The 46,586-nt window shown below is 42.3% G+C and carries 39 protein-coding genes, 1 tRNA gene and 1 pseudogene; 28 read left to right on the forward strand and 13 right to left on the reverse strand.

What is annotated here, in order from left to right; all coding sequences use genetic code 11:
- Window positions 1–111 (forward strand): annotated as a pseudogene (locus ADA42_RS18345) (pyridine nucleotide-disulfide oxidoreductase); the annotation flags it as partial.
- 232 nt (window positions 112–343) lie between these two features.
- Window positions 344–1,174, forward strand: coding sequence for a DODA-type extradiol aromatic ring-opening family dioxygenase (locus tag ADA42_RS04990; RefSeq protein WP_004947896.1), 831 nt, complete (start codon window positions 344–346; stop codon window positions 1,172–1,174).
- A gap of 52 nt (window positions 1,175–1,226) precedes the next feature.
- Here ADA42_RS04990 and ADA42_RS04995 read toward each other — a convergent pair whose 3' ends face one another.
- Window positions 1,227–2,006, reverse strand: coding sequence for a ferredoxin--NADP reductase (locus ADA42_RS04995; protein WP_004938452.1), 780 nt, complete (start codon window positions 2,004–2,006; stop codon window positions 1,227–1,229).
- Window positions 2,007–2,110: 104 nt separating this feature from the next.
- Between ADA42_RS04995 and tsaA the strand changes: the two genes are divergently transcribed.
- Window positions 2,111–2,830 (forward strand): tRNA (N6-threonylcarbamoyladenosine(37)-N6)-methyltransferase TrmO, encoded by a 720-nt coding sequence (gene tsaA / locus ADA42_RS05000; RefSeq protein ID WP_048763944.1) that lies wholly within the window; start codon window positions 2,111–2,113, stop codon window positions 2,828–2,830.
- Here tsaA and ADA42_RS05005 read toward each other — a convergent pair.
- On the reverse strand, window positions 2,822–3,775 hold the full coding sequence (locus ADA42_RS05005) for a sensor domain-containing diguanylate cyclase (RefSeq protein WP_048763914.1): 954 nt from the start codon (window positions 3,773–3,775) through the stop codon (window positions 2,822–2,824). The genes tsaA and ADA42_RS05005 overlap by 9 nt on opposite strands.
- A gap of 178 nt (window positions 3,776–3,953) precedes the next feature.
- On the opposite strand from ADA42_RS05005, the gene ADA42_RS05010 reads away from it, so the two are divergent.
- From ADA42_RS05010 to ADA42_RS05025, 4 genes are all read left to right on the forward strand, one after another.
- Window positions 3,954–5,711, forward strand: a complete 1,758-nt coding sequence (locus ADA42_RS05010) for a GspE/PulE family protein (RefSeq protein WP_048763915.1) — start codon at window positions 3,954–3,956, stop codon at window positions 5,709–5,711.
- 85 nt (window positions 5,712–5,796) lie between these two features.
- Window positions 5,797–6,153 carry a NirD/YgiW/YdeI family stress tolerance protein gene (locus ADA42_RS05015; RefSeq protein WP_048763945.1) on the forward strand — a complete coding sequence of 119 codons (357 nt, stop codon included), beginning with the start codon at window positions 5,797–5,799 and terminating at the stop codon, window positions 6,151–6,153.
- A gap of 110 nt (window positions 6,154–6,263) precedes the next feature.
- The gene (locus tag ADA42_RS05020; RefSeq protein WP_048763916.1) at window positions 6,264–6,920 is read left to right on the forward strand and encodes a response regulator transcription factor; all 657 of its coding nucleotides are present in this window, start codon (window positions 6,264–6,266) and stop codon (window positions 6,918–6,920) included.
- Window positions 6,921–6,924: 4 nt separating this feature from the next.
- Window positions 6,925–8,262, forward strand: coding sequence for an ATP-binding protein (locus ADA42_RS05025; protein ID WP_048763918.1), 1,338 nt, complete (start codon window positions 6,925–6,927; stop codon window positions 8,260–8,262).
- Between the two features lie 81 nt (window positions 8,263–8,343).
- Here ADA42_RS05025 and hemP read toward each other — a convergent pair whose 3' ends face one another.
- Window positions 8,344–8,511 (reverse strand): hemin uptake protein HemP, encoded by a 168-nt coding sequence (gene hemP, locus ADA42_RS05030; protein WP_004938433.1) that lies wholly within the window; start codon window positions 8,509–8,511, stop codon window positions 8,344–8,346.
- Between the two features lie 139 nt (window positions 8,512–8,650).
- Between hemP and ADA42_RS05035 the strand changes: the two genes are divergently transcribed.
- On the forward strand, window positions 8,651–9,547 hold the full coding sequence (locus ADA42_RS05035; protein ID WP_048763919.1) for a thiamine phosphate synthase: 897 nt from the start codon (window positions 8,651–8,653) through the stop codon (window positions 9,545–9,547).
- Window positions 9,548–9,577: 30 nt separating this feature from the next.
- On the opposite strand, the gene ADA42_RS05040 is transcribed toward ADA42_RS05035, so the two are convergent.
- Window positions 9,578–10,141, reverse strand: coding sequence for a tetratricopeptide repeat protein (locus ADA42_RS05040; RefSeq protein WP_048763920.1), 564 nt, complete (start codon window positions 10,139–10,141; stop codon window positions 9,578–9,580).
- A gap of 18 nt (window positions 10,142–10,159) precedes the next feature.
- The gene (gene mrcB / locus ADA42_RS05045) at window positions 10,160–12,553 is read right to left on the reverse strand and encodes a penicillin-binding protein 1B (RefSeq protein WP_048763922.1); all 2,394 of its coding nucleotides are present in this window, start codon (window positions 12,551–12,553) and stop codon (window positions 10,160–10,162) included.
- A gap of 428 nt (window positions 12,554–12,981) precedes the next feature.
- On the opposite strand from mrcB, the gene ADA42_RS05050 reads away from it, so the two are divergent.
- Together ADA42_RS05050 and ADA42_RS05055 are read left to right on the forward strand one after the other, a co-directional pair.
- Window positions 12,982–13,905, forward strand: coding sequence for an NAD(+) kinase (locus ADA42_RS05050; protein WP_004938422.1), 924 nt, complete (start codon window positions 12,982–12,984; stop codon window positions 13,903–13,905).
- On the forward strand, window positions 13,902–14,174 hold the full coding sequence (locus ADA42_RS05055; RefSeq protein WP_004938419.1) for a YeaC family protein: 273 nt from the start codon (window positions 13,902–13,904) through the stop codon (window positions 14,172–14,174). The genes ADA42_RS05050 and ADA42_RS05055 overlap by 4 nt, the downstream gene beginning before the upstream one ends.
- 44 nt (window positions 14,175–14,218) lie before the next feature.
- Here the strand turns inward: ADA42_RS05055 and ADA42_RS05060 are convergent, their stop codons facing one another.
- A complete protein-coding gene (locus ADA42_RS05060; protein ID WP_048763924.1) occupies window positions 14,219–15,220 on the reverse strand; it encodes a glycosyl transferase family protein in 1,002 nt (333 codons plus the stop codon).
- A 453-nt stretch (window positions 15,221–15,673) separates the two neighbouring features.
- On the opposite strand from ADA42_RS05060, the gene ADA42_RS05065 reads away from it, so the two are divergent.
- A complete protein-coding gene (locus tag ADA42_RS05065) occupies window positions 15,674–17,020 on the forward strand; it encodes a dicarboxylate/amino acid:cation symporter (RefSeq protein ID WP_004938414.1) in 1,347 nt (448 codons plus the stop codon).
- Between the two features lie 165 nt (window positions 17,021–17,185).
- Entirely contained in the window at window positions 17,186–18,331 is a 1,146-nt protein-coding gene (locus ADA42_RS05070) for an acyl-CoA dehydrogenase family protein (protein ID WP_048763926.1), read from the forward strand.
- Between the two features lie 44 nt (window positions 18,332–18,375).
- Here ADA42_RS05070 and ADA42_RS05075 read toward each other — a convergent pair whose 3' ends face one another.
- Both ADA42_RS05075 and ADA42_RS05080 read right to left on the reverse strand, forming a co-directional pair.
- Window positions 18,376–18,894 (reverse strand): DJ-1/PfpI family protein, encoded by a 519-nt coding sequence (locus ADA42_RS05075; RefSeq protein WP_004938406.1) that lies wholly within the window; start codon window positions 18,892–18,894, stop codon window positions 18,376–18,378.
- Window positions 18,895–19,043: 149 nt separating this feature from the next.
- On the reverse strand, window positions 19,044–20,015 hold the full coding sequence (locus tag ADA42_RS05080; protein WP_048763928.1) for an alpha/beta hydrolase: 972 nt from the start codon (window positions 20,013–20,015) through the stop codon (window positions 19,044–19,046).
- A gap of 170 nt (window positions 20,016–20,185) precedes the next feature.
- On the opposite strand from ADA42_RS05080, the gene pheA reads away from it, so the two are divergent.
- The 4 genes from pheA to pepD all read left to right on the forward strand — a co-directional run bounded on the left by pheA (window position 20,186) and on the right by pepD (window position 25,710).
- Complete coding sequence (pheA, locus tag ADA42_RS05085) at window positions 20,186–21,295, forward strand: prephenate dehydratase (protein WP_025094753.1); 1,110 nt, start codon at window positions 20,186–20,188, stop codon at window positions 21,293–21,295.
- 96 nt (window positions 21,296–21,391) lie between these two features.
- Entirely contained in the window at window positions 21,392–23,638 is a 2,247-nt protein-coding gene (locus tag ADA42_RS05090; RefSeq protein WP_048763929.1) for a bifunctional prephenate dehydrogenase/3-phosphoshikimate 1-carboxyvinyltransferase, read from the forward strand.
- A 139-nt stretch (window positions 23,639–23,777) separates the two neighbouring features.
- The gene (locus ADA42_RS05095; protein ID WP_048763931.1) at window positions 23,778–24,155 is read left to right on the forward strand and encodes a hypothetical protein; all 378 of its coding nucleotides are present in this window, start codon (window positions 23,778–23,780) and stop codon (window positions 24,153–24,155) included.
- 79 nt (window positions 24,156–24,234) lie between these two features.
- The gene (gene pepD / locus ADA42_RS05100) at window positions 24,235–25,710 is read left to right on the forward strand and encodes a beta-Ala-His dipeptidase (protein WP_048763933.1); all 1,476 of its coding nucleotides are present in this window, start codon (window positions 24,235–24,237) and stop codon (window positions 25,708–25,710) included.
- 74 nt (window positions 25,711–25,784) lie between these two features.
- On the opposite strand, the gene ADA42_RS05105 is transcribed toward pepD, so the two are convergent.
- Complete coding sequence (locus ADA42_RS05105; RefSeq protein WP_004938386.1) at window positions 25,785–26,417, reverse strand: alpha/beta hydrolase; 633 nt, start codon at window positions 26,415–26,417, stop codon at window positions 25,785–25,787.
- A gap of 134 nt (window positions 26,418–26,551) precedes the next feature.
- Here ADA42_RS05105 and yaaA point away from each other — a divergent pair, with 134 nt between their 5' ends.
- A complete protein-coding gene (gene yaaA / locus ADA42_RS05110; protein ID WP_048763935.1) occupies window positions 26,552–27,331 on the forward strand; it encodes a peroxide stress protein YaaA in 780 nt (259 codons plus the stop codon).
- A 71-nt stretch (window positions 27,332–27,402) separates the two neighbouring features.
- On the opposite strand, the gene ADA42_RS05115 is transcribed toward yaaA, so the two are convergent.
- The gene (locus ADA42_RS05115; protein ID WP_048763937.1) at window positions 27,403–30,051 is read right to left on the reverse strand and encodes a Lon protease family protein; all 2,649 of its coding nucleotides are present in this window, start codon (window positions 30,049–30,051) and stop codon (window positions 27,403–27,405) included.
- A 155-nt stretch (window positions 30,052–30,206) separates the two neighbouring features.
- On the opposite strand from ADA42_RS05115, the gene ADA42_RS05120 reads away from it, so the two are divergent.
- From ADA42_RS05120 to rpmE, 4 genes are all read left to right on the forward strand, one after another.
- A complete protein-coding gene (locus tag ADA42_RS05120; RefSeq protein ID WP_048763938.1) occupies window positions 30,207–32,405 on the forward strand; it encodes an AmpG family muropeptide MFS transporter in 2,199 nt (732 codons plus the stop codon).
- 2 nt (window positions 32,406–32,407) lie between these two features.
- Window positions 32,408–32,809, forward strand: a complete 402-nt coding sequence (gene gloA, locus ADA42_RS05125) for a lactoylglutathione lyase (RefSeq protein ID WP_004947839.1) — start codon at window positions 32,408–32,410, stop codon at window positions 32,807–32,809.
- A gap of 142 nt (window positions 32,810–32,951) precedes the next feature.
- On the forward strand, window positions 32,952–33,944 hold the full coding sequence (locus ADA42_RS05130) for a bile acid:sodium symporter family protein (RefSeq protein WP_004947837.1): 993 nt from the start codon (window positions 32,952–32,954) through the stop codon (window positions 33,942–33,944).
- 203 nt (window positions 33,945–34,147) lie between these two features.
- Window positions 34,148–34,372, forward strand: a complete 225-nt coding sequence (gene rpmE, locus ADA42_RS05135; RefSeq protein ID WP_004938371.1) for a 50S ribosomal protein L31 — start codon at window positions 34,148–34,150, stop codon at window positions 34,370–34,372.
- A gap of 55 nt (window positions 34,373–34,427) precedes the next feature.
- Here rpmE and ADA42_RS05140 read toward each other — a convergent pair whose 3' ends face one another.
- The 3 genes from ADA42_RS05140 to epmB are packed head-to-tail and all read right to left on the reverse strand — an operon-like array spanning window position 34,428 to window position 39,326.
- Complete coding sequence (locus tag ADA42_RS05140) at window positions 34,428–36,560, reverse strand: EAL domain-containing protein (RefSeq protein WP_048763940.1); 2,133 nt, start codon at window positions 36,558–36,560, stop codon at window positions 34,428–34,430.
- Between the two features lie 24 nt (window positions 36,561–36,584).
- Window positions 36,585–38,288, reverse strand: coding sequence for a hypothetical protein (locus tag ADA42_RS05145; RefSeq protein WP_004947830.1), 1,704 nt, complete (start codon window positions 38,286–38,288; stop codon window positions 36,585–36,587).
- A gap of 21 nt (window positions 38,289–38,309) precedes the next feature.
- Window positions 38,310–39,326 (reverse strand): EF-P beta-lysylation protein EpmB, encoded by a 1,017-nt coding sequence (epmB, locus tag ADA42_RS05150; protein ID WP_004947827.1) that lies wholly within the window; start codon window positions 39,324–39,326, stop codon window positions 38,310–38,312.
- A 70-nt stretch (window positions 39,327–39,396) separates the two neighbouring features.
- On the opposite strand from epmB, the gene efp reads away from it, so the two are divergent.
- The 7 genes from efp to ADA42_RS05185 all read left to right on the forward strand — a co-directional run bounded on the left by efp (window position 39,397) and on the right by ADA42_RS05185 (window position 46,584).
- Window positions 39,397–39,966, forward strand: a complete 570-nt coding sequence (efp, locus tag ADA42_RS05155) for an elongation factor P (RefSeq protein ID WP_004938364.1) — start codon at window positions 39,397–39,399, stop codon at window positions 39,964–39,966.
- A 162-nt stretch (window positions 39,967–40,128) separates the two neighbouring features.
- A complete protein-coding gene (locus tag ADA42_RS05160; protein ID WP_004938363.1) occupies window positions 40,129–42,228 on the forward strand; it encodes a carbon starvation CstA family protein in 2,100 nt (699 codons plus the stop codon).
- 2 nt (window positions 42,229–42,230) lie between these two features.
- A complete protein-coding gene (locus ADA42_RS05165) occupies window positions 42,231–42,533 on the forward strand; it encodes a YbdD/YjiX family protein (protein ID WP_004938361.1) in 303 nt (100 codons plus the stop codon).
- Window positions 42,534–42,610: 77 nt separating this feature from the next.
- Entirely contained in the window at window positions 42,611–43,573 is a 963-nt protein-coding gene (locus ADA42_RS05170; RefSeq protein ID WP_004947824.1) for an AAA family ATPase, read from the forward strand.
- Window positions 43,574–43,584: 11 nt separating this feature from the next.
- Window positions 43,585–44,490: a DUF58 domain-containing protein gene (locus ADA42_RS05175; protein ID WP_004947821.1), complete on the forward strand. Its 906-nt coding sequence runs from the start codon at window positions 43,585–43,587 to the stop codon at window positions 44,488–44,490.
- 1 nt (window position 44,491) lies between these two features.
- Window positions 44,492–46,492, forward strand: a complete 2,001-nt coding sequence (locus ADA42_RS05180; RefSeq protein WP_048763942.1) for a transglutaminaseTgpA domain-containing protein — start codon at window positions 44,492–44,494, stop codon at window positions 46,490–46,492.
- Window positions 46,493–46,510: 18 nt separating this feature from the next.
- Window positions 46,511–46,584, forward strand: a tRNA-Val gene (locus ADA42_RS05185).
- The last annotated feature ends 2 nt before the right edge of the window (window positions 46,585–46,586 follow it).

Raw genomic sequence — 46,586 nt, forward strand, 5'->3', positions numbered from 1 at the left:
TTTGCTGCGGGTGACTGTACCACGGTACCGTACAAGCAGATCATCATTGCAACAGGTGAAGGGGCTAAAGCCGCATTGTCAGCCTTTGATTATATTATTCGCAACGGTTAATCAACAATGATTCAAGGCATCCAGACGTAGAAGGTGCCTGAAACAAATTTTGAGTTTATAGGAACTGAATAGGCTAACGATTCAGTTCCTTTTTTTATTTAGCCTTTTCTCATAGGGTTAGCTCAGATTATATCGTTCCAAATTCACTTCAATATGTTCTAGTTTTACGCTTGTCGTGTCGTAATTGAATCAATACCATCATTCTAAGTATCAAGCAAAGAAAGAGGGAAATATGTTAAATGCCAGTACCCGACAACCTGTTTTTTTTATTTCTCACGGTGGTGGGCCATGGCCATGGATGCCTGAAGTTTTTGCAACAACCTATGCAAAACTGGCACAATCACTTTCTGGCTTACTCAAAACGTTGCCTCAAAGACCACAGGCAATTTTGATGGTTTCTGCACACTGGGAAGAGCAGGTCTTTACTGTCCAAACAGCGACTCAACCTGAGATGATTTATGACTATGGTGGCTTTCCTGCCCATACGTATCAGATTCATTATCCGTCTGCCGGATCTCCCGAGCTTGCCCATCAAGTGACGCAATTGCTTGAACAAAACGCTATTGCAGTAAAGACAGATGAGAGACGCGGATACGATCATGGTATGTTTTCTCCGATGCAGGTGATTAACCCTGCGGCAGATATCCCTGTGGTTCAGTTATCACTCAAAAAAGGCTTGAATCCGCAGGAGCATCTCGGTTTAGGTCGGGCATTGGCGCCCTTACGTGATCAAAATATTCTGATTGTTGGGAGTGGATTAAGCTATCACAACCTAAGAATGTTTAATGCTCAAGCCACTGAACCTTCAAAAATGTTTGATCAGTGGTTGTATGAAAGCGTAGTAGAATGTCAGGGAGGCGAACGTCAGCAGCGACTGATCGATTGGCAGCAGGCACCCGCTGCGCGTATTGCACATCCACGGGAGGAGCATTTATTGCCGTTAATGGTGGCTGTGGGAGCGGCAGAAAACGAAAACGGTGCTCGTAATTATCATGAATCTACTTTTATGGGTGGATTATCTGTATCGAGTTTTGTTTTTGGTAACACTTTGGGCAATACATAAGGCATAAAAAAACCGAGGATGTGTGACCTCGGTTTTTTTATGCGATTCAGAATTACTTTTCAACAAAGGCACGTTCAATCACGTAGTCGCCTAAAACACCCATACGTGGTGATTCTTTTAGGCCAGCTTTGTCGAGTAATGCAGCCACATCAGTTAGGAAGTGTGGACTACCGCAAAGCATTGCACGGTCTGTTTCTGGGTTAAATGGGGGTAAGCCAATTTTTTCAAAAATAGCGCCTGTTTCGATTGCAGTCGTTACACGGCCTTCATTTTCAAATGGCTCACGAGTAACGGTTGGGTAGTAAATCAATTTATTTTTGATATCGAGCTCTTCAAACCATTCATTGTTTGGCAGTTCGTTCAAAATCAAGTCTTGATAAGCCAGTTCACTGATCCAGCGTGTACCATGAACCAAAATCACTTTTTCAAACTTTTCGTAAGTTTCTGGATCACGAATCAACGATAAAAATGGTGCCAAACCTGTACCAGACGACAACAGATACAAGTTTTTACCCGGATTTAAATCGTCATGAACCAAAGTACCTGTTGGTTTTCTAGAAATCAGAATTTCGTCACCAACCTGTACTTTTTGCAAGATCGAAGTAAGTGGGCCGTCTTGTACTTTAATTGAAAAGAACTCAAGTTCTTCTTCATAATTGGCGCTGGCAATTGAGTAGGCACGCATTAATGGTTTGCCATTGACCTCAAGCCCGATCATTACGAACTGACCATTTTTAAAACGCAAGGCAACATCGCGCGTGGTTTTAAAACTAAACAGAGTGTCATTCCAGTGGTGAACATGGGTAATGCGTTCAACGTTAAAAGCAGCCATTAAAGGTCTCAATTACGATCAAAAGAAAACAGTATGCTATTCTAATCTAAAATCATTCTCGATAAACTGAATATATTTAATTGTGTTTATAAGAAAAAGTGATGATGATGTCTTTAACGCTCCCGATCATAGGTACCATGCATTCGCCTTATATGGAAAAATTTGGCATTCCGCGGCAGCCGAATCTGGTTGAGGTCGAATCCTATATAGTACTTCATGCGCCTTATGATGATGAGCTGGCATTCGAAGGAATCGAGTCATTTAGTCATTTATGGCTGTTGTGGCAATTTCACGACAACAAACACTCAAATGAGCCAGAGAAGTTTCGGGCACAGGTGCGTCCTCCTCGATTGGGCGGTAACAAGAAAATAGGCGTATTTGCGACCCGCAGCATGTATCGTCCATCACCAGTTGGTTTATCCGTCGTGAAATTTAAAGCACTTAAACGACAAGGTAAAACGCTTCGACTGTATGTCACGGGGAGTGACCTGTTGCATGGCACCCCGATTATTGATATCAAGCCTTACATTCAGTATTCCGATGCCATTTTGGATGCCACCAGTGGCTATGCACAAGATCAACCTCCGCGAAAAATCGTGATTTGGCAAGACAATGCACAACAACAAAAACATCAACTCACAGCGCTGCAATTGATGAATGAGCAATATGCAGCCGAACTGGAACAAGTATTATCACTTGATCCGCGTCCAGCATATCAAGATGATGCTTCACGTATATATAAAATGAAATTTGCCGGACTTGATGTGAGCTTTACAGTGAATGAATCGACGATTGAAATTATCGGACTGGATTCTTTAAATTGAGAACTTTAAGGACTGCTTGCATTCACGTTTGTGGGCATACATGGCCAGATCGGCATCTTTGCATGCCATGACCAGTCCCCTGGCAGGATGACGGATTGCATAGCCAACCGCAGCACTGATTTTGGCATCTAAAAAGTGTTGAAGTAACCGGCGTTGAAGCTGTTCCAAATCTTGAAGGTCAAGATTGAGCGTTAAGATGCCAAATTCATCGCCACCAAGACGTGCGACAAGATCCTGTTTGCGTAACGTACGCTTTAAAACCTGAGCAGCGTGTTGAATGTATTGATCACCACAATCATGGCCCTCAAGATCATTTATTTTTTTGAGATCATTGAGATCAATCATGAATACAGCTGCTGTATGGCCATATAAACGGCAGCGTTCTTCTTCAGCAGCAATAAACTGCTCCCAGCCACGACGATTATAAACATGGGTCATACTGTCCATAATCGCTTCGGTTTGCAGACGTTCATGCTGGCGAATATGTTCATTTTCACGAATTTCACGCTGTAAGATATGACTCAGTAGGTTGCCGAACAATTCAACCAGCCCACCATCTTCAATAATTTTGTCGGATTTAGGCTGTGGGTCAATCGCACATAAGGTACCAAAAAGGCTACCATCTTCGTTGACTAAAGGTTGCCCAATATAAGCTTTAATGTTGACTTGCTGTGCAATCGGGGCTGACGCATAAAGCGGAATTTCTTCCGAGCGCGGCGCGATGCGTGGCGCTTTTCCCAACACCATGTGGGAGCAAAACGAATCTGCCCAGTTAAAAACCCGACCGGGTTTTACATCATAGCCGTGATCTTCAGATTGCAATACAATCCAGTCATTACCTTCAACGCGAGTGATCATCCAGAGATCAAAACCAAACTTTTGATGCAAATAATGCAAAACTGCTTGTCCGGCTTCCTGAAAGTTTTTAAATGCGCTAAACGCCATCTAGTCACCCGTACTTTTAAATGATATTTTTTTAATGCCTTAAGTAAGACTTTAAAGCAATTTTTACTCTATGCCTATCCTCTATACAAATGATCAACCAAATCGCGTGAGTTTTTGGATTATTCGCGTGTTGAACAGTCAACTCTGATATATTAAAAGTAGCGCTAGAGGGAAAATAATGACTTATAACTTTGAAATTGATACGGTTTGGTGCCTAGAAGAATTATTAAAAGCACACCGAATCAGTGAGCGAGACAAGTTGCTGGTACAAACAACCCAGCGCAATAAACAACAGATGAAATGGCATCCGTTGCAGTGGATTGCTCACTTTGGTTTAAAAGATCAACAACATCCTACGCAGAACATAGACTTACTGTGTCTAAGTCGCTGGTTGGCAGAAAAATCAGGATTGGCATTTTATTTAATTGATCCACTCAAAGCAGATGTAAATGCACTGACTGCGGTCATGTCGCAAGAGTTTGCCGAGCGTAATCAAATTTTAGCGGTTGAAGTACATGCTGATCGCGTAGTGATCGGAACCGATCAGCCTTTTCAAACCGACTGGCTTGCAAATTTAGAGCGCAGTCTAGCACCCAAGAAAATAGAGCGTGTGATCATTTCACCCGATCAGTTACAACGTTATTTACCCGAATATTATCAGGTAAGCCGAGCGGTTCATTCCTCAAAAAACAGTAAGAGTTACGAGCGTGAGAACAAGGGCGTTGAGGCGTTGCTTCAAATCGGCGATACGCAAAATCCAGATGCCAACGATCAGCACATCGTCAAACTGGTCGACTGGATTTTACAGTTTGCATTTGAACAAGGTGCCAGTGATATTCATTTAGAGCCAAGAAAAGAAAAATGCAATGTACGCTTTCGAATCGATGGCGTACTCCACACGATTTATCATATGCCTGCAAATACGCTTTCAGCAGTGATTGCTCGGATTAAAATTCTGGGTCGCTTAAACGTGGCTGAAAAACGTAAACCCCAAGATGGACGTTTAAAAACCCGAACACCCAAAGGGCAGGAAACCGAACTACGTCTTTCAACCATGCCAACAGCATTTGGTGAAAAACTGGTGATGCGAATTTTTGATCCAGATGTGCTGGTTCGAAGTTTTGAAAAACTGGGTTTTCCCGATCAGCTTCTCAGCGAATGGCAAGCTTTGAGTCAAAATACACACGGTATTATCTTGGTGACAGGGCCAACTGGTTCGGGTAAAACCACAACGCTTTATTCATCGCTTAAAAAGCTGGCAACCGATCAAGTCAATGTATGTACCATTGAAGATCCTATTGAGATGCTGGAATCGAGTTTTAACCAGATGCAGGTGAATCATGCCATCGACTTAGACTTTGCCGAAGGTGTACGGGCACTGATGCGTCAAGATCCAGACATTATTATGGTGGGGGAAATTCGCGATCAGGATACCGCCAATATGGCAATACAGGCGGCACTGACTGGACATCTGGTACTGTCGACCTTACATACTAACGATGCGCCTTCTAGCCTGACTCGACTACACGATTTGGGTGTACAGCCTTTTTTGACTGCGGCTACGCTGCTGGGCGTGCTGGCACAGCGTTTGGTTCGACAGCTGTGTCCGCATTGTAAAGTGTCCACCTCGGTGAACTTGCAGCAATGGCAATATCTTACGGAAGGCTACGAGATTGATACGCCCGTTGAAATGTTTCAACCCGTTGGCTGCGAGCATTGTCGCCAAACGGGATATAAAGGTCGTATCGGGATCTATGAGTTGATGCCGATTGATCTGACGCTCAAGCAGTGGTTGAGTCATACAGATGATCTGGGCGAATTAAAGACACAGCTCAAACAGCAGGGGTTTGAGCCACTTCGAATTGCGGGTGCGAAAAAAGTATTGCAAGGCGTGACCAGTCTTGAAGAGGTATTACGTGTGGTTCCGCTTAGCTAAATATTGCAAATGATGCATCTTAAGATTCGCCTCATGTAATTTTGATTTACTACCATTATCAAATGAGCAGATCAGAGAGATGAAAATGAAACGTTTTGCCACATTAGTTTTAGCTTCAGGCCTATCCATTGCAGGCTTTAGTTATGCACAGCCCGTCAACCAGAATGCTCTGGCACCAACGACCATCGTCAGTGTAAAAGATGCTCTGAACTACAAAGATAACACGCCGGTTAAACTACAAGGGCAGGTGGTGAAGTCACTGGGCGATGAAAAATATCAATTTCGCGACAGAACGGGTTATATCACCGTCGATATCGACGATGAACTTTGGCAAGGGCGCCCGGTTTCACCAACAACACAACTCACATTGATAGGTGAAGTCGATATTGATTACAAGCCTACCAAGCGTGTTGAAATTGATGTCGATCAAATACAATTCTAAACTATTGTGTGCACAATCAATCTTGTAGCGTATAAACCGTATATCCTTTGTGGGGTATGCGGTTTTTTATTGTTTTGATGATTCCCCACGGTTTTTAGAGCACGATTAAAATGAGAATTTTGATTGCAGAAGATGATATATCGCAAGCAGAAAGTATAAAGTCATGGTTAGAACTTGATGGCTATACAGTAGATTGGGTTGAACGTGGCGATTATGCGATCGCTGCGATTGAACAGCATGAATACGATTGCATTTTATTAGATCGTGGCCTGCCCAAAGCAACAGGTGATCAGGTCTTAAATACTCTTCGTAAGCATCAATCTCAAACGCCGGTCATTCTGATTACCGCACGTGACAGTATTCAAGATCGTGTCGATGGCTTGGATTTGGGGGCAAACGATTACTTGGTGAAGCCGTTTAGTCTAGAAGAATTGTCTGCCCGCATTCGTAGTCATTTGCGTGCCAGTCAAAAACAATTAACAGATACCTTATGCTGGAAAGAGATTGAGCTGAATACAAAGGCCAAATGGGTGAAAATTTCAGGGCATTTAATTGATTTAACTGCAAAAGAATTTAAGGTGCTGCATCGTATGATGCAAAATCCTGAGCGAGTAGTGACGCGCGAACAACTTGAAAATACCCTATATGCGTGGGGCGATGAGATTGAAAGTAATGCCATTGAAGTATTTATTTACCAGCTACGAAAAAAAATCGGATCGGGATATATCAAAACCATTCGCGGTTTAGGATATCGAATGAGTGAATAAATCCATGCCAAAATCATCGTCACTGCAAACTCGCCTGATACGTGGCACACTGATCAGCAGTATCATTGCGGGGCTAATTGCTTTCGTGTTGCTGATCGCCATTACGGTGGTACACACCATGAATATTCAAGATGAAATCATGGATGAAGTATCTGATCTGCTTCTGGCTTCAGATCTGAATATTCCTTCAGCAAGAGATTTAAACGAGCTCACAGAAGAATTTGATTTGCAATACAGTCTCTACTGGAAAGGCCGAGAATTGGTGCATTCCGATCAGCATGAAGATATTCAACCAATCAACCTTTATGCTTCTGATTTTGATTATTTTTTTTATAAGGGTCAGCTCTGGCGTAGTTTACATGCGAGCAAGTCAGAAGCAGAGCTAAACGTGGTGGTGATTCAGCCATTAAGCGCACGCTTTTCAGAAATTTTTCAAAGTATATTTTGGTATGCCTTAGGGCTGATGATCTTATGGATGATTCAATGGATCTTACTGAAATGGACCATTAAAAAGCAGTTATCGAGTTTAAGTGATCTGTCACGTTCAATTGCACAGCGTTCGACAGAAAACCTTGAACCGATTCAGCAAGAACCGCAAAGCATTACCGAATTACAGCCTGTTATAGATTCGCTCAACTCGTTATTGATTCGTCTTGAGCGTGCACTGAGTGCTGAACAGCGCTTTACCGCAGACGCTTCACATGAGCTGCGCTCGCCTCTATCGGCGATACAAATGCGTGTACAGGTGATGCAGCGTAAATTTGCAGATATGAATGAGTTGAATGAGGATTTAAAGATCATCCAACATGATGTTCAGCGCAGCACGCGCATTTTGGAAAATCTCCTGTTACTTGCTCGCCTAGATCCATCACAAGCGGAAGAATTACCGAAAAATCAGCTTGATATGACCGTGTTGATGGAGGATGTGTATACACAACTTGAGAATTTTGCTCAAGCCAAAGCGATTCGATATACCGTGCATCAGTATGCACAACGTACTCATGTTTACGGCAACTATGAGCTCATTTATACCTGTGTGCGTAATGTATTGGATAATGCAATTCGCTATACGCCAGTCGGTGGGCAGATTGATGTTGAATTGCTCAATGAGCAGGATCATTTGATCATCAAAATACAAGATGAGGGCAATACACTTGATGCGGCCTTACTGACACAATTGGGTCAGCGATTTTTTCGGGCACTCGGCACAAAGCAACCCGGTACAGGTTTAGGTTTATCAATTACCAAAAAAATTATAGAACTTCATCAGGGACGGGTGGATTTTTCACTCTCGGCTCAAGGTGGATTGATTGTGAAATTGATTTTACCCAATGCATCATAAGAAAAAACCGTATGAATATTTGCATACGGTTTAATTTATTCTCACCACGATTGTTATTATTTTTTAACTCAAACTCTCGGTTTATTTAGTTAAGATTAAACGATTATTACGTGTCAGACGCAGGCGATATTCTTCTCCGGCATGCATAATTCGAATTTCGCGACCGAGGGCGAACAGATTGTTTGAATGTAGCATAGGTAATGATTGGGCTTCATTGTTACGTGTAAACAGGTTAAAAGGTGCGTTCATTGTTGTTGCTCCGTGGTATGTTTATTTGACGATTTAAATGATAATCATTATCGAATAGACCTGTCAATTAAAATTTTAGCATTTTATAAAAAATAAAATTTCCTTACACTTCACGTAATAAATTGATCTCGAGAGAACTATGTTTAAACCCGTCGTAGACGTTGCTATTGGAATCTTGCTGCACAAAAATAAAGTATTGGTTGGGTGGCGACAAGCCAGTCAGCATCAGGGAAATAAACATGAATTTCCAGGCGGTAAAGTCGAGACACATGAACAGCCTGTCGATGCTTGTCGCAGAGAGGTTTTTGAAGAAGTTGGGGTCGGTTTATCAGACTGGCATTGCTTTGATGTGATTCGACACGAGTATGATGATGTCGTGGTGGTCTTGCATTTATTTTCTGCTTATGTACCAGATACATTGCTAGATTTGATCCAGCAGCCATGGTCATGGTATCACCGTGAAGAATTGCAGCAATTAAACTTTCCCGCTGCAAATCATTCAATCTTAGCGCGTCTGTCGTGGCCCAATATCATCAAGATTTCAAGTACTGAAATTGCGCCCAAAAAAGAGGAGCTAATTTACTGGCGCCCAGAACAGACTAATTCAAGTGAGGATGTTTCACTTCAATTCGAGTTAGATTCACATCACTATGCGTCGTACATCGTCAATCTAGAGCATTATTTACAACTTGATCCAGAGCAACAAAATAAGATTGGAAGCATTCATTTAAAACAATCTCAACTGATGCAGCTCAGTAAAGGCGACTTGATTTGTGGACGACGTTATATCGCTGCCTGTCATGATCTGGTGTCGATTCAGCAGGCACACAAAATTGGTTGTGATGCGATTTTGATCAGCCCGGTACAAGCCACCCAAACTCATCCAGATCAAGCCCCACTAGGCTGGGAGCGCTTTGAGCATCTGGCACAGCGCAGTCATCTGCCGGTTTTTGCTTTAGGTGGTATGCACCGTTCTATGTTCGATCTGGCGAAGAAGCACGGCGCATATGGTATTGCGGGCATTCGAAATATTTAAAATATAAAGCGATCAAACCACTACTGAAGTCTAAAGAGACTTCAGTGCTTGTTGGGCTTGTGCGATGGATTTACTGTTATTTTGCTTCTGTGCTGCATTGAGAATATTCAGCCACAACTGTTTTTTCATGGCATTGGTTTGTGCAAAACTGAGTCCGCGTCTTGCCAGAGATTCACTTGAGGCATAGCGACCTTTCTGATTGGCCACCATTGCCAAAAATAAAAAGGTTTCTGGTGCCTGAGGCGCAAGGCGCTGTGCTTGAAGTGCGTAGCGCTCTGCGTCGTCCCATTGCATTTGGCTATAAGCTTGCTGGGTTTTTTGCATCAAGCTGCGAAAGGCGGGAAGCTGTTTACCATCATTAAATTGCTGTGTCGCTTTTTGAGGAGGAACCACCACGCGCATCTTTTGTCGCTTGATTTGTTCTTCTTCATAAGGGGTAATTTTCACCCCAGACGGTGTCACAATCGATTTATCTTTAGGTTTATTTTGAGCAGCAGGAGAAGGTGCTTTGCTCTTGGATTGATCTGTGCCGGAGAGGGTTGAACACCCTACCAGCAAGACGGTTCCAAAAATAAAAAGACTCTGTTTTAGCATTGTTACTCTCATCATGAATTAATAGCCGTAGCTACCGCTAGATATAACTTTATTTTGCGATAGATCTTCTTGCATCTGATTTTCACTGTCATTGATGTATTGATCCATGTTGTCGCCATTATTTTGGCTTGGATCTTCATCGGATATAGGTGCGCTTACTGGTGCAGATTGATAATACGGATAAGCACATGAGGTTGCTTGGTGCGGCACAGTAGAGCGCAACATTGGAATATACATTGCACCGCCACAGCCTTGAGCAGACAAATTACCAGATGCAACATCAATCCATTGCCACTGCACATCATCGGTCTGTTTTAGATTCACGGGTTGCTGGCGAAGCTGACGCATAACATTGGTCCATACAGGTAGGGCACCCGATGAGCCTGTTAAGCCTGTCACTTTGTTATTGTCTAAGCCAAGCCAGACCACAGCCACGTAATTGCCAGAATAACCAGCAAACCACGAATCGCGTGTATCGTTGGTTGTACCTGATTTTCCAGCCAGTTTAAGTGAGCTTGGAAGCGAGTTATATGCAGAGCGACCTGTACCCGAAGCCATGACCTGTTGTAAGCCATAATTGAGTACATAAGCCGATGAAGGCTCAATGGTTTGTTCAACATTTAAACCAAAACGCTCTAAAACCTTACCGTTGGCATCGACCACAGAACGAATAGCGCGGGTTGGATACTTAAAGCCACCTGTTGCAAAGTTACTGTAAATACTGAGCATTTCCATCGGTGACATATTCACTGCGCCCAAGAATACAGATGGATAAGATGGTATTTCAGAGGTCACACCAAATTTTTTCAATTTATTGGTAAATGCTGAAACACCAAATTCTTGTCCTAAACGCACTGCCGATAAGTTGTAAGAGTTGGCAAGGGCTTGTGCCATAGTGACTTCGCCGTGCTCACCGCCACTATAGTTTTTCGGTGTCCAGCTTTGGTCACTGCCAGTAGGAACATTGACTGCTCTGTCTTGAATACGACTTGCCCAATTATAACGACCAGATTCAATTGCATTGAGGTAAATGACAGGTTTAAGTAATGAACCTACCTGACGCTTGGCATCGACAGCACGGTTGAAGCCTGTAAAGTCTTGTGTCGAGCCAACGGCAGCAACTAATTCCCCATTTTCAGGGTGAGAGACCAATACAGCACCTTGCAAATCACGTAAGCGCGATGGATTACCCTTGGCAAGCTGACCGACAGAGGCTTTGAAAGCGTCTTGAATGCGTGTTTGTGCAATTGGATCAAGCGTTGTAAAAATACGCAAACCTTGATTGGTCAAATCGGTTTCTTGATATTCAGAGCGCAATTGACGACGCACAATATCGAGAAAATCTGGAAACTTCGCTGTACCTACGCTTGGTTTAGACAATACACCAAGTGGGCGTGCACTTTCTTGCTCATATTCTGCTTGGCTCAAATAGCCCATGACCAGCATATTGTTCAGTACAGTATTACGACGTTTTAAAGCACCTTCTGGATTACGCCACGGATTATACAAAGACGGGCCTTGCACCAGTCCGACCAGATAGGCTTGCTGCGCGACATTCAGTTCACGTAAAGGCAATCCAAAGTAGAATTGTGAAGCCAGTCCGTAACCATTAATCGAGTAATTGCCGTTTTGACCCAGATTGACTTCGTTTAAATAAGCTTCAAGGATTTCATCTTTATTGTAATGAAACTCAAGTAATAAAGACATTAATGCTTCATTCACCTTACGTTTTAAGGTTCGTTCCGGGCTTAAATAAAAGTTTTTAACCAACTGTTGGGTCAGTGTAGAGCCACCCTGACGCTTACCGCCTGTTACATTACTGACCAGTGCACGTGCAGTTCCGCGAATTGAAAGTCCATGATGATGATAGAAGTTACGGTCTTCCGTGGCAATTAGTGCCTCAATAAGCGTTTTTGGCACTTTATTGAGTTTAATCAGAACGCGGTCTTCGTTATGCTGTGGATATATCCCACCAATCAACATCGGTTCTAAGCGCGCAATACCCGTACTAGATGGCTTGGTTGCCCGCACGTCAGTCACCTGATCGGCACTAAAAGTCACTTCAAGTACTTGTTCTGGTTCACTGCTATCACCAAAATCAAAGCCACGAGTATGCACATACATACTATTACCCTGATTGACGTAGCTTCCAGGTTTGGTGTAGCTGTCTGAACTCTTGTAACCGAGCATATTCAGCTCTTGGGTAAAGTTGGCTTGTGAAATAGAAGCATTGGTATAAATTTCGAGTGGCCGTGCAAATACCTTGGCGGGAATATCCCAGCGTTGGCCTTCAAATTTGTTTCGTATAACCGTGTCTAGGCGAATCACATAAATACTAAATACAATAAAACCGCCAATCACAAGAACGGAAAAAATAAGCGCAAAAAAACCTATGCCGCGTTCAAACTTCATAAATCTGTCATAAAAAATTCAATCTAGTTTGCCAATCATGCGATAGCTATACAGGCATTGCAATGATAAAACTGTGAACAGATAGAAAAAGTCTAAATTCATGAAAATCTGATGGATATTTCTTTTGTTTTGCAGAATTAAAAAGCAAAATAAAAGTTGTTAACACAATTTATGAATAAAATATGAAGCCATAACATCTCTGTGCTCATTCAGTTTTGTACTGAAATGATGAAGCTTAAGAGAGTGGGGTGGCCATCTTGAACAGCATTTTCATAAAGTTATGCTATATTAATTTGTCAAATCACATGCTGAATGTTGATGAATAGCGGGTGAGATCATAAGTTGATACGTTGTAACGCGATTAGATCTGCGATCACCAAATTTTTGGCTCAGCTCAATTTAACCGATAGGCATATATAAGGCATCCAATGCAATCTGCTAATCTTTCGTCCGCCAAATCTTTTCGAAACATAGGTTTGATTGGCCGCCCCGATAAAATATCTGTAGTTGAAACTCTTTGTTTGATTTATGATCATTTAAGAGGTTTAGGTCTGCATGTGATCTTTGATCAACAAACCGCAGAACTTGTCCCTTACAACAATGTCCAAACTGCTAGTCGCTCGTTATTGGGTGAGGTGGTGGACTTAGTGATTGTGGTGGGTGGCGATGGTTCACTCCTGCATGCTGCACGAGCACTGGTGCGTCATCATACGCCAGTCATTGGCATTAACCGCGGGCGGTTAGGGTTTTTAACGGATATCCGCCCTGCGGATGTTTTGTTTAAGCTTGATCAGGTATTGCAAGGTCATTTTCAGCTTGATCGCCGTTTCTTGCTCGAAATTGAAGTGCGAACCAAAGGGGAAACCCATTATGATGCCATCGCACTCAATGACATCGTGCTGCACTCAGGAAAATCAGTGCACATGATCGATTTTGATCTGCAAATTGACGGTCAATTTGTATATCGTCAACATAGTGATGGTTTGATTGTTTCGACACCAACCGGTTCGACAGCCTATGCACTGTCAGGTGGTGGTCCTATTTTACATCCAAGCATGGATGCGATTGCGCTCGTTCCAATGCATCCACATACATTGTCTTCTCGCCCGATTGTGGTAGGTGGACAAAGTGAAATCAAACTGACCATTCGTGAAAATCGTGTTTTACCGATGGTAAGTGCTGATGGTCAACATAGTGTCTCACTCAATGTGGGAGACTGTGTACATATCCGTAAACATCCGTTTAAACTAAACCTGTTGCATCCACCTGGTTATGATTTTTATATGGCGTGTCGTACCAAGCTGGGATGGAATCAAGATTTTGACTTAATCAAAGAGCAGGATGACTCATGAATATTGAACAAATGCTTAACGTATTAGATCCAGAGATCGTTCAGCGCTTAAAAACAGCAGTAGAGATTGGCAAATGGCCCAATGGCGTCGCGCTTACAGCTGAACAAAGACAAATCTGCATGCAGGCCGTGATGGTGTGGGAACACCAGAACTTGCCAGAAGAAGAGCGCTCGGGATACATTGACCGTGGCAGCAAAGAAGAAGGTGAGGAATGTGATGATGACCATCACAAAAACGAGCCTGAATTTAAACCCATTCGATTCGTATAAATCCAAAAAGCCCAGAATTCACTGGGCTTTTTTAATCTTTAATATTATTTTTTAAAGCGATCTAACCATAACGCCTTTGCCTGAAGCATCGCGTTTTCATAGCTATCACAGACATTCATGGTATAGAGCGCAATCCCGATGGTTTCAGTCACCGCGATTTCACCATATTCATGCGTTTGCTGCCCTAACCAGACTGCTTTAAAGGTTTCTAGATTCAGCTCATCTTCGATGGGACTACGCTCGGGAGTGAGCTTGGGTAATTCGTGTTCATAGAGTTCACCCGATCTAATACCGCATATGAGTGTTTTGGCATCAGGGTTACGTTCGAATTCGCCACCTTCACCTTTAATTACAGCACTATTTTGATAGCCGAGCTGAAAGGCGGTGCGCTGGTGCGAGGCACGATAAGCAGGATGAAAAATCGCCTGTAAAGTTGCTTTTGCATTAAATGGATTGATGAGTCGGGCCAGAGTATGAACAGGAGAACGAAGTCCCATCACGTTACGAAGAGCAATCAAATCGCTCAACACAGGTGATATGACATCGAGAGGAAGATAAGCAAAGTGTTGTTGATCTAGCTGTTGCTTAACATCTTGTTGGTTTTGACAGATCGGATAACCCAAAAACTCCAGAACTTGTTCGGTATAAACACGGTTGAGTGTATGCCCGGAAGCACCATGCATCACAATGTTATACCCATGATGTGCAAGGGTGAGAGCAGCAAGCAAAAACCATGGATAATGTTTACGCTTTCCTGCATATGATGACCAATCCAAATCGACGTCAAGCGCTTCAAAATTAAGTTGGTCACGCGTGGCCTGAACAAATCCACTCAGTTCATCGACCGATTCTTCCTTGACCCGCAGTAACATTAAAAAAGCACCCAGCTGAACATCAAGAACCTCACCCTTTAAAATCATGGTGAAAGCTTGATAAGCTTCGTCATAACTTAAAGATCGAGAGCCTGTTTTGCCTTTCCCTAAGATTCTTACATACTGCGCAAAGGGATGTTCAGCATCTCGATAAAGGTTTTTTTTCGTATTCATATCTTTTTTGATATTTCATAAGGAAATGGATTTCCTCACTATGACATAAAAATTAAATGAATGGATCACGAAATATTCTATTAGACTAATGTCTAACTTAATTTTGATCAAAATATAGCCATTAAATTGATTGTTTCATCGACTATTTGACTAATTGCAGTAAACTTTTCACGCTTAAAAAATTATTTATTTTTTTTTAATGATCTCCTTGTTTATGTTTCGTAAATCTTGATAATAGGTTGAGATTTTGATACTGAACATTTTTTGAAAACATATTGTTTTCACATCGAGGAAAAGTATTTTTTGTCTGACAAAATTTACTTTGCTTTTGCAGCATGACATCAGGAACCGTTGTTTGTGCTGTAAGGGACTAAAGGGCTGTCTATATCGACGATATAGATTTTTTCATTTGCATATTTCTAAGGATTTAGAAATACAGATTGAAGTAAAGTTATGGCTAAAAAACCAATTTATAAGTCTCTATATTTCCAAGTGATTGTTGCTATTATCGCAGGTATCTTGGTTGGACACTTTTACCCTAGTTCAAATGTAGTCGTTGATGGAGTCAAGGAACATATTCCAGGTTTAGGTGAGCAACTTAAACCACTTGGTGACGCATTCATTAAGCTGATCAAAATGATCATCGCACCTGTCATCTTCTGTACTGTGGTCAGTGGTATCGCGGGTATGGAAAGCATGAAATCTGTAGGTAAAACAGGTGGTGTGGCTTTACTGTACTTTGAAGTGGTATCGACCATTGCATTGTTGATCGGTTTGCTGGTGATTAACGTCGTCAAACCTGGTGTTGGCATGAACGTTGATCCAGCATCTCTGGATACATCTGGTATTGCAAAATATGTATCTTCAGGTGAGTCGCAGTCGACCATCGAATTTTTGATGCATATCATTCCAGATACTGTCGTCGGTGCATTTGCAAATGGCGAGATTCTTCAAGTTTTGATGTTTGCCATTTTATTTGGTTTTGCGCTACATAAACTTGGTGATGCTGGACGTCCTGTACTTAAATTCATCGATCAAGTGTCGCATGTATTCTTCAACATCGTAAATATGATAATGAAGCTTGCACCAATCGGTGCATTTGGTGCGATGGCATTTACCATTGGTAAGTACGGTGTGGGTACACTGGTACAGCTTGGCCAGTTGATTATCTGCTTCTATATCACTTGTTTACTGTTTATCTTCATTATTTTGGGAACGATTAGCCGTATCTGTGGTTTTAGTATCTTGAAAATGATTCGCTTAATCCGCGAAGAGTTGCTGATTGTACTGGGTACATCTTCTTCTGAATCTGTACTGCCACGTATGTTGCGTAAACTGGAAATCGCAGGCTGTGAAAAATCAGTCGTGGGTCTGGTGATTCCAACAGGTTATTCGTTTAACCTTGATGGTACATCGATTTACCTGACCATGGCGGCAATCTTTATTGCTCAGGCGACCAATACACCACTCGATGTTCAACATCAGATTACCTTGCTTCTTGTGCTTTTGATTTCATCAAAAGGCGCAGCAGGTGTAACAGGTTCTGGCTTTATTGTGATGGCAGCAACTTTGTCGGCAGTCGGACATATTCCGGTTGCGGGCTTGGCACTTATTTTGGGTATCGACCGCTTCATGTCAGAGGCTCGTGCATTGACTAACCTTACAGGTAACACGCTTGCGACCATTGCGGTAGCGAAGTGGGTGGGTGCATTAGACAAAGACAAACTCAATGAAGCATTGAATAATCCAGCTGAAGTTGATCGTAAAATGCTTGAAACAGACAATCCTGCGCACGCATGATAGATGTATAAAGTTAAAAAAGGAGGCATGAGCCTCCTTTTTTTATTCGATTTTTATCCGACTGAAGCGTTCAGTGCTTTTGTGGGCACAAGGCATGACAGTGTTAGCAAAACTGTTTAGCATGCAATAGATGGATATTTGAAAACAAAAAATTGAGGATAAGTGATGTTGCCATATGATGCCGAATTAGAATTATTCCGTGACAATTTCAAACGCTATATGAAAGAACATATCGCGCCACATTATGATCAATGGGAGCGTGAAGGAATCATGCCTAGATCGGTTTGGAATAGTCTGGGCGAAAATGGTTTTTTATGTATAGATTTACCTGAAGAATATGGTGGCTATGGTGTTCCCACGCATTACTCACTGATGCTGGTTGAAGAATCTGCCAGAGCGGGCTATGGTGCACTGTCTACAGCAATCTCGTGTCACTCTGAAATTGCTGCACCGTATATTTTAAATATTGGTAGCGAAGCACAAAAACAGTACTGGTTACCCAAAATGGTAACTGGCGAAGTGGTGGGTGCAATCGGTATGACCGAACCGGGAGCAGGTTCGGATGTACAAGCCATGCGCACGACAGCAATTTTAAATGGCGAACATTATGTATTAAATGGATCCAAAACATTTATTTCAAATGGTCAACATGCCGATCTTGTGGTTTTAGCAGTAAAAACCGATCCTCAGGCGCGTGCTAAAGGCGTATCGCTGCTGTTGGCAGATACGCATCTCGAAGGCTTCAAAAAAGGGACGAATCTGGAAAAAATCGGTTTGCATTCACAAGATACTTCGGAGTTGTTTTTCGATAACGTCCAGATACCCAAAGATCAATTGCTAGGACAAGCCGGCCAAGGATTTAACTACTTGATGCAAGAGCTACCACGTGAGCGAACCTCCATTGCGGCTACCGCACTCGGAGCAATTCGCGGTGCAATTGATATTACAACGGCATATATCAAAGAGCGTCAGGCATTTGGTCAACCCATTGCAAATTTTCAAAATACTCGTTTCGTGATGGCGCAAGCCAAAATTGACGAGTTGGCGACCGCAGCATTTTATGAGCGTAATGTCAGTTTGTATCAACAGGGGCAGCTCGATGTAGAAACAGCAGCCGCATTAAAAAGCTTTAGTACAGATATGCAAATGAAAGTTGCCGATAATTTGCTCCAGCTCTTTGGTGGATATGGCTATATGGCCGAGTATCCAATTTCACGTTTCTTTGTCGATGCGCGTATCCAACGTATTTATGGCGGAACCAATGAAATTATGAAAGAAATTGTAGCACGCGGAATTTTAGGAAAAGTATAAGACCAACATTGACTGGAATCTTGCTACCAAGATTCCAGTCGGTTTTACAAGCGTAATACTTTTAATGTTTCATTTAAAAATAACGGAAGTACATCAGGCGAGTGTGAACTGACGTATAGATTGTTGTCATTCACCACATCTTGATCTAGATAAACTGCACCTGCCTCTACCAGTTGAGAGCTGACTTGATCAATTGCGGTGAGGCGTCGTCCGCGTACGATGTTCGCATGTATCAGCAGTGAAGGATCATCACAACTACTAAAAATTGGTTTTTGTGCATTGGCAAACTTTTGGACAAATTCAATAAATTGTGTGTCTAAACTAAGCTGTGTGGGTGATATACCGCCTGCAATAAACAAGGCATCAAAGTCGTGTACACAACTATGCTGAATACTACAATCGATCGTGACCGACGTTTTACGCTTTAAACCGTAGACGATATTTCCCTCACAATTTTCAATATTCAAAATACTGTGTCCGGCAGCGCGGTAAGCATGAATCGACTCGACGTATTCTGTATCTGAAAAGTCATGCGTCAATAAAACAGCCACTTTTTTTGACATAAAATGCTCCATGTGACTCATCATTCAACCCGCTTTTTAGAGTAGTCATATCACATGAAGATTGAATGACGTGTTTTGTTGATAAAACGTCAAATCGTGTAAAAAATAGTCAAAAAACTTGCCAAAAGTAAGTAAGTTTTTGATGCAAATTATTGCTCGTCAAAAAGTTTTTGGCAGTTATTTAAACTATTGCAACTGGCCAATAAAATCGCTTTTGGCAAACTGGCATACAAATTCCCAATATGCTGTTCGCTCGGATGGTAAAAGTGCCACGAATGCAACTTGTTGGTATTGACCCGGCTAAAACCTGAAAAGAAGTCGCGGGCTGCATTTTTACTGATCGAGCGCTGCATATCGCTACTACTTTCTGAGGTGCCGACCGTGGTCATCAGATAGATTGATTTTTTTATTTGATTGCTCTGTTTGCGCCACAGATCTTGCTCTTGTAGCAATACATGATTGTTGTACCAAAGTGATGGACTGGCAGCAAAGTAACGTTGAAAGGAATCAGGACGTTTAAAGAAGGTATTTAAAGTAAATAATCCACCAAAAGAGTGACCAAATAAGGTTTGCTGATCGCGATTGATGCGAACACGATTAAAAATCTGTGGCTTGAGCTCATTGTCGATAAACTTTAAAAACTGAGTATCTCCACCATAACTGTATTGCTTATTGGGTTTATCATTTGTAGCCACAGTTGACGTGTAATCAAGTGCGCGATTTTGAGCGGAAAACAAAGCATCGCCTGCATATCCAATTGCAACAATGACCAATGGATCTGTTCCAAACTTGTTGCTGCCGCCTGCCATCGCTTGAGCAATTGCGCGAGCGCTTTCAAATGTAGCATTGCCATCAAGTAAGTACAGCACCGGATAACCCGCTTTGGGGGCGGGTGCTTGAGGGATGTACAGATTGATTAAATAGTGATGCGGCGTATATTGCGAGGTTAAAATAAACTGTTGTGATGTGCCTTTAAGCTGCTGCTCAGTGATGATATCCATCGTGTTTTTGTTCTGATTATTTGTGGCTGACCATGTTACTGATGTTGCACCGAGCATAAGCCCCATAAGGAGCGTTAAATGTTGTGTTTTAAATAATCGAGGCAGCTTTAAAATGTTCATGTTATAAATGAAATTGTTTGTAATTTATGCCGTTCTCATTAAATCATAAAAACACTGTAATTTGGCTCAAAAAACTAAACTTTTATTCATGCTCAAATGCTTAGAGATAGAACAATTCCAATCAACTCTTGCTATACTGTCGCAAAACAATTTGCAGGAGCTGCATTGCAATGGTCCATGATGATCAGAATCCTTCATCTTCTCTCGACTTACAAGAAATTCGCCAGCAGATCGACAGTGTCGATCAGCAGATTCAGTCGCTGATTAACCGTCGTGCCAAACTCGCTGAGGCGGTTGCCAAAGCCAAGTTTGCCTCTGAAGAAAATCCCTTGTTTTATCGACCAGAACGAGAAGCACAGGTTTTGCGTAAAGTCATGGAGCGCAACGAAGGCCCACTTTCCGATGTCACGATGGCACGTCTATTTCGCGAAATCATGTCGGCGTGTTTGGCATTAGAAGCACCCCAGAGTATTGCGTTTTTAGGGCCAGAAGGTACCTTTACACAAGCGGCAGCCCTGAAGCATTTTGGTAACGATGCGGTAGTGCGTCCATTGCCTACCATTGATGAAGTGTTTCGTGAAGTTGAAGCAGGCAGTGCGCATTATGGTGTCGTCCCTGTTGAGAATTCCTCTGAAGGCGTGGTTAACCATACTCTAGACTGCTTTAAAACGTCTCAACTAAATGTAATTGGTGAAGTGGAACTTCGAATCCATCATCAATTTCTAGTATCGAAAAACACCCGCAAAGACAGCATTAAACAGATCTATGCACATCAACAAACTCTAGCGCAGTGCCGCCAATGGCTCGATGCGCATTATCCGGGTGTGGAGCGTGTGGCACTGAACTCTAATGCTGAAGCTGCGCGTCGTATTCGTAATGAATGGCATTCGGCTGCAATTGCATCGGATATTGCAGCGTCGATGTATGATCTTGAAATTTTTCATCGTAACATTGAAGACAACCCAGAAAATACCACGCGCTTTTTGGTGATTGGTCGGGAAAAAATTCCACAAAGTGGAAACGATAAAACTTCATTACTTATTTCGGCACATGACCGGGCAGGTGCCTTACTTGAAATCTTGGCACCGTTTGCAAAACATCAGATTAGCCTGACCAGTATTGAAACCCGACCGGCATTACCTGAAAAGTGGGCGTATGTATTTTTTATCGATTTAGAAGGTCATATCGATCAAGAAAACGTCGCCAAAGCACTGGATGAAATTCGTCCCTTGGTAAAAGAGCTTCGTATATTAGGTTCATATCCTGCGGCTGTGTTATAAACGTAAGTGAAGCAGATAGATGAGGATGGTCTGCTTCATATTGAACACTTTATAGATCAGTGTTGATCTGTTTTTACGAGATGAAAGTTAAGCGGTATGGCCCAACCATTATTTAAAAAAGTCGCCTTTATTGGTCTTGGACTGATAGGGTCTAGTCTGGCACGTGTGATTCAGTCAGAGCAACTTGCAACGTGTGTGGTTGCATCGACCCGTTCAGCAAAAACTTTGGCCGATGCTCAAGCCTTAGATTTGATTCATAAAGGTTATAACAATCCAGTCGAAGCTGTCCAAGATGCCGATCTGGTTGTTTTAGCGCTTCCTGTGCGAGCAACACATGCCGTGCTGGCACAAATTCAGCCTTACTTGCATCCCGATGCAGTTTTAACCGATGTTGGCAGCACCAAAGGTAATGTCGTCGAGGCGGCCAAAGCGGTTTTTGGTGAGGCACTTCCTGCCGGATTTGTACCCGGCCATCCAATTGCTGGAAGCGAACATACCGGTGTGCATGCAGGCAAGGTGGATTTGTTTGCCAACCATAAAGTGATTTTAACCCCTGTAGAAACCAGTGCTGCTTGGGCAGTGGATAAACTGATTCAACTGTGGTCTGCTGCCAAAGCTGAAGTGATTTGCATGGATGTGCAAAAGCATGATGAAGTCTTGGCGCATACCAGTCATTTGCCACATTTAATGGCATTTAATCTGGTTGAGCAACTGGCCAATCGTGAAGATAATCTTGATATTTTTCGTTATGCTGCCGGCGGGTTTCGTGATTTTTCCAGAATTGCGGCCAGCGATCCTCAAATGTGGCACGACATCTTCTTTGCCAATAAAACCGCAATTTTAAATGCTGTGGAAGGTTTTGAACAACAGCTCAGTAAAATTAAAGTACTGATCGAAACTGAAGATTCACATGCACTAATGGGACTGCTTGGACATGCTCAAGCTGCCAGACAACACTTTAATCATATGTTAGCAAAAAAACCGTTGATGGAGAAAAACAAGGTGACACAGCAATTTACCATTTCGCCAGGACCTAAATCATTTACGGGTACTTTTACCATTCCTGGTGACAAATCCGTGTCACATCGCTCCATTATGTTTGGTGCGATTGCAGAAGGCACAACCCATGTGACTGGCTTTTTAGAAGGCGAAGATGCCTTGGCTACGTTACAGGCCTTTCGTGATATGGGCGTAAGTATTGAAGGGCCAAAAAATGGTGAAGTGACCATTCATGGTGTGGGAATGCAGGGCCTTAAAGCACCTGCAGGTGCATTGTATATGGGCAATTCAGGCACCAGCATGCGTTTACTTTCTGGCATGCTTTCTGCACAAAAATTTGATTCGGTCATGACTGGAGATGCGTCGTTATCGAAGCGTCCTATGGAACGTATTGCCAAGCCGTTACGTGCAATGGGTGCGCACATTCAGACTACTGGAGAAAAAGGCACACCACCTGTAAGCATTACAGGTAACCAAGCACTTCAAGGGATTGCCTATGATCTGCCAATGGCTTCTGCACAAGTAAAATCAGGTATTTTACTGGCGGGTCTTTGGGCACAAGGTGAAACATCTGTAACCGAGCCGGAACCAACACGCGACCACACCGAGCGTATGTTGCGTGCTTTTGGTTATGATGTAAAAACCGAAGGAAACAAAATCAGTCTGCAAGGCGGTGGTAAGCTGGTCGGTACCAACATTCAAGTGCCTTCTGATATTTCATCAGCCGCTTTCTTTATGGTGGGTGCTGCAATTTGTGAAAATTCCGACGTCGTGCTTGAAGCTGTAGGTATCAACCCAACGCGTACAGGCGTGATTGAAATTCTCAAACAAATGGGTGCCGATATTGCCGTTCTAAATGAACGCATTGCAGGTGGTGAGCCAATTGCCGATATTCATATTAAAGGCTCGCGTACTCTAAAAGGAATCCATATTCCAGAAGACCAAGTGCCACTGGCGATTGATGAGTTTCCAGCTTTGTTTATTGCTGCGGCCTGTGCTGAAGGTCAGACCGTATTGACTGGAGCGGCTGAACTACGTGTGAAAGAATCCGATCGTATTCAGGTCATGGCAGATGGTTTGAAAGTTATGGGAATTGACTGCACACCAACAGCAGATGGCATCATTATTGAAGGTAAGGGCAAATCAGGCGATTGGTCGGCTATTTTTAACGGTGGTCAAGTAGAATCACATCACGATCACCGTATTGCAATGAGTTTTAGTATTGCCGGTCTGCGAACTGGGGGTCCAATTGAAATTATTGGAACTGAAACTGTAGCAACCAGCTTCCCGACATTTACAGAACTGGCCAATCGTGCTGGCTTGAGTATTACTGTCAGTCAATAATATTGGCTAAGTAATCCGATATAATCGGTAACATAAAATGAAAACAGCAGTCAGGCGATGCTTGGCTGCTGTTTATTTTTTGGCTATTCTAAAGCAGCACACAAGATATTTTGCCTTAAAATAACGCATAGGATATGTGATGAAAAAATTACAATTTATGTCTCATCATCCCCATAACCAATCGATGGCAGATCGAGAGGCATTGATGACGCAAGAGTATGTGGCAGCCTTGTTATTTAAACAGTTGGGTGACTATGGATTTGATGCTCAGCAAATCGATCATGCAGATCATAATGTTGCTGTGCGAATTATCAATCAGCGTCTACCATTGTCGGTCATTTGCCAATCCAGCGATGCCACAGGACAGATGATGTGTGAAATCTCGGCTGATCGAAATGAACAGCAGGACTGGTTTGAAAAAATTGAAATGCAAAGTGTAATGCGCCAGTTGGCACATGCGATTGAAAACAGCCTTAAAAGTGACCACTATTTTAGCTGTTTTGAGTGGAAAAACTAAACTACAAAAAAGCCAGTTTATTTTGCTAAGGTTGTGTATAGTCTAGGAATGTTCTTGCAATTTTTTCGAGTACACACCCATGCAGCACGTCGACCTTTCACAGCTTTCACCTCAAATTGTCTGGAAGCATTTTCAGACGTTATGCCAAATTCCCCGACCATCAAAACAAGAACATGTATTACGTGAGCACCTTGCAAATTGGGCCAAGCAGCAGGGTTTGACGGTTTATATCGACCGTATCGGGAATTTAATTATTCGAAAACCTGCCACATCTGGCAATGAAGATAACGTTGGCGTTATTTTGCAGGGCCATCTGGATATGGTCACGCAAGCCAACCGAGGCAGTAATCATAACTTTATGCGCGATCCGCTTCGTCCGGTACTTGAGCAGGACTGGCTCGTGACACCCGAGACCACACTTGGCGCAGACAACGGTATTGGTGTTGCACTGGCATTGGCAGTTTTAGAGTCTACCAATATTTCACACGGCCCCATAGAAGTGCTGTTGACGGTGGATGAAGAAGCTGGCATGAGTGGTGCACGGTTATTAGAAGAAGGTGTCCTGACAGGTCAATGGCTATTTAATATCGATACCGAAGAGTGGGGAGAGTTGTATTTGGGCTGTGCAGGTAGTCAGGATGTTGAGGTATCACAAACACTTGAATACGTCGCGGCACCTCAGATGGATTTGGAATCGGTAGAGATCTGTATGACTGGTTTGAGAGGAGGTCACTCAGGCATTGACATTCACTTGGGTCGTGGCAACGCGAACGTGATTTTATCGCGGTTTTTGCACCAGCATTTGGCTGAACTTGAAGGTTATTTAATTGAATTTCATGGAGGTACTGCCCGAAATGCCTTACCGCGTGAGGCCAGTACCAAAATCATTCTACCTAAAAAAAATATTGATTTGCTTGAGCAACGGCTAGATGAATACGAGGCACAGTGGTTGCAAGCACTCAAGGGGATAGACGATCAATTCAATATAGATTTACGTTTAATTCAAGATACACATCATGATGTACTGGAGACTCAGCAACAAAATCACGTGCTGGCCGCATTGTCGGGTTGTCCTTATGGCGTGGTCACTTGGAGCGAAGTGCTCAGTGACGTGGTTGAAACATCAAATAATATCGGTGTGGTGCATATCGACCAAGCACAGGGTTTTCAAGCGGTGATAATGGTTCGATCCATGCGAAATGAATCGGCAGAGCATTTCTCTCAGCAGATCGTAGAGCACTTTGCAAAGTATGATTTAGCAGCCACACGCGCTGAATTGGTGTCTGGCTGGACGCCTAATCCGGATTCGGCAGCTTTGAAATGTTTACAAGATGCTTATAAAATTGCCTTTAATATCGAGCCTGAACTAAAGGTGATTCATGCTGGACTTGAGTGCGGCATTATTGCCCAGCATTATCCGCACTTGCAAATGGTGTCATTTGGTCCAGATATTAAAGGGGCGCATGCACCCGGCGAGCGAGTGAAAGTAGATACTGTAGAGAAATGCTGGAAATTATTGGTCACCGCGTTAGAGCAGGTTCCAAAAGCACATTAAAATAAAAAAAGATGCTCATTACAAAATGAGCATCTTTAGATACTTACAATTTAGATCAAACTGTAAAATAATTTTTATTGAACAAATAAGAAGCGCGAAATAGCGATTCGTAATTGTTTTAGATAACCCGTAAAGAAGTGGTTGGCGCCTGGTAGCACTGTGATTAAGTGGCGCTGCGGTTTGGCCCATTCAATCATATCAGAAAGCAAAGTGACTTCATCTTGCTCGCCATGAATAAAGAGAATGTCACCTTTGAGAGGTGGAGTCACATAATGACGTACGCCTGCCACGGTTGCAGTTGGCAATCCACATAAGATGGTTTGTTTTGGTTTCAACTCATCCGGTAGGGCGGCATAACTTTTGGCCATTACATGTGCGCCAAAGCTAAACCCACCTGCATAAAACGGAAGTGTGATATGGGCTTTTCGTGCATGATCAATGACAGTCAGAATATCATCTGTTTCGCCATGACCTTCATCATGCTCACCATGACTTTCACCTGAACCACGAAAACTTGGTCGGTAAACAATACAACCTTGCTCGACAAGAAGTTGAGCCAAGAGTGCTGGAACTTTGTGTTGAGGGGTTCCGCCTTGCAACGGATGGGGGTGACAAACGACAGCAAATCCTTTCGCTTCACCCTGTGGACGGTCTACAAAAACTTCAATTTGACCCACAGGACCCTGAATGAACATCTGTTCGGACATAGGACGATCGATTAGTAGCAGGAGAATGCGGTATTTTACCGATTAACGCCAACAAAAACACAGATTGGCGTTAAAATTTATCTACTGATATAGTCTGATTAACTATTATTTAACCAATTTACCTAAGGATGTATATGCTCGCACTCATTTCTCCTGCTAAGACTTTAGATTACGAATCTACACTTCCTACCGATGAACATACATTACCAAGACTATTAGACCATTCACAAGAGCTTATCGACTTTTGTCGTAGTTTATCTGCGACTGAAATCGCCAGTTTGATGAGTGTGAGTGAAAAAATAGCCAATTTGAATGTAGAACGCTTTCGTGATTGGTCTCCTGAGTTTAATTTAGCCAATGCCAGACAGGCGATTTTTGCTTTCAAAGGTGATGTTTATACAGGGCTCGATGCGTATCATCTTAAAGAAAAAGATATTGCATTTGCCCAAACGCACTTACGCATGCTTTCAGGTTTATACGGACTACTTCGACCGCTTGATTTGATGATGCCGTATCGCCTTGAAATGGGAACCAAACTGCACAATTCGCGCGGACACAATCTCTACGAATTCTGGGGAAGTCAAATTACTGATCTCATTAATACAGATTTAAAAGATGCAGGGAGTGAAATTTTGCTGAATCTGGCCTCAGATGAATATTATAAATCGGTAAAAGAATCTAAGATTCAGGCCAAAATCATTAAGCCAGTATTTTTAGATGAAAAGAATGGCAAATTTAAAGTCATTAGTTTTTATGCAAAAAAAGCCAGAGGCTTAATGGCACGATTTATGATTGAACATCAAATCAATGAGGTGAAAGCGCTTCAAGAATTTGATTCGGAAGGCTATTTCTTTGATAAAGAAAACTCTACAGCGCAAGAGTTGGTGTTTAAGCGTCATGAGCAAACTACTTAATTGAATGATGCCTCAATCATAAAAATGGCGGATCATATGATCCGCCTTTTTTAATTGATCTAAAGTCTTACTTAAGTGTTTTTACGACGCGCTTTACGTTTGGCAAACGGGAAGACCGCAACACTTTCTTCAACTTGAGCGGTATTACGTTCATCTTCAGATGCTTTTTTATCTTCAGATTTGGTTTTTTTCTTTTTTTTACGTTTCTTTTTCGGTTCGTCCTCGACCTCATCACCATCTTCAATGGCTTGCCAGTATTCTAACTGCTCCATGACGGCTGCATAGATTGAGCCTTTGCTATAGCGTCCTTTTTTATCTAAAACACCAACAGGGCGGGCCATCAGAATTTCGAGTGCCTGATCTATAGTTTCAATCGCATGTACATGGAACTGCCCGTTGTTTACAGCCTCAATCACATCCTGACGAAGCATCAAATGCTGCATGTTTTGACGTGGAATGATCACGCCTTGCTTACCAGTCAAACCTTGTAATTTACAGGCATCGTAGAAGCCTTCAATTTTGGCATTAACGCCGCCAATTGGTTGTACCTGACCGAGCTGATTCATTGAGCCTGTAATGGCCCAAGACTGATCAATTGGCAACTGACTAATTGCAGAAATAAGTGCTGAAAGCTCTGCGACAGTTGCGCTATCTCCATCGACCTGACCATAGCTTTGTTCAAATGCCAAGGCCGCAGAGAAGTGTAAAATCTGAGAGCGACCAAAATGAGCCTTAAGAAAGCTCGACATCAGTAACACGCCTTTAGCATGTAGCGAGCCGCCCAGTTCGACACTGCGTTCAATATCTAGGATATCGCCACCACCTTGATAGACCGAAGCTGTCAGGCGTGAAGGTAAGCCAAATTCGACATCGGCATAATGAATGACCGATAAGGCATTGATCTGACCAAGACGATGCCCACGCGTTTCAATCAGCTGTGTTCCGCGTGAGAGATCTTGCCAATACAGTTCACGCAAATAGCCTAAGCGATATTGACGATGTTGTAATGCAAGATTGATATGCTTGTCCGATACAATTTTGTCACCCGCTTTGAAGGCATGATGATGCGCCTCACGGATCAGATCACCCAAGGTTGAGGCATGTAAAGAAAGCGAACTCTGATCTTCGGCTTGACGGCTTGAATCGGTGAGTAGGGCTGCCAGCGCAGAGCGATCAAATGGCAAGAGTTTGTCGGCCTGAACGTAATCTGCAATGAGCTGCATGTACGCTTGTTCATTCACTTCGTTACGCTGTAAGGTATCGGTGAAGTCTGCACGTATTTTAAATACACTGCCAAGCTCTGGCTCTACCTCTAAAATTTCATAATAAATTTCAGGTTCGGCCATCAAAATTACTTTTACATCAAGTGGTACGGCGGCAGGTTCAATCGAGATACTGCCTGTAAGGGTCAGCATATGTTCAAGTGATGAAAGTTTAAGCTGTCCAGATTTAAGCGCGCGCTTTAAACCCTGCCAAGCATACGGCTGCTCAAGTAATTGCTCGGCTTCAAGCATTAAAAAGCCGCCATTCGCCTGATGCAGACATCCCGGACGGATCAAGGTAAAGTCTGTGGTGATGGTGCCATTTTGTGTGAGCTGCTCAACGTGACCAAGCAGATTATAATGTGTTGGGAAATCATCAAAAATAACCGGTGCGCCACTGTTTGGCTTGTTGGTCACAATGGTATTGGCTTGATAACGAGATGGAACGCGATTAAATAACGCAGGCGAGAAATCATCTTCCTCCTGTTCCAAAATCATTTCGACATTTTGAATAATATCGTCGGCGTAATGCTTTAAAAACTCATCCAAGCCTTGAACTGTTTTGTGCTTGTTCAGGATTTGTTCCATACGCGGTATCACCACTTGTTTGGCGATATCACGATTCAGCACCGACACACGATCACGTGCATCATCTTCGAGTGAGCCGAGGTGTAACCCTAAACGCTCAAGCTTTTTGTCCATATAACGAATATTGGAGGCAATTTCAGCACGTTCTTTACTCGACAATGCCTCGATATCGTTTTGTGTCATTTCATGTACTTGATCGTCTTTATACTGAACAGGTACAAAGCAATGCTCTTCATTGCGCGAGATCAGTTTTAGATCAAGTTCCTCACCTTCTTTGGTGAGTTCGACAAGTGCATCTTGCTGCTCTTTACCAGTTTCCTGACGAATTTGTTCAATTCGGTTGTGGTAGGTTTCTGCGGTAAAACGACGCTCTAGCTGTTTTAAAATGGTTTGCCAAGCGTGATGCAATGCGCTTTGGAATTTTGGGCCCGTACCGGCAGGAAAGCGCAGCGCAAGTGGTTGTCTGGCGTTTTTAAAGTTATTGACATACACCCAGTCGTCTGGCGTAGGCATACTTTTTGCGTGCTGTTGCAGCAAACGCTTGATCATGGTGCGTTTGCCCAAACCCGCCGTACCAACAGCAAAGATATTGTAGCCTGAATAAGGCAGCGAAATGCCTGCCTCGACTGATGCTCTGGCGCGATCTTGCCCTAGAAAGTTATTGAGCGGCTTGATGCGTCGAGTCGAAGACGGAATATCTTCGAGCTTTGGAATATGAGTAAGCTGTGCTGCTTTAAGTGCCGTTTTCTCTAAAGTACTCTGAATCTCATTTTGCTCGAATGCAGACGGAACGTTATTGGTTTTTGAGGTATTCGCTGTTGTTGTGGTTGAAGAAAGAGTTGAAGCCATTTGATCGAGTCTTTGGGTCACAGGTGAAATCCAAAAATAAACAGAGTTGAGATTTAAAGGTATACAGGTTTAGTCTAAAAGATCAAGCGTTGATGCTGATTTAATCGTCAAAAGTAGGGCGCTTTGCATAAACAATATTGAAACCGTGCCAATAAAGCGATTGAATAGGCGCCTAGATGAAAATTTCGGAAAATAATAAGCGAATGACTACACAAACTACAGGATGGAAAGCTGCGTTTGCTGCATTTCTTGATCGCCGTGCTCTGATTATGCTGTTTCTCGGGTTTTCGGCGGGGATTCCCATTCTGCTGATTTTTTCAAGCTTGTCGTTATGGTTAGGCGAGGCTGGAATTGATAAGAGCGCGGTCACTTTTTTTAGTTGGGCGGCTTTGGGATATTCATTTAAGTTTGTGTGGGCGCCACTAATCGATGAACTTCCAGTACCTGTCTTGACTAAGACACTCGGTCGACGCCGAGCATGGCTGTTAATTGCGCAAATTCTGATCATTGTTGCTATTTCGATTATGGCTTTTTCAGATCCGGCGCTCGGTCAGAGCTATCTCATCCAAATGGCGGTTGGTGCAGTGTTGCTTGGTTTTTCAGCTGCTACGCAAGATATCGTAATTGATGCTTACCGTATTGAACTGGCTGAAACCCAGATGCAAACGGTTCTTGCTGCAACCTATAACGCAGGTTATCGAATCGGGATGATTGTGGCGGGTGCGGGTGCTTTATTTTTAGCTGCCTATTTGGGAACTGCCAAAGGAAACTATATATATGAAGCTTGGAAATATACGTATTTAACTATGGCAGCAGTGATGCTGGTGGGGATTCTAACCACCTTAATCATTCGAGAACCAAAGGTTGATCGTGTCTATAAAAGCTATCAGCGCCGCGATTATTTCCGTTTGGTGCTGGTCTTTTTTGTTGCTGTAATTTGCTTTGTTTTGAGCTATTTGTTTACTGGTCATTTGGCTGAACAATTAGTGAGTTGGCTATCAATTCAAGACAATATTTTATTATTTTTAATTGAGGCGCTACGCTTTATTACCGCGGCTGCCGTAGCACTGGCTGTAGGCACACTTCTGGTTCGTGCAGGTGTCGTCAACAAGCAGATGGCCAAAGAGACATGGATTAATCCAGTCCTCGATTTTTTTCAGCGTTATGGCACCAAGCTGGCTTTGGTCCTTCTGTTACTGATTGGTTTTTATCGTATTTCCGATATCATCGCGGGTGTAATTTCCAACGTTTTTTATCAAGATCTTAATTTCACCAAAGAACAGATTGCAGAAGCAGTTAAAATTTATGGTGTTATTTTTAGTTTGGTGGGTGGTTTCTTGGGAGGCTTACTGGCACAACGTATGAACATCATGAAATTGATGTTTGTAGGTGCAGTATTAGCAAGCTCAACCAACTTGATTTTTATTGGCTTGGTTAAGTCGGGGCACCCGCTTGGGCAGGTTCAGGTAAATGTTGGTGGTCAGCAATATTTGGCGGATACCGATGAAGTGGGGTACTGGGCAGTTAAGGTACCAACCGAAGTACTAAAAAATACAACCCAGTTTCAGGTATCTACCGCTTATGCCGATGCCGCACAACAAAGTAAAGTTGCGGTGGTTCAACCCTATATTGTGGGTGACATCAATCAGGCGCATTTGATGTTATTGCCTGTCATGGGACGAAATATCATCTCACTAAACGAGCCACAAAACAGTATTGTGGTTAAAGGGCAGTATTTTGGGCCAGCACTAACAGACGCACAAAAAATTGTGCTACAGCTTGATGGCAAGCCATATCCAGCCAAGCTTGATAAAACAGGTGCTTTTAGTGCTGTTGTTGAGACTAAAATGTTAACTGGCTCCAGCACGAAACAGCTTCAGGCCATAGTGACAGATGGATCGCGTACAATAGTGAATACTTCGCTGGCTTATCATGTTGCACAGGGAGTAGGGGCTAAAAATGAACTCGATATCAGTGTTGAACCAGTTGCATTGGTCAATCCGAATGATCAAAGCAATATTGAGCTTAAAGGGAAAGTCATCAAGCCATATAGCTCGCTCTGGTTATATTTTGCCATTGTGGTCGATAACTTGGCTTCTGGTTTAGCCGGTGCTGCATTTATTGCATTTTTATCAAGCTTGACGAGTGTGTCCTTTACAGCGGTACAATATGCTATCTTTAGTTCACTGATGACGCTCACACCAAAACTTCTGGGTGGGTACTCAGGCACCATCGTAACGCACATTGGCTATCCTCAATTTTTCTTAATGACGACCTTAATTGGAATTCCAATTCTTGTTTTGGTGGTTTGGGTTGCCAAGTTGCTCAAGGCGCATGAACTCAAGCAAATTCAAACGAAAGGCACAGGTGATTAACAATGCGAATGCTTCATACAATGTTGCGAGTAGGCAATTTAGAGAACTCTCTCCAGTTTTATACCGAAGTTTTAGGCATGACCTTACTGCGCAAACGTGATTACGAAGAAGGCCGTTTCACTTTGGCATTTGTTGGCTATGGCAGTGAAGATGATCATACTGTTTTAGAGCTGACACATAACTGGGATACCTCTAGCTATGATTTAGGAAATGCGTATGGTCACATCGCCATTGGTGTTGAAGATGCCTATAAGGCATGTGAAGAAATCAAGCAACGTGGTGGCAAGGTGGTACGTGAAGCAGGTCCAATGAAGGGCGGCGTGACCGTAATTGCATTTGTTGAAGATCCAGATGGTTATAAAATCGAATTGATCCAGCAAGATAATAATGCGCGTAATAATTAACGCTTGAGTGAAATAGTTTAACTAAATAACGCGCATTTCTTCAAAAAACTGGATTTATGCTGTCAGACCAGTAACATAGCGTTTACCTTTTAGTAAACACAGTGTTACTGGTCTTCTTACATATATATAAGGATATTGTTCCATGCTTAAGCTGTTGGCTTTAGATCGCTTCACTTTATTACTCTTTACGATGGTATTGTTGGCCTCTTTTGTACCAATTTACGGGCATGCTGCAGATATATTTAGCGTCGTAACCAATATTGCGATTGCCATTTTATTCTTTTTACATGGTGCCAAACTATCTCGTGAAGCGATTGTTCAAGGCATCATGCATTGGCGGCTACATGGTTTAGTGTTTATTTTTACCTTTGTATTTTTTCCTGCACTCGGCTTATTGGCCAAGCCTGTTTTGGTCCCCATTTTAGGGCAAGAGCTGTATTGGGGCTTCTTGTTTATGTGCTTTTTGCCCTCTACCGTCCAATCATCAATTGCCTTCACTTCAGTAGCTAAAGGCAATGTTGCAGCCGCAGTATGCAGTGCATCGTTTTCAAATCTAATCGGAATGTTCATTACACCTGTAATGGTCAGTCTATTTATTTTTGGTCATTCAAAGCATGATTACGATCCAACATCTTCAATTATTCAAATTGCACTTTTGTTGTTGGTGCCATTTATTTTAGGGCAGCTTCTTCGACCTTATGTTTTCCCACTCATGGCAAAAGTGCCAAGTATTGTAAAAGCATTTGATCAGGGCACTATTTTAATGGTGGTTTACAGTGCATTTAGTAGTGCAGTGATTGCCGGTTTGTGGCATCAGGTTGGAATTGGAACACTGATCGCATTGATTATTTCATGCTCAGTGCTACTCACCATCATTATGCTGAGTGCATTTTATATTTCTCGATTGCTTGGCTTTAACCGCGAGGATCAAATTTCTATTTTTTTCTGTGGCTCCAAAAAAACTTTGGCCAGTGGTGTACCTATGGCGCAGATCTTATTCATTGGTCAGCCGCTAGGTATGATTGTATTGCCGATTATGATTTTCCATCAAATTCAGCTCATGACCTGTGGAATTATCGCGAATTATTTGGCCAAGCAGCAATCTGATGAAGAAACGCTGGTGCGATCAGAATAAAGATTCGCAATTTTGCTTTAAAAGGCGTATAATCTTACCCACTTGTTGTGCTTAGCTCTGGCTTATAAGCCTCGGTGGGCCAAAAGAATGGTCTGTTGTCGTGTTAACCTGCTAATGATTTAGCCTTTTTCCTCAGTTTTTATATTGAGAGTGGTTGATTGCGATGACAGCTTAAGCCTTTCTTCAATTAGGAGTCATCGACCATGCGCGCCGATATTCACCCAAAATACGAAAAATTAGTTGCTACTTGTTCATGCGGTAACGTTATTGAAACTCGTTCTGCACTTGCTAAAGACACTCTTTACCTTGACGTATGTTCAGCTTGCCACCCATTTTACACTGGTAAGCAAAAGAACGTAGATACAGGCGGTCGTATCGACAAGTTCAAACAACGTTTCTCTGGTATGTCACGTTCTATCAAACGTTAATACTGAAAAACAAAAAACGGGCCTTATGCCCGTTTTTTTATGTCTGTTATACGGCTCAGTGTTGATCTTGAACATCGACCAGACGATCAAGTTTAACTTGAAAGTAGTTGCCTTGCAGATAACGCGCGCTAATATTCCACGCATTTGCAAATACATTGACATCATTAAGCTCGGGCATAATGAGTTCAATGGCCGCAGGAAGCTGGGCATGTTCGATTTGAGCCTGTAAATCCAGTGCTGATTGTTCAACTGATAAGTCCTGATTAAACTTCGCATTCAGACGCAAATAACGCACATTACTCTTTTGCAAAATCGAACTGAGTTGCGGATCTGGCATATAATTACGAATCGAAATGAATACACCGCACTGGTGCAGTATTGAAAGTTGCTGCTGTGCTTGAGGCGTAATTTTATTTAGTGCTGAAAAAGGCAGTTGAATCACAATTGGATGCTGTTCTTTACTTCCTAATATAGAGAGTAGCTGTTGCATGAGTGTAGAAAGTTGCGGTAAAGCCAAGAAAAATTCACTTAAATTAATGATCAGTTTGGCAGATGGATACTGCTGAATAAATTGTTTGAGTTGCTTGACTGACTGTTCAAGTACGTAACGATCCAGCTGGAGCATCAATTCTGGTGCATCTTGAAGATCTACATGATCGAGCAGGCTATCCCATTGATTATTGTTTAAATGACCATAGCTGACTTCATAAATATATAATGTCTGGTCTTGTTTGTCGTAGAGCTGTTGATAGCGAAGCTCGAGTGTATTTTGCTCGAGTTGATTTTTTATCTGCTGTGCAAAACTTGTATTCAATTCAGCAGGTGCTGTGACAACATGCCGTTGTAGCTGAACGTGTGGTGTGCTTTTTGGAGAAGCTTGAGTGGTTTCCTTGTGAGGTAATGCCTGATGCAAGGCTTTGTTGATATAGTTTTCAAGACTCTCTGTATGTTCAACTTGGCTTGGTATAAGGCAGTATCCTGTTTTAAGTAAGGTTTCTAGATTCAAACTTTGGCTAACATAAGGGAACGTCTTGCTAATTTTAGTTTCTAGCTGCATGAGTTCTGTACGTAAGGCTTCAATTGAAACCGCCTGAAAAATGGCGAGATATGCGCCGTGATCGAGTTTTTGAAATGCAACGGCTTCTAAAAAACGTTCAATGACTGTTTCGATCTCATTAAAGTAAGCTGGTATTGCACGCCATTCATGTGAATAAATCGCTTCAAAGTGATAGAGTGGTGCAAAAATGACAATACTGTTCAGTTTGGCTGGCGCGCGTTTAAGCTGTTGGTTGAGCCACTCAACGGTATCAAATGGACTGTTTTGCACAAGATCTGGCAGATCAACATCATCAATTCTTTGTGACTCAAGTGATTCAAATTCAAAATCAAATAATGGTGTATCGAACTGCTCACAATCGATGCTCAGTTGAACGGTATCATCGCCATGTGGCAAAAAATTCAAACGTAAAGGGTCGTTATTAATCAGTTCGGGATGCTGAGATTGAAGAACGATGCGGTTTCGTTCGGGATGTTGCACGCTAATCCGTTTAAAAAACTGTTTAAATGCAGCTACATTTTCAGGTTGCAGTATATCCAGTAAAGGCAAGCCAATTACATCATCTTGGTGTGCGATCTTAAAGAGTGCCAAATATTCGGCATTGGCTTGAATATGAATGCCTTCTTCAATCAATGCGACGGCTTTACGACTTTGACGGACCAATGACTGAGTTCGAAGGTGAGCTGCATTTAACTCATTGCTTAAACGATGTTCGTTTTGAAGCAAGGCACTGTAATTTAAAGCACGTGACAGCACCACATAAAACTGCTCAGGCTGAGAAAGATCGATCAAATCATACAGGCCTTGCTGTATCAAGTGCGTTTGCTCGATAGTAGTAAGGGTGCCGGTAGTCAGAAATAGAATCGGTAAGCTCGGCTCTGCCTGTTGCTGCACTATTGCAATCGTCTGCGCCAGATCAAGATCATAAGCATTTGCAAAAATGACCAGATCCCAGCGCTGCTTAAGATATTTTTCAAAACTGATCAGATCATCGAGCAAAATCGCTTGAGCGCTGTAATCCTTGGCTGCCAAAAGATCAATAAATTGATTATAGCGAAGCTGATTATCGTCTATGAAGAGAATGCGGAGGTCGGAGTGTTTTGAATTTTTATTAAGCAACGCGTTTCTCACTTCAATTTTGTCCTTAACGTATCGTTAGTTCACTCTGCTGTGACGTATCATAACGTTTTTTAGCGTATTTTTTTGTGCTTCATCGGGTAAATCAAACTCAAACTGAATAAAACTTTGCGTAATTAATTGAGCTTTGAGTAAATAAAGTACAAATTCCTCGGTGCCTATTTGAAGTTTTAAAGTATTTTGTTGCTGAAAAATAGAATAGTTGGCGATGATTAAGGTGAGTTTTGCATGATCTAAATGCTGACTTTGAACCAGTAGAGCGGGCAGATAATGTGATTGATCTTGATTTTCTAGACTTACCGCACAGGGCAAAATGTCTTTGGTTAAAATTTCGAGCCCCATTTCAAGATTTTTTTCTGAGGCTTGTTTGATCCAGCGAATCACACCGCCACGCCATTTGCCATGGATGTTCTCTTTAACCAGAATCAACTCGCCAGTTTTTAAATGAGCAGGGATTTCCTCAGGCCATTTGATACGGTAACCACTTACACTCATATCGAGGATATCGGTCATATAGATTTTTTTTGCTTCACGCGATAAGCGTGATGGTAGTGAAAACACTGTTTTATCAATATTTTCAATGGAGAAGTGATCTGTAGTTTCGTTTAGTACAATGTCGTGCTCAAGGGTATCGATAAAGTTTTTGCTTTTTGACAAGTAAAAATGAGCAGTATGAAGACCAAAGCAAATATGTAATTGGCCTGATGATTCAAAACGCTCATGACGACGCTCGCCAATACTTCCTAAAATATTTTGTACATGAAACTTAAGCGCAGGCGTTAAAAACTGTTTTTCTATTGTAGAGAGATAATCATCACTCTTGTGAAGTGTTGCAGTGATATGTTCGAGCAAGGGTTGTGTTGAAATAAATAAATTTGGAAAAATTGCCGGATATTGCTTTCGATTATAGGCTGGCGGCAGATCTTTGGTTTTATCAATAACATACTTCGAGCTTTGAGATTCTTTATATTCGAGTTGAATCAGCTTTGCCCATTCAAAACTACATTCGTATAAAGACTGAATTTCAGACTGACGAATCTGATTGGTATTGAGAATATGCAGCAAAATGACTTGATGATAGGATCGTAAAATATTTTTAAGAGGTCGATTAAGACCTTGCAGCTGGTTGATGTTTTCGAGCTCTACTTTGCCTTTTTGTGCCAGATCAAATAACCAGTGAATGCATAACCATTGGCCTGTGGCAGGTTTGCTGTACATCATTTGTTGCTGATACACCAGTTGAGTTAACTCATGCATGGCATAGTAAATCGATAATGTTTTGGCTGCCTTAAGATTTTTCTTTTTATTCAGTGCAAAAAGTGAAAACTTTTGCTGTGCCAATTGTGCTGAACTTTGCTTGGCGATAATGATATAACCATTCGCCAGACAGGTTCTTAAGCGAAAAGCAAGTTCAATAATATGATCGTTTCGATCGCTATGAATCAGACCTTGATTAAAAAAGTGGCTTTCAAGATGTTGCAGTACATGATTGAATTGCGGTGATAAAATCTGTAAAAAATCAAATCGAAGCGTCTCTGAACATTCAAGTTCGTTGATTTCAATCAGTGCTTCAAATAATGCTTTGGCAGCATCACCGAGTGGTAAAAGTGAAAGCGAACTGACCCAACATGCCACGGCGTCTGGCTCTGCGGCAGCAAAGCTCAGTTCATTTCGATTGAATATGATGGGACGTTGAAGAATGTCGGTAAAAACTTTATTCATATTGGCTGTAATATGTGTTAATTAAAAAGTCAGCTTGCCAAATAGCGGTGTTTTGTTTTTTTCGCCAGCAATCTCTCGAACCAGTTTTGGAACAAGATAACCCGGTAGGCCCGCCAAAATGTCATGATAAATCTCATCGATTTTTGATCCGCTCAGATCAAAATGCTGAGCACCTTTTACTTTATCAAGTACATGCAGATAATACGGCATCACGCGTGCATCGAACAAGCGCTGACTGAGTTCAATCAATGTTTGTGCATCATCATTTACGCCTTTAAGCAATACTGCCTGATTCAAGGCGGTAATCCCATGTTGGCTTAATTTCTCTAAATATGCACAGGTTTGATCATCAAGTTCGGCGGCATGGTTGGCATGAATGACCACAATAATGCGTAAGCGCGTACTTTTTAAAATTTCAAGCAGTTCAGTATCAAGACGCTGCGGGATCACCACTGGAACACGCGAGTGAATACGTAAAATTTTCACTTGCTGAAGCGATTCTAGGCGTTCGATCCAAAGTTTAAGTTTACGGTTACTGAGAGTGAGCGGATCTCCACCACTTAAAATTACTTCATTGATATGTGGATTTTGCTCGATATAGGCTTTAATTTGGGGCCAGTCATCCTGTTTAGGTAAGTTTTCCTGATAAGGGAAATGCCGACGAAAGCAATAACGGCAGTGAACAGCACAGGCACCGGTCAGGGTGAGTAAAAAACGAGATTGATATTTATGTAAAACGCCGGGGAGCTGATTGGCTGCTTCTTCACCCAGTGGATCAGTCACAAATTCAGGATGTTCTTCAAGTTCAAGATGATGCGGCAATACTTGCAGCAGCAAAGGATCGAGTGGATCACCTTTACGCATTTTACCTACAAAAGCACGAGGAACCCGTAATTTGAAGCTTTTGGATGCTAAAATTGCCCCAGACAATAATGCATCTGAACAGATCTCTAACTGATCAAGTAACTCAAAAGGATCGGTGATTAGATCACTGAGTTGCGATTGCCAGTTTTGCTCTTGATATAAATAGTTTATCATGCGACACGGAAAAAATAATGCTAGTCTAGCATTAATACATTTAAGTTAGTAAGTTTGGAGTGTGCCAGTCATGGCCAGTTATTCTACAAATGAATTCAAGCAAGGCCTTAAAGTCATGCTTGACGGTAACCCATGTTCAATCATGGAAAATGAATATGTAAAACCTGGTAAAGGTCAAGCGTTCAACCGTGTAAAACTTCGTAACCTTAAAACAGGTAAAGTTTTAGAAAAAACATTCAAGTCTGGTGATTCATTAGAAGCTGCTGATATTGTTGAAGTTGAGATGGACTATCTTTACAACGACGGCGAGCTATGGAATTTCATGGACCCTGTTACGTTTGAACAAATTGCAGCAGACAAAACTGCAATGGGCGATGCAGCGAAATGGTTAAAAGACGACTCGAACGAGAAGTGCACCATCATGCTGTTTAATGGTGTTCCATTAAACGTTAGTGCGCCAAACTTTGTGGTATTAAAAATTGTTGAAACCGATCCGGGTGTTCGTGGCGATACCTCTGGCGGTGGCGGTAAGCCTGCGAAACTTGAAACAGGTGCTGTAGTACGCGTACCTTTATTTGTTCAGCAAGAAGAAAGCGTTCGTGTAGACACCCGTACAGGTGAATATTTAGAGCGTGCATAATCTTGACTGAATAGATTATGATGAAAGGGTGATAGATTATCACCCTTTTTTTATGCCAAAGTAGTACATTAAAATAACAAAATAAGGAGTAAAGTCACGAGCTTAAGTTTCACAAAAATACGTTTTAAAGGGCATTTCGTGTTTCAAACAATGAGGTTATAAATGGATAATATACAAAGGAAATCTACCCTCAGCGCAAAACTTGGTTGGAGTTTGGTTGCCATTATTGGCGCAGTTTCATTTGGGATCCTTGCCATCAGTCGAGGTGAGCATGTCAACGCCGTTTGGCTCGTGCTCGCGGCCATCTGTGTTTACAGCATTGCGTATCGTTTTTACAGTTTATTCATCGCTACCAAAGTATTTGAATTAAATTCACGACGGTTAACCCCTGCACATCGTTTAACCGATGGCTTAGATTATGTTCCAACCAATAAATATGTATTGTTTGGGCATCACTTTGCTGCAATTGCAGGTGCAGGGCCTTTGGTTGGTCCTATTCTTGCTGCGCAGATGGGTTATTTGCCAGGCACTATCTGGCTTTTGGTCGGTGTTGTGGTGGCTGGTGCAGTACAAGACTTTATGGTCTTGTTTATCTCGACGCGCCGAGACGGACGCTCGCTGGGTGAAATGGCCAAACAAGAGCTCGGTTCTTTTGCAGGTGTGGTTGTGATGCTGGGTGCACTGGGCGTCATGATTATCATTCTAGCGGTTCTGGCACTGGTGGTGGTCAAAGCATTGGCACACAGTCCATGGGGCGTATTTAGTATTGCCGCAACCATTCCAATCGCACTCTTTATGGGTGTGTATATGCGCTATTTACGTCCGGGTAAAATCGCAGAAGTCTCGATCATCGGCTTTGTACTGATGATGCTGGCCATTGTGTATGGTGGACATATTGCAGCCGATCCATATTGGGGGCCATTTTTCACCCTGACAGGTACACAACTCACTTGGTGCCTAATAGTTTATGGCTTTATTGCTTCGGTATTACCGGTTTGGTTACTGCTTGCGCCACGTGATTATTTATCGACTTTCTTAAAAATTGGTGTGATTGCTGGTCTGGCAATCGGCATTATGGTGGCATTACCTGAGCTCAAAATGCCAGCGGTCACACATTTTATTGATGGGACGGGTCCAGTATTTTCTGGTAGTTTATTCCCGTTTTTGTTTATTACCATTGCCTGTGGTGCGATTTCAGGTTTCCACGCCTTGGTTTCAAGTGGCACCACACCAAAACTGGTCGACAACGAAGTCAATATTCGTATGATCGGTTATGGCGGTATGTTAATGGAATCATTTGTGGCCATCATGGCCATGATCTGTGCAACAGTACTGGATCCGGGAGTATACTTTGCCATTAATGCACCGGCAGCCGTTTTAGGGACCACGGTCGAAACCGCAGCAGAAGCGGTGCGTAACCTTGGTTTTGTGGTTACCCCAGAAGCATTAACCTTGCTGGCTCAAGAAGTAGGTGAGTCGACTATTTTATCGCGTACGGGTGGAGCACCAACCTTTGCCATTGGTATGGCGCACATCATCTCTGAAATTTTCAACAATCGCTCGATGATGGCTTTCTGGTATCACTTTGCGATCTTGTTTGAAGCTTTATTTATTTTAACCGCAGTTGATGCCGGTACCCGTGCATGCCGTTTTATGGTTCAGGACACTGTTGGTATTGTGATTCCCGCAATCAAAAAATCAGGCTCATTTGTGGGGAATATTATCGGTACTGCTGTTGCTGTGGGTGGATGGGGCTTCTTCGTTTATCAAGGCGTAGTTGATCCGCTTGGTGGGATTAACTCGTTATGGCCGCTGTTTGGTGTAGGTAACCAAATGCTTGCTGCAATGGCACTGATTTTAGGTACAGTCATCTTGTTTAAGATGAAAAAAGAAAAGTATGTTTGGGTCACGATTGTTCCAACAATTTTCTTACTTATTACCTGTATGACGGCTGGCTGGCAAAAGATTTTCCACGAAAATCCAAAAATTGGCTTTTTGGCACAGGCCAACCGTTTTTCAGATGCAATTGCTCGTGGTGAGCTATTAAAACCAGCAAAAACAATGGCAGAAATGCAAGCTGTAGTGATTTCAAATCAAATCAATGCAGTGCTATGTGGTTTCTTTATGGTGGTTGCAATCGTCATGGTAATTGCGTCGATTGGTGTGATTCGTCGTGCGCTTGCAAGCAAAGTCCCTACGGTCAATGAAGCACCTGCTGTGTATGAGGATGCAGATGCGTCTACCGTCACACAAGGAAAATAGCGATGGAACTAAGAATTGGAAAAAATGGTAAGGCGATGATTGTGAAAATCATCAAAATGACCATTATGTCGCAAAAAGATCTGCTTCTCTCACCTAAAAATTGGTCGAGAATTGCAAATTTATTTAAGCGCTTACAGCAAAGTTTTCGCTTGATGGTAGGGGTGCCTGATTATCAGACTTATTTGGATCATATGAAGAAGCACCACGCGGATTTGACCCCGATGGATGAAAAAACTTTTCATCGCTATTGTGTCGACTCTCGCTATCCATCGAAAGGTGGAAATTTGAAGAAATGTCCGTGCTAATCGTTATGTAATTGCTTTAGAAAAAATAAAAAACGGTGTATGTTTGAGCATATGCCGTTTTTTTATGAGCCATTTCAATGTGGAAAAAACAACAATTAGAATCATCGACATATTTCAAAGAACATTCATCTCTTCAACATCATATTGAACATTACACGCCAAGCATTCAGCTTTTTTTAAATCAGATTAATCAGATCATTTTAGATAAACCGGTTCAAACAAAGCTGTCCTTGGTCTGTTTGCTGGCCAATGGGCATGTGCTATTTGAAGATTTACCAGGATTAGGTAAAACAACTTTGGCCAGTGCTTTGGCTAAGCTTGCGGGGTTGCACTTTAATCGGATTCAATTTACCAACGATATGCTGGCCAGTGATGTGATTGGCATGAATATGTTTAATCAAAAAGAATCTAATTTTGAGTTTAAGCATGGCCCTATTTTTACCCAGATTTTACTGGCCGATGAAATCAATCGTTGTAGCCCCAAAACGCAAAGTGCGCTGTTGCAAGCGATGGAAGAGGGCGTAGTGACCTTAGATAGTGTGACATATAAACTCCCCGAGCCATTTTGGGTGATTGCTACACAAAATCCAATTTTTCAGAGCGGCACTTATGCACTTCCTGAATCGCAGCTCGATCGTTTCCTCATGCGACTGAGCTTGGGATATCCGTCACGTGCGGCAGAAAAAAGCCTCTTACTCGATGCCTCAAGACAGACACTTCTTGAGCAAATTACACCTGTATTGAGTCATGGCGATATTGTGTTGATGCAACAGTGTGTGCAGCAGGTGTATTTAAGTGATGTCGTATTAAATTACATATTAGACTTGGCTTCTTACAGTCGCTTGCAATCACATGGTCTTTCAACACGCGCTTTACTCGCAATTAAAATGGCTGCTCAGGCATTGGCATTTGTGGAAGGTCGTGAATATGTCATTACAGACGATATACAAACAGTGTTTCCAGCGGTGGCTGCACACCGTATGAAAATGACCGAGCAGGATGCTCACCTACTTTTGGACCAGGTGGAGGTCAATGATTAGGAGTTTGGATGATGCGAACGCTCTGGCAGCAATGGTTAAAAAAACGTTTTCGGATGGAACAAAGCACCATCTTGAAGCAACGTGATATTTTGATTTTTTTGCATCCACAAGGCATTTTGTTTCTCTTGTTGATTGTGATTACATTTATTGCCGGGATTAATTATGCCAATAATCTGATTTTGGGATTTTGCTTTTTAATTACGTCATTGCTGTGCCTGAGTGTGTATCTTAGCTTTAAACAACTCCATCAACTCAAACTAGAAATTTTTTGTCCTGAAGTTGGACAGGTCAATCATGTACTGCAAATCCAGCTTCAGTTTAAACAGTCAAATCACGCGATCAGATACTTAATGATTCATTTGCCTGAATCTCAGCAACGTATATTACTCAACCAAATGAGCGACAGTATCATATTAGAATTTATACCAACGACACGAGGTGCGTTTGAATTGCCTCGGATAAAAATTATGTCGAGTTATCCGTTTGGAATTGTACAAGCTTGGACGTATTTACAGGTGACACAAAAAATATGGATTGCACCCGCAAGTATCAGTATCGAGATGGAAGACAAGTATGTGCAACTTGAGCAGCAACATGATTTGGATGACTTTCGTGAACTGCAAGCTTATCGAGAAGGAGATACGCTACAGCATGTTTCATGGAAGCATCTTGCACGTGGTCAGGGATGGCTAACCAAACAATTTGAACCACACATTGAGCACAATCAGCTGGTGATTGATTACAGCGCGCTCCCTGGTCACGAACATGAACAAAAACTAAGCTGGATGATGCATTTGATTGAAAAGAGCGAGCAAGCTGATCGCTCTTTTTCACTGATTTTACCTCAAACTCATTTAAAGCCATCCATGGGAGCTAAGCACTCGATTCAGGCCCGAAAATTACTGGCGCAGGCCTGATATGGATAAGCAACTTTATTTTGCTGTACTACCACTCACGATCATGGTGCTTGTGGCTCAATTTGCTTATATGCCGGCGTCGGTGTCTTTGATTTGGCTCATTATGTTGCTGGTAATCGTGTGGCGATATTTTTATGCTGCGCTAAAGCCTATTTCTAAATTATTTTTGGTTGCACTGGTGTGTACGGCGCTTGGTCTGATTTATTTATCTTTTAAAACCTTTTTGGGTGTCGAGGCGGGCGTAGCATTACTCACGACTTGCTTATATGCCAAATGTATCGAAAGCAAAAGTACCCGAGACTTGTTGGTTGTATTTAATTTTGGTCTCTTTGTCTGTGCCAGTTTATTTCTACATAGTCAGTCAGCCTTGATGCTTATTGGCGTTTTGGTTGGGCTGATATTTTGTTTAATTGGATTATATCGTATTCAAATTCATGGTTTTATAGAGATCAACTCTACGCGATCATCTATCAAGCATGATGTGATTTTAACAATACGAACCATTTTGATTGCAACTCCGTTTTTCCTGATTTTATTTATATTTTTTCCCCGCTTTCCACCACTTTGGCATGTTCCGCTTACCTCTCACCAGGGCATGACTGGAATGAGTGACCAGATGTCGCCGGGTGACATTGCAGAATTGTCTCAATCGACCGCCTTGGCTTTTCGTATTATGGGTGATCTTACGCAATTGCCCATACAGCAGCAGCGCTATTGGCGTGCGATGGTGCTTGATCAGTATGATGGCGTTGTCTGGACGAGCCATACGGTTAACCAACTTCCAATACGTAACGAAATATTCCCTCATCAGGCGGTTCGCTATCAATATTTATCGGCCTTGCCGAATCAGTCATGGATCATGGGATTAGATCAATCAGGCGTGCGCGATCCAAATTATCAGCAGTATGCTGATGGCAGTATTAAACAAATTCGAAGACCATCAGGCACTGTACCTATCGAATTGTATTGGATGCAAACACAGATCAATACTACTGCACGAGCGATACAGTTAAGACAAGCACTAGATGCACCCCAACAGCTTGCACCGCAGACTTTTGCACTTGCACAACAGCTCTGGCAGCAAAGTAATTCGAGTCCAAGTCTTTATATTGAGCGCGTACTACACTGGTATCAAACACAAGGTTTTGTTTACACCTTATCGCCTGGCGTACTGAGCGGTACTCGAATGGATCAGTTTCTTTTTGAGCGCAAAGAAGGATTTTGTGAGCATTATGCATCAAGTTTTGTACTATTGATGCGCTATGCAGGCATACCGGCAAGAATAGTGGTGGGGTATCAAGGCGGACAGCTCGCACCCGATGCAAAAAGTTGGGAAGTTCGCCAGCTTGACGCTCATGCATGGACCGAAGTTTATTTAAATGATACATGGCAACGCATCGACCCAACTGCCGTGATTGCACCAGCTCGAATCGATGAAGGTATGCAACGCTATCTTGAGGACAACCAAAATGTCTGGGGTAATCAGGCGCAAAGTGGATGGGCAAGACACAATTTTAATTTTTTAAAAACACTCATCATCTGGCGCGATTATTTTGACTATCAATGGCAAAGTAAAGTAGTGGGCTATGATGTAAATCGTCAGCAGAATTTTTTGGCAAGTTTGGGGATTTTTTCCAGTACCAAAGCTATGTTGATGATGTTGAGTTTGATTGCAGTGGTCGTCATCATTTTTGTGTGGGGCCATGGTTATTTTTATCGACCTAAATGCTCAAGACTTGAGCGCTTGATTAATGGCTTTAGCCATAAGATTCATAGATCACTGCAAAAAAATAAAAGTGAAACCTTCAAATCATGGTTTCAGCGACTTTCGATGCATGTAAAATATACAAAACCTTTTGATGATGCGATTGCTGTACATGAAAAAATTCAGTTTTCGGGTGAAGTTTCAGACAAAGATTATATAAAATTCAAAGAATTGCTTAAACTGTGTGCATCTGAATTAAAGTCGTTAGAAAAAGCTTGTGTTCGTAAGGGAAACTGAATATTATTGCAACCACTTAGGCGTATAGCTCAGTTGGTTAGAGCGCTACGTTGACATCGTAGAGGTCTCCAGTTCGAGTCTGGATATGCCTACC

Source organism: Acinetobacter sp. 243_ASPC (assembly GCF_001054715.1).
Lineage (GTDB): Bacteria > Pseudomonadota > Gammaproteobacteria > Pseudomonadales > Moraxellaceae > Acinetobacter > Acinetobacter soli.

Excerpts from the sequence above, each read along its gene's own strand:
- ADA42_RS04990 (WP_004947896.1), top strand. The coding sequence starts at position 344 with ATGTTAAATGCCAGTACCCGACAACCTGTTTTTTTTATTTCTCACGGT.
- ADA42_RS04995 (WP_004938452.1), bottom strand. The coding sequence starts at position 2,006 with ATGGCTGCTTTTAACGTTGAACGCATTACCCATGTTCACCACTGGAAT.
- tsaA (WP_048763944.1), top strand. The coding sequence starts at position 2,111 with ATGATGTCTTTAACGCTCCCGATCATAGGTACCATGCATTCGCCTTAT.
- ADA42_RS05005 (WP_048763914.1), bottom strand. The coding sequence starts at position 3,775 with ATGGCGTTTAGCGCATTTAAAAACTTTCAGGAAGCCGGACAAGCAGTT.
- ADA42_RS05010 (WP_048763915.1), top strand. The coding sequence starts at position 3,954 with ATGACTTATAACTTTGAAATTGATACGGTTTGGTGCCTAGAAGAATTA.
- ADA42_RS05015 (WP_048763945.1), top strand. The coding sequence starts at position 5,797 with ATGAAACGTTTTGCCACATTAGTTTTAGCTTCAGGCCTATCCATTGCA.
- ADA42_RS05020 (WP_048763916.1), top strand. The coding sequence starts at position 6,264 with ATGAGAATTTTGATTGCAGAAGATGATATATCGCAAGCAGAAAGTATA.
- ADA42_RS05025 (WP_048763918.1), top strand. The coding sequence starts at position 6,925 with ATGCCAAAATCATCGTCACTGCAAACTCGCCTGATACGTGGCACACTG.
- hemP (WP_004938433.1), bottom strand. The coding sequence starts at position 8,511 with ATGAACGCACCTTTTAACCTGTTTACACGTAACAATGAAGCCCAATCA.
- ADA42_RS05035 (WP_048763919.1), top strand. The coding sequence starts at position 8,651 with ATGTTTAAACCCGTCGTAGACGTTGCTATTGGAATCTTGCTGCACAAA.
- ADA42_RS05040 (WP_048763920.1), bottom strand. The coding sequence starts at position 10,141 with ATGCTAAAACAGAGTCTTTTTATTTTTGGAACCGTCTTGCTGGTAGGG.
- mrcB (WP_048763922.1), bottom strand. The coding sequence starts at position 12,553 with ATGAAGTTTGAACGCGGCATAGGTTTTTTTGCGCTTATTTTTTCCGTT.
- ADA42_RS05050 (WP_004938422.1), top strand. The coding sequence starts at position 12,982 with ATGCAATCTGCTAATCTTTCGTCCGCCAAATCTTTTCGAAACATAGGT.
- ADA42_RS05055 (WP_004938419.1), top strand. The coding sequence starts at position 13,902 with ATGAATATTGAACAAATGCTTAACGTATTAGATCCAGAGATCGTTCAG.
- ADA42_RS05060 (WP_048763924.1), bottom strand. The coding sequence starts at position 15,220 with ATGAATACGAAAAAAAACCTTTATCGAGATGCTGAACATCCCTTTGCG.
- ADA42_RS05065 (WP_004938414.1), top strand. The coding sequence starts at position 15,674 with ATGGCTAAAAAACCAATTTATAAGTCTCTATATTTCCAAGTGATTGTT.
- ADA42_RS05070 (WP_048763926.1), top strand. The coding sequence starts at position 17,186 with ATGTTGCCATATGATGCCGAATTAGAATTATTCCGTGACAATTTCAAA.
- ADA42_RS05075 (WP_004938406.1), bottom strand. The coding sequence starts at position 18,894 with ATGTCAAAAAAAGTGGCTGTTTTATTGACGCATGACTTTTCAGATACA.
- ADA42_RS05080 (WP_048763928.1), bottom strand. The coding sequence starts at position 20,015 with ATGAACATTTTAAAGCTGCCTCGATTATTTAAAACACAACATTTAACG.
- pheA (WP_025094753.1), top strand. The coding sequence starts at position 20,186 with ATGGTCCATGATGATCAGAATCCTTCATCTTCTCTCGACTTACAAGAA.
- ADA42_RS05090 (WP_048763929.1), top strand. The coding sequence starts at position 21,392 with ATGGCCCAACCATTATTTAAAAAAGTCGCCTTTATTGGTCTTGGACTG.
- ADA42_RS05095 (WP_048763931.1), top strand. The coding sequence starts at position 23,778 with ATGAAAAAATTACAATTTATGTCTCATCATCCCCATAACCAATCGATG.
- pepD (WP_048763933.1), top strand. The coding sequence starts at position 24,235 with ATGCAGCACGTCGACCTTTCACAGCTTTCACCTCAAATTGTCTGGAAG.
- ADA42_RS05105 (WP_004938386.1), bottom strand. The coding sequence starts at position 26,417 with ATGTCCGAACAGATGTTCATTCAGGGTCCTGTGGGTCAAATTGAAGTT.
- yaaA (WP_048763935.1), top strand. The coding sequence starts at position 26,552 with ATGCTCGCACTCATTTCTCCTGCTAAGACTTTAGATTACGAATCTACA.
- ADA42_RS05120 (WP_048763938.1), top strand. The coding sequence starts at position 30,207 with ATGAAAATTTCGGAAAATAATAAGCGAATGACTACACAAACTACAGGA.
- gloA (WP_004947839.1), top strand. The coding sequence starts at position 32,408 with ATGCGAATGCTTCATACAATGTTGCGAGTAGGCAATTTAGAGAACTCT.
- ADA42_RS05130 (WP_004947837.1), top strand. The coding sequence starts at position 32,952 with ATGCTTAAGCTGTTGGCTTTAGATCGCTTCACTTTATTACTCTTTACG.
- rpmE (WP_004938371.1), top strand. The coding sequence starts at position 34,148 with ATGCGCGCCGATATTCACCCAAAATACGAAAAATTAGTTGCTACTTGT.
- ADA42_RS05145 (WP_004947830.1), bottom strand. The coding sequence starts at position 38,288 with ATGAATAAAGTTTTTACCGACATTCTTCAACGTCCCATCATATTCAAT.
- epmB (WP_004947827.1), bottom strand. The coding sequence starts at position 39,326 with ATGATAAACTATTTATATCAAGAGCAAAACTGGCAATCGCAACTCAGT.
- efp (WP_004938364.1), top strand. The coding sequence starts at position 39,397 with ATGGCCAGTTATTCTACAAATGAATTCAAGCAAGGCCTTAAAGTCATG.
- ADA42_RS05160 (WP_004938363.1), top strand. The coding sequence starts at position 40,129 with ATGGATAATATACAAAGGAAATCTACCCTCAGCGCAAAACTTGGTTGG.
- ADA42_RS05165 (WP_004938361.1), top strand. The coding sequence starts at position 42,231 with ATGGAACTAAGAATTGGAAAAAATGGTAAGGCGATGATTGTGAAAATC.
- ADA42_RS05170 (WP_004947824.1), top strand. The coding sequence starts at position 42,611 with ATGTGGAAAAAACAACAATTAGAATCATCGACATATTTCAAAGAACAT.
- ADA42_RS05175 (WP_004947821.1), top strand. The coding sequence starts at position 43,585 with ATGCGAACGCTCTGGCAGCAATGGTTAAAAAAACGTTTTCGGATGGAA.
- ADA42_RS05180 (WP_048763942.1), top strand. The coding sequence starts at position 44,492 with ATGGATAAGCAACTTTATTTTGCTGTACTACCACTCACGATCATGGTG.